This window comes from Streptomyces sp. SDr-06 (assembly GCF_003324565.1).
Lineage (GTDB): Bacteria > Actinomycetota > Actinomycetes > Streptomycetales > Streptomycetaceae > Streptomyces.
In genome coordinates this window covers 57,361-111,435 of the sequence record NZ_QOLA01000024.1, presented here as the reverse complement: position 1 = coordinate 111,435, position 54,075 = coordinate 57,361, and the positions used below count along the sequence as shown (strand labels likewise).

The window sequence follows — 54,075 nt, the reverse complement described above, 5'->3', positions numbered from 1 at the left end:
CGTCCTGCACTGGTCCCACTGGCGTCGGAAACGGCAGTACCAGGCCCGCCTCAGCCACTACAAACGACGCGGCCACACCCCACCCGAAACTGTCCACCCGTCACAACAAACACCGTTGCAGTACTAGGAAGCTGCAGGGCTGACATACAACGCTCCTTGCACAGCGCGTACCTACATGGAAGGTGCGCAGGGCGTCTGCCGGTGGGAGGCGAGGGGGCGCGGCTACACTGAGAGTGCGCGCGGGCACGGCAGGTGACCGGGTCGCGGAGGGGAGGGTGGTCTGTATGACAGCGGGCAGTGCCGACTTCGCGCACCCTGACGGGGAGGTCCTCGCGGATGCCGCCGCGGTGTTCGGCCTGTTGGCCTCGGCCGCACGCCTGCACATTCTGTGGGCGCTGGCCGAGGGCGAGAGTGATGTGTCGGGGCTCGCGCAGCGGGTGGGCGGCGCGCTCCCCGCGACAAGTCAGCACTTGGCGAAGCTCAAGCTCGCCGGCCTTGTGGCGGCCCGTCGTGAGGGACGTCGCCAGATCTACTACGTCGACGACCAGGACATCGTTCCCGTCGTGCAGTTGATGTTGCGCCAACTCCGGGGGATGGCCGATCCATCCCCCGAGCCTCTCCTGCGTGCCGTGGGATCCTGAGGCCGGAAACGGGCCCCCGGTACGGGGAGTGTCACGTACGCGGCGCCCCCTCGCTACCGGGCCGACAGCATCGTGGGTGACGGGCCGACCACCCCTGTTCCTAACTCCTACGGCATCTCTCGCCATCGCGCGCCGGTCCTGAACCAATAGATCACGCCCTTGAACTGCTGCCGCAGTCGCTCGGGGTGCGGGCCGTACATGCCGATCGTCAGGTGCACGCGTGTCGCACACGATGTTCCACCGGCTCTGGGCCCGCCACGCGCGCGAATTCCGCAGACGATCGCGACTCGATGTCCGACCTAGCGGAAACTGTCCGCATGCTCTTCCGCCCATGAGCGGAACGTGCGCGCCGGCGCTCCGGTGATCTCCTCCACCGTGGATGTGATCAGGTTGGATTCGGGTCGAGCGTGAGCGCTGGCCAACAAGGCCTCGACGAGAGCGGGTGGCCTGCCGTCGGCGAGCATCCGTTGACGTGCGGCCTCTACCGGGAGCTTCTCGAAGTGCGCAGGGTGGCCGATCGCTTCCCCGATCGTGTGGACCTGCTGGGCTCTGCTGAGTACCTGCGGGCCGGTCAGGACGTATTTTCTACCCGCATGCCTGTCATCGGTCAGCGCCTGTACCGCCACGTCCGCGACGTCGCGTTCGTGGATCACCGCCGTGGCGGCGATGTCGGGGCCACGAACGACGTGGGTGGTGCGGATCTGCTCGGCCCACCCTCGCGCGTTGGAGGCGATGGTGTTCGACCGCAGGAATGTCCACTCCACGCCGGATCCTTCGATCAGCCGCTCCATGTCGGCGTGAAGCTGGTTGATCGGGTCTGTCTGGTGTTCGGCGTCTTCGTTCACACCCGACGACGAGAGATAGACGATGCGGCGGGCATGCCCCGCAATCGCCTCCAGTACGGCGCGGGCGCCCTCAGTCGTAAGGAACGGCCAGATCAAGAACACGGTGTCGCTCCCGGTCAGTGCTCCCTCGAGCGTGTCCGGCTGGGCCAGGTCCCCGCCCATTACCCTGACCCCCTCAGGTAGCCCGGCCGACTCGGGCTCACGCGCCAACGCGCGCACGGCGGTACCGGCGGCCAGGAGTTGGACAACGACCTGTCGGCCGACATTGCCGGTCGCGCCCATCACGAGAATCTCACTCATGATCAGGTCAGCCCCGGCCATGCCCAAGGTATTCCGAGACGGCCCGGGATGCTCCGCAACGCGGTTGAACTGCTGCCGCGGCCACGCGTCGGGCCCAGGCCGTACGCGCCGATCGGCGCGTACGGCCCGAACGCCCACTGCTCGTCGCTCAGTTGCGATGGAGTTGAGTGATACGACCTACCTGTCCTGGCCTGTCGCCACGGTTCGGCCACCAGCTTGACGCCGGCCGGACACCGGATGGCTGCCTTCCGTGTACGTGTCCCTTGTTCGGTGTGCTCCATACAAGGAACGGCGCTGCCCTGACCCCGTCCCACAGTTGTACAGTTGCGCAAAGTAGCAATCGTTCCGGCGGGTGCTCCTGCCCCCGACCGGCTCTGCAAGATGAAGGCGAGGACGCAATGTTCCGCAATGCCCTGGAGCCGTGGCATCTGCTGATCCTGGTGGCGGTGATCGTCCTGCTGTTCGGCTCCAAGAAACTGCCCGATGCCGCCAGGGCGCTGGGCAAGTCGATGCGCATTCTCAAGAGCGAGACCAAGGCAGTGAAGGAAGACGGCGGTATGCCACCGTCGGCGTCTGCCGAACCCGGCCCGGTTGCGACCGAGACGCCACGAACCATCCGGAACGCGCCCGGAGACACCTCTTCGGCCCGCCCTGTCGCAGAAGGCTTGCACGGCACGCATTGACCCTCAGGCCAAGCGGTGTCCTTCCGGCGCCCGGCCCGCGTGTGGTCCGCAAGCCCACACCACAGCCGTCGACCGCGGCGAAGACGCAAGGGTCTGCGCGCGCGGTCGGACGCGGCCTGAGTGGAGGCTGTTGAGCGACGCCGCACTCAGGCAGGGGGCGCCCACATGCCGTCCTTGCCGCGCGGCAGCCGATCCCGTGTCTTACCGGCACGAAGGCGGCAGTCAGGGCCGGTGAGAAGTCGGCTTTCCATGGCGGACGTCAGGATGCGCGCTGGGGTGCGCCGAGGTAGGTGAGGACGGCGAGGACGCGTCGGTGGCCGCTGTCCTCCGGGGGAAGGTCGAGCTTCGCGAAAATGTTGCCGACATGCTTGTGCACGGCTCGCTCGGTGATCACGAGGCGGCCGGCGATCTCGGAATTGCCGTGTCCCTGGGCCATCATGGCGAGTACTTCGCGTTCGCGCTCGGTGAGTCGTGCCAGGGGATTGTCGCGCGTCGCGAGGAGTTGGCGGACCACCTCGGGGTCCAGTGCGGTGCCGCCCGCCGCTACCCGGTGGAGCGCCTCGAGGAAGTCGTCGACGCGGGCGACCCGGTCCTTGAGCAGGTAGCCGACGCCGGTGCCATCGGCGAGCAGCTCTCGGGCGTAGGTGTCCTCGACGTACTGGGAGAGCACGAGGACCGGGAGGCCGGGAAGGAGTTGGCGGGCCCGGAGCGCGGCTCTGATGCCTTCGTCGGTGAAAGTCGGGGGAAGGCGGACGTCCACCACGGCCACGTCGGGCCGGTGGGTGAGCGCGGCCGTCACGAAGGACTCCGCGTCCTCGGTCGTGGCGAGCACTTCGTTTCCGAGGGCCTCCAGCAGTGCGCAAAGCCCCTGGGCGAGCAGTGCGTTGTCCTCGGCGATCAGGATGCGCACGGGCACTCCACGGTGATCACGGTCGGCCCGCCGGGCGGGCTCTGCACCCGCAGCACACCGTCGACGGCCTCGACACGTTGCCGGATGCCGCGCAGCCCGGTGCCGCCTCCTTCTGCCGCCCAGCCTCGGCCATCGTCGGTGATCTCCGCGCGGAGCGTGCCGCCGGCTCTGGTCAGGGTGACCGACACGGAAGCGGCCTGGCTGTGCTTGGCCGCATTGGTGAGTGCCTCGGTGATGGCGAAGTACACCGCCACCTCGACCTGCGCCGGTACGGCGCCGAGTGCGCCGAGTTCGACGGTGGCGGGTATCGGGCAGCGGGCGACGACCGCCGAGACCGCACCGCCGAGGCCACGGTCGGCGAGGATCGGCGGGTAGACGGAGCGCAGCACGTCACGCAGCTCGGCCATCGCTTCCTCGGCACCCTCCCGCGCCCGGGCCAGCAGCGGACCCACTGCCGCGGGGTCGGAGCCGAGCGTCCGCTCGGCGAGCCCGAGTTGCATGGCAAGGGACACCAACCGCGCCTGGGTGCCGTCGTGCAGGTCTCGCTCGATACGGCGCAGCTCGCTGCCGTGCGCGTCGAGCGCACCGGTTCGTGTCCGGTCCAAGGTCGCCACGCGCTCGGCCAGGACCGCGGCGGCCGAGGCGGAGAGCAGCCACCGGCTCACGGACGCCGCCAGCCGGGCCAGCAGGGGCGGGCCGAACAGAGCGAGCAGCACGCTCAGAAGGAACTGCGGCACTCCGACATAGAGCGCGGATCCCCAGCTGTCGATAGGGGCGTTGAGGATCAGCCGGACGGGTTCGTCCGCGGGGAAGAGCCACCACAGGCATGCGAGTACGAGCGCGGCCGCCGGGAACAGGAACATCACCGCGCCGATGAGCCCGAACACGGTGCCTGTCACCATCATGCCGAACGCCCAGCGCAGGTCGCGGCCGGTCGCCGGGTCCGACAGCACCGCCATCAAGCGCCTTCGCTCGTGCGGTCCGGCCGGCGCCGTGGAAGTCGCCGCCCACCGTCCCAGCCGGTCGCGTTCGGTGTCGGCCAGCCGGCGTAGCAGCCGCAGTTCGAGCGGCAGGACGAGCAGTCCCACGCCGACCAGGCAGAGAACAGCCGAGTACATCATCACGGGCACCAGGACGATCAGGCTCAGTCCACGGCCGAACGCGCCCACGCAGTATCGGGCGGCACGGGCCGAACGCGCCGCACTCACACGGTCCATCCATAACTCGTTCACGCGGGCCACTCTTCCTCTCCTCGGCCTCCCGGCGCAGTGGAGCCAACTACACCAACAGGAGGCGAGCGTGCACGATCGCCCTGGTCACCCCACGGTTCATAGCGTCACAGCCATGAAACGAACGAGCACCCCGCCCAACTCGCCACCCGGTCTCACCCCCTTCCTGGCGATCAGCTTCGCCGGAGCATGGATCACCATGATCCCGCTCTGGGCCGACGGACTGCGCCGTACGAACGCCGCGCAGCAGACGCCACCCCTCGCCGCGCTGTGCATGATCCTCATGATGCTCGTCCCGGCACTGACGGCCTTCGGTCTCACCGCACGCCGGCGGGGAGCACGCGGTGCGTTACGCGTCCTCGGGCTCACCAGGGCCACGCCGTGGCGGCACGAACTGCGTTGCGTGGCAGCGGCGCTCACGGTCCCGCTCGGCCTTACCGCCGCGGGTCTGGCCGTCTCGACCCTCGCCGGCTGGTACACCCCGGCCCACCTGCCCGGGCCCGGCACGATCGCGCCGCTCGTGCTGAGCGCGCTGGTGTCCGCGCCGCTGTACTTCGGCGAGGAACTCGGCTGGCAGGGCTACCTGCTGCCCCGGCTACTCCACCACGGCAGGACCCGCGGGTTGCTGATCGGCGGCGCGATCTGGGGGGCGTGGCACGTCCCCATGACCGCGCTCGGCGGCAGCTATCCCGGCCACCCCGCGCTGCTGGGCATACCCGTCGCCGTAGTGACGGCCATGCTGCTCGGAACGGTGATCGCCGCGGTGCGGCTGTCCACCGGGTCGGTCTGGGCGGCCGTTGCCGCGCACGTCTCGCTCAACGAGTTCGCGCTGCCGCTGACCCGTCACATCTCCGACGAGCTCGTCGACCCGCTGCTCGCCGGGCCGTTGAGCATCTCGACCTGGCCGGCCAGCGCCCTCGCCGTGCTGGGCATCTGGCTGACCCACCGGCGGCGCGCCGGGCACCCTGCGCTCGGCAACGACGCAGCGATCCACAACAAGCCGGCAATGCGGATCGGACGGAAGAACGGAAACGCCGACTGGCGGTCCGCAATCGCCGCCGCCAGGAGGGACAACTGACACGGTTTCCCCCGGCTGGTCCTTCTTTCGCCGTTCGGCGGTCATGCCCTGCGGGAACAAAGTGCTGCCCGACAGCTGCAGGGCAGCGGGCGCGGACAGCAGACCGGTCCCGCCTCGGCTCGATGTGCGGCGGGACCGGTCGTGGGGCTACATGTCAGCTCAGTCCGACCGCGGAGAGCGCAGTGGTCCAGTCGGTCGCGATGGCCTGCTGGGCCGGCGCGAGCTGCACCGTCCCGGAGCAGACGGCCTTGTACAGCTTGTACTCCACGGTGTCCTTGTCGTCCGAGGAGTAGCCACCCACGGCATAGCGCGGCTGCGGCCACAGGTTCTGGGGGCTGCGTGGATCCCCGCCCAGCGACAGCGGGATCAGGTGGTCTTCCTCGTAGTCCGCGGTGTTGGTGTCGGTGTAGCCGTACTCACCGATCTGCTGGACCTTCAGCGAGTTGGTGTAGCTGACGGGCGGCCGGATGGAACTGCTGTATCCGGATACACAGATCGTGTCGTAGATGGTGTCCTGTGTGACGTCCGGGTTGAGCGCGCCGGGCTGGCAGGAAGAGTCCTGCAGGGGCAGGCGGTCCTGGGAGCAGGTGGTGGCGGCGTGCGCGGTACCAGTGCCGCAGATGACCGCTCCGGCGATGAGAGGCAATGCGGAGGCGGTGACTACGAGTTGGCGCAGACGAGGCATGGGGGCTCCTTTGGTCGAGGCTGCCGCGGCCCTTGCCGGGGTGGCGTAGACATGACAGCAGTCATCCATCTATGCGGGTAGATCCCGACGGTGAACACCTCATGGCCGATGCGTTTCCACGACCTGACCCTGGCTCCTGACGTGCGGCGAGACACTCGCTTTCTTCGTTTGTTCCTGGTCTGGGCTTCCTTGATGCTGGCGCGGAATGTCTCAAGCCGAAGCCTCGCGAGACAGCTTGGGGACCGACGCGACAGCTGGCGCCACCTCTCTCGAACTGTCAGGCCGGATACTTGACTTGGGAGGCCAGCCCCGTCCCGGGCGAGCAGGCCGCCGAGGCCGTTGCTCGCGACGGTTCACCCCGGCGGCAAAGGAGGGGGTTGGACAACTGCGGGCGGCGGGCTGTTGGAGATGCGGGCGACAGCGCCCGTCGGCCCGCCGCAGGGCGCTGAAATCTGTGGTCGGTGTCGAGTGCTCCGTCGAACTCGAACACGGGTTTGGGGACGTCCCGGCCGGTCCGGTCGGTGATGGTGGCCAGGCCGACGAGTTTGGACGGGCCGCCGGCGACGTAGGTGGAGTCAGCTCTGATCTGCAGTTCGAACTTGCCGCTTTGGACTGTGTGGTGGTCGTCGTGGAAGGTGACCATGCAGATCCAGTCGGTGCCGGAGCCGGTGTCGGCGACCTTCGGGCCGCCTCGGTCGCACGCGGCGGAGGCGTCGATGCCGGCGACGGTGATTCCGGGAATTCCCAACATGTGGGCCTGCTGGACGTAGAGGTTCGCGAACGTGGGTGCCAGGGCCTTCTCGACGCGGACCTTGGTGACATCGGGGCTGCCGGCGGCTGTCGTGACGGTCACGGCGGCGATCGCCAGGGCCAGGCCCAGGCCGCTGGTGAGCAGTCGGGTGCGGTTCATGCGTTCAGCCTCCGGTGATGTCGCGGCGGTGCAGGGAGAAGTAGGCGAAGGCGAGGCAGACCCCGGTCCACGCGGCACTCACGGCCAGGCCGAAGGCCAGCGGGCCGTAGAAGGGGTGTGCGGTGAGCAGGCCGTGCCAGGAGTCCAGCGGTGTGGTCAACAGGAAGCGGCGGGTCAGGTCGATGCCGCCGATACTGCCGAGCAGTTCCATCACCAGGCAGGGGACGACGGGGGCGGCGACACCGGCGGCGGGGTTGCGGGTGACGACCGACAGCAGGATCGCGAGCGCGGTGAATCCGATCAGAGGTGCGAGGGCGGTCGCCCAGCTGGCGAGGACCAGCTGCAGCGCGGCGCCGGGGGCGATCAGCTGCCCGCTCAGTCCGGTCAGCGGCTGGGTTCCGATGAGCAGCATGCTGGTGACGACGGTACTGGCGGTCAGCACGATCATCGCCACGATCGTGAACCCGGTCGCGGTCAGGGTCTTGGCCCAGAAGATCTGACTGCGGCTGACCGACCGGGTCAGGATCGTCTTCCAGGTCCCGTGCTGGTCTTCGTTGGCGAAGATGTCACCGGCGACGAGGGAGGCGAGAACCGGGAAGATCCACTGCGAGGCGAAGGCGAGCAGGAACAACGGCATCGCGTATCCGCTGGTGTGGATCGGGCGACCGTAAATCGTGTCACTGGGCGTCTGCTGCTGTCCGTTGAAGACCAGGACGATCGCGATGGGCGCCAGGAGGCAGACCAGGAGGGCGTAGCGGCTGCGGGCCTGGGCTGCGAGCTTGGCGATCTCCCAGCGCACCACGGTCATGGTGCCGGGCCTGCGGATGGGGGAGGGGCCCGCGGAGGAGGCCGACGGCCGGACCCCGGGAGCGGTGGTCGTTGCATTCACTGGTGCGCTCCGCTGGTCGCCGAGGTGCTGGAGTCAGAAGTGGGTTCGGTGAGCATGAAGAACAGGGCTTCCAGCGGGGCTTCGTCCAGACTCAGTCCACGCAGGGCTATCCCCGCTCCGGCGATGTCGGCGATGAGCGCATCGACGCGGTGCTGGGGTCCGCGCACCGCCAGTGCGTCATCGGTGCGAGTGACGTCCAGATCGCGGGCGCGGGCGAGCTTCTCGGCGGCGTCATTGTCGGTGGTGGTGATGCGGTGGGCTTGGGCGGGTGCCTGTTCGCGCAGGGTGGCGATCGAGCCGTGGTAGACGACGGAGCCGGTGCGCATGATGGTGACGTCGTCGCAGATGTCTTCGACCTCGCCCATGTCGTGGCTGCTGAGCAGCACGGTCAGCCCGCTGGCGGCGAGGCGTTTGACGAGGGCTCGCATGTCGCGGATACCGGCCGGGTCCAGGCCGTTGGCGGGCTCGTCCAGGACGAGGAGTTTGGGGTCGCGCAGCAGGGAGGCCGCGACGCCCAGGCGCTGGCGCATGCCGAAGGAGTACCCGCCGACCTTGCTGCTCTGCCGGTCGGTCAGGTCGACGGTGTCGAGGACCTCGTCGATACGGTGGGGTGTGGTCCCGCCGTCGAGCCCGGCCAGCAGCTCCAGGTTCTTGCGACCGCTCAGGCCGGGATAGAACTTGGGACTTTCGATGAATCCGGCGACGCCTTCGAGCACACCGACGCCGGCGGACTGCCAGGATCGGCCGAAGACTTCCAGGGTGCCGCTGTCGGGACGGATGAGTCCGAACAGCATGCGCAGAAAGGTGGTCTTTCCGGCGCCGTTGGGGCCCAGGAGCCCGTACACCTCGCCCTGGGCGACCTGGATGGTGATGCCGTCGAGGGCCGTCAGGATCCCGTACGTCTTGGTGAGGTCGGCGGCATGGACCGCCAGCACTTCTGTCATGTGCCGGGACGCTAAAGATCACACATGAAACGGAGATGAAGTCCGCAGTCCGCAGTCCGCTGGCCGTGCAAGGGCAAGACGGGCTACACGCCCCCGTGGCGCTGACCGTCGTCGACGGCGCCGGCGGCAGACGCCGCGGCCATGGCGGGAGGGCTCTCGCTGTGGGCCAGGATGACGGTGACCGTGGTCCCGGCGCCCGGATGGCCGCAGTCGACAGCGAGCTGCTCGTTGCTGTGGTGGTGTGCCTCGCCGGAGCAGATCCGCAGTTCTCCGTGGTGCGCGTGGAGGGTGGCTTCGACCGGGGACAGGCCCAGCCCGCTGCCCGGGGAGGTGCGGGCGGTGTCAGCGCGGCTGAACCGCTCCGTCGCACGCTGGAGGAACAGCGGATCCATTCCGGGTCCGCTGTCGTGCACGGTCAGGACGGCCCAGGCACCGTTCCTGTAGGTGGCGGTGGTGAGGGTGGCGGTGGTGACCCTTCCGGCGCCGTGCCGCACGGCGTTGTCGAGAAGGTTGGTGAGCATCGTCGAACGAGAACGGCTTCGCCAGGTAGTCGTCCGCCCCCGCATCCAGCCCGGCGACCCGGTCGGGAACAGCGCCGCGCGCGGTGAGCATGAGCACAGGAAGCATGCGGTCGTGCCTGCGCAGCGCCTGGCATACAGCGATCCCATCAAGACCGGGCAGCATCACATCCAGCACCAGGCTGTCGTAGCCGCCGTTCAATGCCGCCGCGAGCCCTTCGGAACCCCCGTACCGTACGTCGACAACGTGTCCTGCCTCCCGCAGCCCGCGGGCGATCAGATCAGCCAGCCGTTGTTCGTCCTCCACCACGAGAACCCGCACAACGGCCCCCCTTTCCCGGCAACCGCCCCTGTCGCGCAGCGACCACCCACGCCGTCGAACCTTCGTCGCCGGCTCCGCCGGCATACGAGTGCGCCGGCGGCGACGCGCATTCTAATGTCCTGGAACCGTGTGCCGAGCCGCTGCCAGACCTTCCTGCCGACCGGCCGCTCCGACGATGACGCTGCTCCGCCTTCGAGACGGGACGGGCCTGCCAGTCTCACCCCCCGGTCCTAGCCCTGCCCGGTGATCTCCTCGGGCGGCAGTGCGGACAGCGTGCGCAGGGCGTTGAGGAAACCCCGGCGGTCCGCTGCCGGGAGGCGGGCCAGGAGTTGGTCCTCGCGGTGCTGGATCGCCGACTGGACGGCGTCGCGGAGGCGGCGGCCCTCGGATGTGAGGGAGAGCAGCCGGGCTCGGCGGTCGGCCGGATCGGGGCGGCGCAGGATCAGGCCGCGCCGCTCCAGGTCGTCGAGCACGCCGATGATGCGCGTCTTGTCGGCGCCGATGGACTGGGCCAGCGCGGACTGCGTGCGCACGGGCTCGTCCTCCAGGTGGAGCAGCACCGAATAGGCCCACATGGCCAGGCCGTGGTCTTTGAGAACAGGAAGTTCGGCGGCCATCAGGGCCCGGCCCAACGGAACCACCATCGCCGCCAGGTCTTTGCGCTCGCTCCGCCCGCCGCGCTCCGTCGTTCTTCCGTGCTCTGCCATGGTCTGGAAAATACACGTTGACAGATCATGTGCTGGAGCAGATCGTAGGCGCATGCTTACTAATCTGGATCGGATGCGGGACGCCGACGCCCAAGCCGTGCGGTACAGCGTCGAACTCGTGAACAAGGTGAAGCCCGGGGATCTCGGCAGGCCCACCCCCTGCGCGGACTGGACGCTCGCCGACCTGCTCGCCCATATGACCGCCCAGCACCGGGGGTTCGCGGCTGCCGCGGCCGGTGAGGGGGAGAACGAGGAGGCCTGGCGGGTCGTCCCGGCCGGAGCCGATGCCGTCGAGAGCTATGCGGCGGCTTCCGAGCGCGTGGTACGCGCCTTCGCGGCGGTCGACTCGGCCGAGCGGAAGTTCACCCTGCCCGAGATCGCCTCCGGCCCAACGTTTCCCGCCGGTACCGCCATCGCCTTCCACTTCATCGACTACGTCGTGCACGGCTGGGACGTCGCCCGCGCGCTCGGCCTCCCCTATGCGCCCGACCCTGGGCTGCTCGAAGCCGCGCTGCCGGTCGCCCTGGCCGTGCCCGACGGCGACGAACGGCTCGCGCCGGGCGCGGCCTTCCGGCCCGGCCTCGTGCCGCCCGGCGACCCGGACCCGCTCGACCGGATCCTCTCGGCCCTGGGCCGCTCACCGAACTGGCGGGCGGAGTAGGGGTGGGTGTCTTGGTGCCTGAGCTGGGCCTTCAGGGGAGCGAGTCGCCGACGGCGGCCGGGATGTGGGTCGCGGGGGAGGCCCGGCCTGGCCGCCCAACGGCCCATCCCGTTCAAGGATCAATCTGACCGCACTCCCGCCCAGTCTTCGTGATGGCTTGCGGCAGCTGCCAGGGGCACTCGGTCGTGAGCGGCGCCTGCTCCGGTTGCGTGCGCCCGGGCATGACCGCACCCTCAAGTGAAGGTAATGGCACTGTCCTGATTCAGCTATTTGGTCGCTGGTTGCTGTGGGCTCAGGAGTGCGGTCGGCTGCCGGTGAGGAGCGTCGTGGCGTACCAACGAGACATCTCCACGGAATCCCGGGCCGAGCCCCAGGGGGCGCTGCGGCGGCTGGCGGACGCGGCCTGGCAGAACGTGCTGCTCGCCGGGATCGCCTCCGCGCTTCTCGGTGTCCTGGTGCTGGCCTGGCCCGGTGCGACGCTGCTCGCGGTGGCGATCCTCTTCGGCGTGTACCTGCTGGTCAGCGGCGTCTTCCAGATCGCGGCCGCGCTGGGAACGCATACCTCGACGTCGTTGCGGGTCATGGGGTTCATCAGCGGTGCGCTGTCGGTCCTGCTCGGCCTGCTCTGCTTCCGGAGCGCTCTGGAGTCCGTGCTGATGCTGGCCCTGTGGGTCGGGATCGGGTGGCTGTTCCGTGGCATCACCCTGACCTTGGCCGCCGCCCACGACCCGTCCATGCCGGCCCGCGGCTGGCTGGTCCTCGCGGGCATCGTCAGCGTCCTCGGCGGCGTTGTCATGATCACCTCCCCGTTCACGTCGTTGGCCGTCCTGACCGTCCTGTCCGGATGCTGGCTCCTCGCCCTCGGCATCGTCGAGATCGTCACCGCCTTCCGGATCCGCAGCCGTGCCAAGCAGGCCTTGCCCGGAGAGGGGCCGAGCTGGGCGCCGGGACCGGGCGGGGTCGCGTCGGGCCCACCGCGCCGCACGCCATGACGGGGCCACGCCGCCACCGCCGAGGACTGACGCCGATCGAGTCCATGTAACGGTGCCCCTGCGGGCGGACGGGACCATCCCCTGGGTGCGGGTTTCCCAGGGGATGGCACGGACGGTCAGCGGAACAGGCCGAAAAACCCGCGGACCTGCTCGACCAGCGAATCCGGCTGCTCCAGCGCGGCGAAGTGGCCACCACGCGGCAGTTCCTCGAACCAGCGCAGGTCGGTGAACCGCAGCTCGGCCTCCCGCCTCGACGGACGGCTTATGTCGCGAGGGTAGACCGACAGCCCGGAGGGCGCGGTCACCTTGTCCCGGAAGTTGGCGAAGCCTTCCCAGTACAGGCGCGCCGACGACGTGGCCGACGCGGTGAACCAATAGACCGAGATCTCGTCGAGGATCGTCTGCCGCGACAACGCGTCCTCGGGATGGCCGTCGTTGTCCGTCCACGCCCAGAACTTCTCGGCGATCCAGGCGGCCTGCCCCGCGGGGGAGTCGGTGAGGCCGTAGCCGAGCGTCTGCGGCCGGGTCGCCTGGATCGCCGAGTACCCCCGGCCGGTGCGCTGCATCTCCTTCTCGGCCTTGAGATTCGCCAGCTCCGCGGGCGTCGGGTCGTCGAACGTGCCGGCCGCCACGGATCCCAGGTTCAGGTGCACGCCGACGACCCGCTCGGGTGCCACTTCGCCCAGCGCCCCGGTCACCGCCGAGCCCCAGTCACCGCCCTGCGCGCCGTACCGTTCGTAACCCAGCGAGACCATCAACGTGTCCCAGGCGCGCGCGATGCGAGCGATGCCCCACCCGGTCGTCGACGGCTTGTCACTCCAGCCGTACCCGGGCAACGACGGCGCGACCACGTGGAACGCGTCCGCCGGGTCACCGCCGTGCGCGCGCGGGTCGCTCAGCGGGCCGAGGATTTCCAGGAACTCGAGCACCGAACCCGGCCACCCGTGCGTGAGCACGAGCGGGAACGCGTCCGGCTCTGGCGAGCGGACATGCAGGAAGTGGATGCCCAGCCCGTCGATCGTGTCGCGGTACTGCGCGAATGCGTTCACCCGCTCCGCGAACCCGAAGTCGTAGTCCTCGGCCCAACTGCGGCACAGCTCCTGGGCGTACGCCAGCGGCAAGCCCTGTGACCAGTCGTCAACCGGTTCGCGCTCGGGCCACCGCGTCCGTCGCAATCGTTCACGCAAATCCGCTATCTCGGCTTCGGTGACGCTGACCTCGAATGGCTCGGCGGACATGGCAAGGCTCCTTACGGGTCAAGGCGTTACAAGCGCCAGTATCCGTGGGTGAGCAGCCCGCGTAGTGGGCGAGCGTGGAGCCACGCTGTGGTGCTTGGGCCCGAATATCGCGTCGAGCAGCCCACGCGTGCCGGTCTCGCACAGCGCCATCATCTGCGCGACCGGGAACCCTACGCACCCTGGCCGCGAAGGCCTCCCCGGGGGGCGTACTGGGCCGTGATCAATCTGCGGGTTTCGCCCCCGTCGGTCTGCCGGATCAAGGTGGGACCTGCGCGCTACGTTGATCACATGAGCTACGAAGCGAGCAAGATCGTGCGCATCAGGCCGCAGCAATTCCACGGGACCGTCGGCGTGGAGGATTGGCGTGTCGTGGGCGAGGGGGCGTGTGCGTACTTCCGTACCGCGTCGTTCGCGGTCGGCGCCCAGTTCGTGCAGGCGATCAGCGAGTTGCCCGGTGTGGGGGAGGAGTATCCGGACATCGACATGCGGCAGGAGGGCGTGCTCGTACGGCTGATCACGGTCACGGGTGACTACTACGGGCTGACCGAACGGCACGTGGAGCTCGCCCGGCAGGTCTCGGCGGTGGCTCGTAGGTTGGGCATACCGGCCGATCCGTCGGCCGTGCAGACCGTCCAGGTCACCATCGATGCGCTCGAAGGTCCCGGCGTGGTGGCGTTCTGGCGTGCTCTGCTCGGCTACCAGGACCGCGCGGGCAGCGGTGAGGACCTGATAGATCCGCGCCGCCGCGGGGCACCGTTCTACTTTCAGCAGATGGACGCACCGCGCCCCCAGCGGAACCGGGTACACGTCGATGTGTGGGTGCCCTACGACCAGGCCGAGGCACGGATAGCCGCCGCGCTCGCGGCTGGTGGCCGTCTGGTGAACGATGCCGACGCGCCGGCGAACTGGGTGTTGGCCGACCCCGAGGGCAACGAGGCGTGCGTCGGCGTAGCCGGCACGCCCGAGCCGACCACCGATTCCCCATGAGCGTCTCGTGCCAAGTCCGAGGCGTGGCAGCCCACTTGACGCACCGGCCGCTGACCCAGGTGGGCTGCAGTCGTCGTGTGAGCAGGGCACGCTTGCGAAGAAGATCGGGGCGGGCCGGCCGCGCATCTGGCGTTTCAGCAGCCGATTCCGCGCCGAGGGGGGCATGGTGCTTGCTGCTGCGCGGCCATGGGATTCGCACCGCACCACCTTCCCGCTCGAAACTCACAACAGCGCCCCGTCTCCGGCACGATCGGAAAGCGGGGCGCCTTGGGTGGTGCAAGGCCGTCGGGGGAAGCTCCGTCCGGCTTCCCCCGACGGTGCCCAGGGGCTGTCAGGCGAGGTCGTCGACCGTGGGGACGACGACGCCGTAGAGCTCGGTGACCGTGGCGAGTGCGCCGTCGTGGATCTGCTGGGCGGAGATGTGCTCCTGGCCCGCGGCGGTGGTGGGCAGGGACCGGGTGGCGGAGGCCTGGGCGACGACGGTGGGGCGGAAGCCGTTGAGGAAGGCGCCCTGGGCGGTGAACAGGACGCACATGTTCGTCATGAAGCCGGCGAGGATGACGTTGTCGTGTCCGGCTTCCTTGACGAGGGTGGCGAGGTCGGTCTCGTGGAAGGCGTTGGGGACGGACTTGATGACGCGGCCTTCCCCGGCGATGGGGGCGAGGTCGGCGACGATCTGACCGTCCTCGGTGTCGGGCTGGTAACCCTTGTCCTGGACGTGGATGACGGGGGCGCCTGCGGCGCGGGCTGCGTCAAGGAGGCGCTTGCCTTCGGCGACGGCGCTCTTCCATCCGTCCAGTTCCATGGTGCCGTGGGTGTAGGTGTTCTGGAAGTCGATGAGGATGACGGTGGCGTCGGCAAGGGCGGCGGGGGTCTCGTCGAACTCGTTGAGCTGGCGCAGCGTGGTGGTGCCCATGGGGTCCCCTTTGAAGAATGTGGAAGGCAGGAGCGCTGATGAGCGCCCTGTGGTGTTGGCGACGCTAACACAAGACGTAAGCGGGGTGTACACGGTGACGATGGTTCCGTTTGTGCGGGTTGATGGTTTCCCCTGGTCAGACGCGTTAGCGGTTCGTACATGAACTGTTAGCATGGCTTCATGTCGACAGCGAGAGAGCGCATTCTGGCCGCCACGACCGAGCTGATTGCTTCGCAGAGCGCGGAGGAGATCTCCACGCGGTCGATTTGCGCGAAGGCGCAGGTGGGGGCCCCTGAGATTTCCCGGCAGTTCGGAGGGAAGCGGGGGTTGATGGCGGTGGTGGCGGACCGTGGCTTTGAGCGTTTTCTGGCCAGTAAGCGGAAGAACCCCCGGACGGAAGATCCGGTGGCGGATGTGCGGACGGCGTGGGACAGTCACGTGCGTTTCGCCTTGGAGAACCCGCATCTGTATCGGCTGATGTTCACGCCGGACGGGGAGCCGAAGCCCCAGGCGGTCAAGGAGGCTCAGGCGTTGCTGCTGGGAGTGCTGCGGCGGTGCGAAGCGGCCGGGCGGCTCGTGCTGGCACCGGCGGTCGCGGGCCAGGCGATTTTGGCGGCGAACGTGGGAGTGTGCCTGATGATGCTGTCGTTCCCCGAGCTGTTCGGGGATCTGGCGGTGTCCGAGGTGGTGCGTGATGCGGTCCTCGGGAAGGTGACGGGTCAGGCGCAGGGGGACGGGGATGCGGGCCAGGCGGCTGCGGCGGTGCTGGCGCGGGCGCTGGTGGGGACGCTGTCGGGAACCGTGACGGTGGAGGAGGAAGTGGTGCAGGCGTTGTCGCGGTCGCTTGATTCTTAGATTTTCGCAGCTCAGAAGGGCCCCGTCCGGGTTGGGCGGGGCTTTTTCCTGCCCAGGGGTGTTATCGACGCTTACGTGATGTGTTAGCTTCGTAAACACCTCAAGGAGGGCTCGACGGGTCCTTGAGGTGACCGCTGCTGTGCGGGAGAAGTGCGTCACGGGGGACGCCAGGAGCCTTTTTGTCCCTTCCGGCCTGTCGGAAAGCACCTCTTTCTTCCGCATGTCCATTTTTTCGGAGGGGACCGGACATGTCTGCTGTACCCACGCCCGATGAGGCGCCCAACGAGCTGATGACGGGGGACTCCTTCCTGGAGAGCCTGCGGGACGGGCGTCAGGTTTTCGTGGACGGGGAGGTGGTCAAGGACGTCACCACCCATCCGGCGTTCGCGGGCGCCGCGAAGTCGTCCGCGCACCTGTACGACGCGCTGCACGCGCCGGAGACGAAGGACTTGATGACGACGGTCGACCGGTATACCGGCCACCGCGTCCACCGGTTCTTCACCCCCGCGCACTCGGCCGAGGAACTGCTCAAGGCCCGTGACGCGATCGAGCACTGGGCGCGCATGAGCTACGGGTTCATGAACCGCACGCCCGACTACAAGGCCTCCTTCATGGCCGGCCTCGTCTCCACCCAGGACTTCTACGCCCCTTACGACTCCAACGCGCGGGCCTGGTACGAGAAGTACGTCAAGCAGGGCATGGCCGTCTCGCACGCGATCGTCAACCCGCCGGTGGACCGCAACCGGGCGTCGCACGAGATCTCGGACGTGTTCATCACGGTCGTCGAGGAGCGGGATGACGGCATCGTGGTGGAGGGAGCCAAGCTGATGGCGACCGGCTCGGCCCTGACGAACGCGGCGTTCGTGGGTCAGATCCACCTGGGCAACCTGCAGAAGGGCAAGGCAGAGGACATGGCGCTGGCGTTCATCGCGCCGATGAACACCCCGGGCCTGAAGGTGATCTGCCGTCCCTCCTACGAGAAGAAGGCCGCCTCTCCGTTCGACAGTCCGCTCTCCAGCAGGTTCGACGAGAACGACACGGTCCTGGTCTTCGACAACGCGTTCATCCCGTGGGAAAACGTGCTGATCTACCGGGACACCGAGAAGATCCACGAATACTTCCCCCGCTCGGGCCTGCTGTCGCGCGGCTTTTTCCAGGGCGCCATCCGCATGGCGGTCAAGCTGGAGTTCATGGCGGGACTCTTGGACAAGGGCACTCGCATGAACGGCACCCAGGACTTCAGGGGGGTCAAGGCCGGGCTGGGTGAACTCCTCGCCTGGCGTCATCTGACGTGGGCGATGACCACCGCCATGGCGATGGACCCCGAGGAGGGCCCGGCGGGAACGGTGCTGCCGAAGCTGGAATATGCCGCCAGCCACCGGGTGCTGGCCCCCTTGTCCTGGCGCCGGGTCCACGACTTCTTCGAGGAGCACCTGGCGGGCTCGCTCTTGATGACGGGCTCCAGCTACAAGGACTTGCAGAACACCGAGCTGCGTCCGCTGCTGGACCGGTTCTACCGGGGCTCGGCAGGCGGCGCCGAGGAGCGGATCAAGCTGTTCAAGCTGGCGTGGGACGCGATCGGCAGCGAGTTCGGCGGCCGTCATGAGCTGTACGAGCTGAACTACGCGGGCGGCCCCGACCAGGTGCGTCTGGACACCGCCAACGCCGCGCAGGCGATGGGGCTGCTGGACGCCTACGGCGCCCAGGTCGACAAGGCGATGGGCGACTACGACCTGGACGGCTTCACCCGGGGCCGCTGGGCCGAGGACCGCTGACCGCAGGGTCTCCCACAGACGCAGCCGGGTGCCGTCTCCCCCTTCCCCCGTCGGCGCCCGGCTGCCCTCCTGCTTACGCTCTGGAGGTTTTTCCCGTGACTGATGACCTGCGCAGCGTCATGCGCCAGTTCGCCACCGGTGTGTGTATCGCGACGACTTGCCGCTCCACACGGGCCGGTGCCCGCCGCCACAACGCGATCACCGTCAACTCTCTCGCCTCACTGTCCCTCACTCCGCCACTGGTGAGCTTGAGTTTCCGGGCGGACTCCGAATTCCTCGCCGATGCGCTGGCCTCACGCGTATTCGCCGTTTCCATCCTCGGCGCGGACGCGGAAGAGACGGCCCGTACGTTCGCGGGACGGCGGCCCGAGCGGGACCGTGCCCTGCGCACCGCCGCCACCCGTCCCGGAGAGCACACCGGAGCGCTGCTGTTCGCCGGGGCCGGGTGGATGGAGTGCCGCTACTACGACCACCACGCGGTCGGTGACCACGTCCAGGTGATCGGCGAGGCCGTCGCCCTGGGTGCTGCCGGCTCCGCGCACACTCCGCTGATCTTCCTCGGTGGTGGTTTTCACCGCCTCGACACCGAAAGCGCCGCCTCATGAACCGCACCCGTATTTTCGCCGCCGCCCTGATGGCCACGAGCATGCTCACCACTCCCACCGCGCACGCCACCGGTGCCAGTACCACCACGTTCATGTGCGTTACCGACAGCATGGACGGCGGGAAGACGACCGCCGTTGCGCCCGAGGCCGCCGCCTCCCTGAAGCAGCGCACCCGGTCGTACGAAGGGCCGTGTGCCGCGTTCGGCCCCGCCCAGGATCTCGGCAACGGCAACCTGCGCTCCTACACCCAGACCAATCAGGACGGCACCCCCTACGCGGTCGGGGTGACGTTTACCCGCGATGCGCTGGCGGGGCTGCCCACCGACATGAACGACCGTCACCACTGCTACGACGTCAACGGTGACGGGCGCATGGACCAGGACACCGAATGCGTCGGCGGCTATGAGCACCCCCTCGCCCTGCCGTTGGCCACCGGCACCGCAGCGCCGGGCCTGTCCTCCCAGTGGGTGCTGACCAACTACAACCCGAAGGGGCACGGCATGGCTGGCATTTACGACGTGCCGCACTTCGATTTCCACTTCTACCTCAAGCCCAAGTCGGTGCGGGACGCGATCCGTACCGGGCCGTGCGGGCTCGTCATCAACTGCGACGACTACGCCACGGCCACCAAGGAAATCCCCGCGCCGTACATGCCGGCCGGCTACATGGACCACAAGGAAGCCGCCGAAGGCGCCATGGGCAACCACCTCATGGACACCGACGACTCCCCTGAATGGCATGGCCAGCCGTTCACGCACACCTTCATGTACGGAGGGTGGGACGGAGACCTCCTGTTCGAGGAGCCGATGATCACCAGGGCGTGGTTCACGGGCCTCGCCGCCGGGACCAACGCGAACGGCTGCTTCCCCGTCAACCAGCCTGCCGCGTGGAAGAACGCCGGGTTCTACCCCCGCCAGTACTGCATCACCTACGAGCAGGGCCGCGACGACTTCACCGTGTCGCTCCGCGACTTCTTTTCTGCCCCCGGAGCGTGAGTGATGAACGGGGGATCATCCATCGCCGTCGTCGGGGGCGGCGCAGCGGCGGTGTGCCTGCTCGACGCGCTGGCCGCCGCCACGTTGGCGCCCGGCTCTTTGACCGTGTTCGAGCCGTCCCCGCACCTGTGGCGGGGCAGGCCCTACCAGGTCGACACCGAAGCCCTCACGATCAACATGGTGCCCGCCGACATGTCGGTACGCGCGGGGGATCCGGAGCACTTCGCGTACTGGCTCGCCGGCCGCGACCGGATCGCGACAAGCATCTCCGTGTCCGACCCGCACTCCGGGGCCCGCTTCGTCGCCCGCACCATTTACGGCGAATACCTCGAAAACACCGCCTACAGTGCCATGGGCAGGCTGCGCCGTAACGGCTGGCGTGTCGATCTGATCGGCGCGCCGGTGACCTCGGCCGCACGCTGTGCGCGGCGGGTCATGCTCCAGACGAAGGACGGCCGGGCCCGTGTCTTCGACTACGCCGTGCTGTGCGTAGGGAGGGGAGCGCCGGAGGATCTCTACAGTCTGGCGGGCACCGAGGGGTATCTCGGGGACCCGTATCCGGCGGTCGACCGGCTTCACGAGATCGGCGGGGACGATCACGTGGCGATCCTCGGCAGCGGTCTGACGGCCGTCGACACCGTGCGGTACCTGGCGGCGAGGGGCCATCAAGGCAGTATCACGATGGTCTCCCGCAACGGGGTGCTTCCCGCGGTGCGGCAGCGGCAGGCCGACTTCACGGTGACCAACCTGACCCAGCCGCGCATGCGGGCCCTCGCGGCGCAGGGCGGGACGTTGTCGCTGGCCGAGCTGGCCGCCATGTGCCGCAGCGAACTCGTCCAGGCCGACTGTGACCCCGGCAGGGTTGTCGCGGAAATCGGTTCCATGTTCACCGAAAAGCCGCTGGACCGGCTGCGCCGTCAGCTGTCACTGGTCGACGACACGGATCTGGGGCTGCGCATATTGCAGCGGGCCATTCCCGACACCGGGCCCGACGTGTGGCCGCTGCTGGCCGAGCGGGACAAGAAGTATCTGCTGCGCCGGCACCACCGGGCGCTGATGAGCCTGTGCTGCCCGATGCCGCCCGCCTCGGCCGCCCTGCTGCTGGAGCTGGCGGACACAGGACAGCTGTCCGTGCAAGGGGGGCTGCGCCATGTCGTCCCGCAAGGCAGTACCCGTTTCACGCTCACCACGGCCGACGGCACCTTCACGGCCGACCGGATCGTCAACACCATCAGCCCTTCCGCCCAGCGCATCCCGCACGCGGCCCAGGGTCTGGTCACCTCGCTGCTGCGCTCGCGCAACGCGGCCGTCCACCCCTATGGAGGGCTGGCCATCGAACGTGCCACCAGCCGTCTGACGGTCGCAGGACAGGCGGATCCGTGTCTGTACGCGCTGGGCGACCTTGCGGCCGGCGCCCTGTTCTTCACCTGGGGAATTCCCTCGCTGGTCGACCGGGCCCGCGACATCGCCGATGCCATCACCGCCCACCGGGCGGCCGCCTCGCTGACGCCCGCGCTGCTGAGCGCCTGACTCAAGGAGACCACCGTGACCCGTGAAGACGTGCGCCCCGTGTTCCTCGCGGATACGGCCACCGGGCTGCCCATCCCCGCCGACACGACATTCGCCACCGTCACCGAGCACCGCCGCCATGTCAAGCAGCGCCTGGCCGCCGCGCTGCGCCTGTTCGGCCGCGAGGGCTTCGGGGAGGGAATATCGGGACACATTTCCGTCCGCGACCCCCAGTACACCGACCAGTTCTGGGTCAACCCGTTCGGAGTGTCCTTCAACCGGGTCACCGTCGCCGACCTGATCCGTGTCGACAGTGAAGGCCGCGTGGTGGCGGGAGTGCGGAAGGTGAATCCGTCCGCGTTCGTCATCCACGCGGCGATCCACCAGCAGTACCCGGACCTGCACGCCATCGCGCACGCCCACACGCCCCACTCCCGCGCGCTCGGCTCGCTGGGCCGGCTGCTGGAGCCCATCGACCAGGAATCCGCCGCCTTCCACGGCCGCCAGGCCCTGTACGAGGCGTACGAGGGTCCCTCGGTCACCGTGCAGCAGGGCCGCGACATCGCCGCCCGCGTCGGGGACAACAGCGCCCTGGTGCTGCGTCACCACGGCCTGATCACCGTCGGCGGTTCGGTCGAGGAAGCCGTCCACCGGTTCTTCACCTACGACTCCTGCGCCCAGGTGCAGTTGCTGGCCCACGCTGCCGGAAAACCCCACGCCTTCACCGCCGCCCAGGCCGAGGCCGCCGCCCAGGGGTTCGGCGATACGCAGCTGGCCCGCTTCAGTTTTGAGCTGCTCTGGGACGAGATCACTCACGACCAGCCCGATTTCCTCAACGAAAACTAAGGCGCGTCCGCGCCCCTCTGTCTGCAGTGCGAAGGGAAACCCGTGAGAGTCCTTCTGTTCGGCGCGTCCGGGAACATCGGCTCGACGATCACCCACGAACTCATCACACGCGGCCACCACGTCACCGGAGTCACGCGTACCGGGAACACCACCACCACCACCGGGAACTACACCGCCCGGGCCGGCGATGTCCGGGACGCCCGCACGGTTGCCGCCCTCGCCGAAGGCCACGACCTGGTGGTCTCCGCGATCGGCCCCCGCCACGGCGGAAACGACGACGACCGCGACATCATCGTGGGTGCCACCGCAGCCCTCATCTCCGGCCTGCGCCTGACCGACATCACGCGCCTCGTGGTCCTGGGCGGCGCCGGCAGTCTGCTGACGGCGCCCGGCGTCCGCGTCATTGACTCACCGCACTTCCCCGAGATGTGGAAGGCGAACGCCTCCGCCCAGAACGAGGCGCTGGAAATGTACCGGCAGGTCAGTGACCTGGACTGGACGTTCGTCTCGCCCCCCAAGCTGATCGAGCCAGGGGAGCGGACCGGCGCCTACCGCAAGGGCGGTGATGAGCTGCTGACCGACGCGAACGGCGATTCGAAGATCAGCATCCCCGACTTCGCGATCGGATTCGCCGACGAGGTCGAGCGGGGTTCCGCGATCCGCGCCCGTATCAGCCTCGCCTACTGACCTTCCCCCTACAGCCCCGGCCCTGCTGCACACGGGCCGGGGCCCTGGAGAAAACGATGACGAAAACCCAAGGCACCGTCCGCTTCACCGTCCTTCTGGGAGCCCTGACGGCGCTCGGGCCCCTGGCCAACGACACCTATCTGCCCAGCCTGCCGCAGATCGCCGACCAGCTGCCCGCCTCGGCTTCCGCCACCCAACTGTCCCTGACCGCCTGCCTGGTCGGGCTCGGCACCGGCCAGATGATCGCCGGACCCATCTCGGACCGTCTCGGGCGACGCGGCCCCCTCATGGCCGGACTGCTCCTGTTCATCGCCGCGGGGGTGGCTTGCTCCTTCGCCCCCAACATCTGGCTGCTGGTGATGTTGCGGCTGATCCAGGGCATCGGCGGCGCCACCGGCATCGTCATCGCCTCCGCCATCGTCCGCGACCGCCATGAAGGTGCAGCGGCCGCCCGCCTGTTCTCCACTCTGATCCTCGTGACCGGACTCGCGCCCACCCTCGCCCCGCTGGCCGGTGGGCAGTTGCTGCGCTTCACCGATTGGCGCGGTATTTTCCTGGCCCTGGCTCTGGCCGGGGTCGTCATCGGCCTGGCCTGCGCGATGTTCCTGCCCGAAACGCATCCCGCCGCGAACCGCCGCCGGGGCCCGGCAGCCAAGGGGGCCTTCAAGACCCTGCTCGCCGACCGCAATTACGTGGGCTGCCTGCTGTCGATCGGGTTCGGATTCGCCGCCATGTTCGCCTACATCGCCGGCGCCCCCTTCGTCCTGCAGGAAATCCACGGCCTGTCCCCGCAGGGGTTCTCCTACGTGTTCGGCGTCAACGCCCTCGGTCTGGTCACAGCCGCCCAGATCACCGGCCGAATCGTCCACAGGACCGGACCCCGGCGTCTTCTCGGGGCGGGAGTCACCGCCTGCGCCCTGGGAGGTGTGGCGACCTTCGTCTGTGCCGTCGCCAGTGCCCCACTGGCCGCGCTGCTCATCGCACTGTTCGTGATGGTCGCCTCCGTCGGCCTGATCATGCCGACCTCCATGGGGCTGGCCATGAACGACCACGGCGACATCGCCGGGTCGGCTGCCGCTCTCATCGGCTTCTTCCAGCACGTCATCGGCGCCGCCATGGTCCCGCTGGTCGGCCTGGCAGGAAGGACCTCCGCCGTGCCCATGGGCATCCTCACCGCCGCCCTCGGCCTCGCAGCGCTGGCTTCCTTCACCCTCACCGGCACCAAGCCGGCCCCCGCCCCCGTGGCGCCGCAGCCGGTGAAGGCAGCCTCATGACCGGGAAGGCACTCCTCGACGGCGGCCCCGCCATCACCCCCGCCGTGGCCACCCTCGCCGACGCACTGATACGTACCGCGCGGTGCCACGGCCGGCAGAAAATCGTCTTCCTGCACACCAACGGCACCCACACCGCGCTCACCTACAGCCAACTGCTGGACGACGCGCGGAGAATACTCGCCGGCCTGCGCCGCACCCTCAACCAGCCCGGCGACATCATCCTTCTCGACACTCCCGACCCCCAGGAGCTGGTCACCGCCTACTGGGCCTGCCAGTTGGGTGGCTACGTCCCGCTGCCGGTGCCCGATCGGGACGGCCTGCTCGACCAGGTGTGGACCGTCTATCGGCAGCCCCGCTTCATCACGGGCAGCGGACGCACCGTCCCGGCCGGTATGACTCCCTATGCCACCGGAACCTACGCATACCTCCTCGGCCACGCCCCCGACCCGCATCATCACCAGGGACGGCCCGAAGACCTCGCGCTGCTCCTGCTGACCTCCGGCTCCACCGGCACCCCCAAGGCCGTGCGCCTGACCCACCGCAACATCCTGACCCGCACGACGGCGACCGCCCACGTCAACCGCCTCGACCACCGCCGGCGCACGCTCAACTGGATGCCGCTGGACCACGTCGGCGGCCTGGTCATGTTCCACACCCGCGACACCTACCTGGGCGCCTACCAGGTCCACGCACCCCAACCGTGGATCCTGAACGGCCCGTTGCGCTGGCTGGACACCATCCACACCCACCGCATCACCTGCACCTGGGCGCCCAACTACGCGTTCGCCCTCGTCAACGACGCCCTGCGGGACGGCAGCGGCGCCCCGTGGGATCTGACCTGTCTGACCTACATCATGAACGGCGGGGAACCTCTCCGAGCCGGCGTCATCAAGGACTTCATGACCGGCCTGGCTCCGTACGGGCTGCCGCGCGATGCCATGTATCCGGGCTGGGGCATGTCGGAAACCTCCTCCGGCGTCACCGACTGCCCATTCACCGAACATCCAGGCCGGCGCTACGTACCCGTCGGGCGCCCCCAACCCGGCACCCGCATCCGCATCGTGACCGACGACGGCACCCTGGCCGACAAGAACACCGTCGGCCACGTCCAGGTCGCCGGCGCCACCGTCACCGACGGGTACCATCACGGCGACGACCAGACCCGGCAGTCCTTCACCCCCGACGGCTGGTTCACCACCGGGGACCTCGGCTCCATCGACGGCACCATCCTGACCGTCACCGGCCGCGCCGACGACCGGATCACCCTCGCCGGCGTCATCTACCACGGCCACGAAATCGAAGCCGCCGTGGAAGAACTCGACATCGCCGCCCCCACCTACACGGTGGCCACTCCCGTCACGACAACGGCCGGGGAAAACCTCGCCGTGTTCTTCCACCCGAAAAACGGCCACGCCACCCCGGTCGAACTGGGCACCCTGCACGGCATGCTCGCCGCCCGCTTCGGCATCACCGGTGCCCGCCTGCTGCCCGTCGGCAAGGACGACATCCCCAAGACGGGCATCGGCAAGCTCCGCCGCGCCCCACTGCGCCAGCGCTACGAAAGCACTCCCGAAGCCACCTGGACACCCGTCCCCTCGGGCGGCTGAATAAACCGCACTCCCCGGCGCGGCAGCCTCATCCCCCTTCGGGACAGGCTGCTGCGCCTTCCTCCTGCCATGTTCCGCCCGGAAAGGAACCCTTCTGTCATGCCCCTGCACGAAGACCTGCGCCCGCTGCCCGGTGAACCCGCCGCCCTGGACCTCGTCAATACCCGCTACCGCGACCGCACGGGGCATATCGACCTGATCAACACCCGGGCCGCCCTCAACCGCTGGCTGCACACCAGCGGCCACCTCAAGGACTACCCCGACCCCTACCAGTCCGCCGACGACTACGCGTTCACCGTCATCCGCCGCGCCCGCGACATCCTCACCCAGTTCCTGGCCGACCCCGCCGACCCGAACGCGCTGACCCGCTTCAACTCCCTGCTGAGCCACGGCCGCACGCGTCACGAACTGACCCCCACCGGGCCGGTGGAACACCTCGATATCGACGACCCCGCCCACCTCATCGGTCATCTCGCCGCCGTCAGCTACCTCACCCTCCTCACCCGCGGCCCCGACCGGCTGCGAACCTGCGCCAACGACTGCGGCCTGTATTTTTTCGACACCTCGCGCAACGGCTCGCGCCGCTGGTGCTCCCGGGAGGGCTGCGGCAACCGGGTACGCGTCGCCCGCCACTACGCCCGCCGAAGAAACAGCGCCTGACCAGCGCAAAACCCCCGCCCCTCCCCGGACAACCGGGGAGGAGCGGGGGTTTTCCGTTGCGCTCAGTGCTCTTCGCGGACCGGGCGGCCCGGCGTGGCGGAAGTGCTGCGCTGGCGTGGGACGAAGACGACCGGCCGCGCTGTACTGGCCTGCCCCTCGCCGTGCCGTCCTCGCTGGAGGACCCGCACCACGCCGGGCCGTGCCGCGTACAGCCCGGCCAGCAGCTCGGGGACCGCCAGGACCAGGAGCACCATCAGCGGGACATCCCAGCCGCCGCTCAGACTGTGCACGAAGCCGATGGCGAACGGGCCGAAGCCGGCCAGGAGATAGCCGCCGGACTGCGCGACGCCCGACAGCCGCGCCGTCGTCGCCGCGTCCGTGGTGCGCAGGCTCAGCAAGGTCATGGCCAGCGGGAACGCCCCGCCCGTCGCGATGCCCAGGATCAGTACCCACGCCCAGCCTGCGGACGGCGCGAACCAGATACCGCTCAGCCCCACGACCTTCGCGGCGAACACGGCCACGACCAGGGGCCCTTGATGGTCCATGCGTGCGGCGGCCACCGGCATCGCCAGCCCCAGGGGCACCCCCAGAGCGAGCATCACGGACATCATCGTGCCCGCCGTCGCCGCCGAATACCCCCGGGACTGCATGATCTCGGGCAGCCACGCCACCAGGACATAGAACGCCAGACACACAAGACCCAGAAACGCGATGATCGCTCCGGCCACCGGCGAGCGCAGCAGATTTCCCTGTCCGGTCGGCTCGGCCTTCCTGGCCGTCGCGGTGACTGCACGGTCCTCGTCGCCCGGGGCTGCTCCCCAGGCGAGGGAGCCGACAGCGGCCGGGAGCGCCCACAGGGCCAGTGCGATCTGCCAGCCCGCGCTCTGGGACACCGGGACCGCGAGGCCGGCCGCCACCGCCCCTGAGAGGGCCATCAGCATCATGGCCAGCCCGGTCATGGTGCCGAGGCGGGCGGTGTAGTGGCGCTTGATGACGGCGACGATCAGGACGTTGCCCAGCGCGATCCCGCTACCGGCCAGAACCGTTCCCGCATACAGCGCCACCGGCCATGGGAGGGCGCGCAGCGCGGCCCCGGCGGAGATCAGGCCCAGAGAACAGCTGACAGCGCCCCGTTCCCCGATCCGCCGGGCGAGGCGGGGCGCGAGGAAGGAGAAGAGGCCCAGGCACAGCACGGGCAGCGTGGTGAGTACGTCGACGGCTGTCGCCGACAGTCGTAAGGCGTTCTCGAGGGCTGACAGGATCGGCGGGACGGAGGTGATCGCCGCGCGGAGATTGACGGCCAGCAAAATGACGCCGGCCAGCAGCCACACCTGTTTTCGTCGTGAGGACACAGAGGGCATGGTCATGGTTTTCCCCCGGGAATGGGCGACGGCCCCCGCCCCATCCGGGTGAAGGGATGGGGCGGGGAGCCGCCGGGTCTTTCGGGACGGTCGCAGGGTCAGACGGCGACGGAGCGCACGGCCTGCTGTGCCTTCAGCTTGGAGTGGAACGGGCAGGCCGCCAGCGACGCCGTGGACGCGGTCGCGCCGGTGTCACCCAGCAGCTTCAGGAGTTCCTGGGAGAGCAGGTCGGGCCTGCCCTTGAGGGCGTCGGCCAGCTGCTGGTCGGTGGAGAACACCATCTGGGCCGCGATGTTGTCCTGGACGATGCGGGCGAGGTTGTCGAGGGCCACATCGACCGCGTTCGCGATCGACGGGGCCTGGCAGGGCAGGTCGATCAGGTGGCTGTCGGCCATCCCGTTGTCCATGAAGTGCTTGATGATGATCGAGTTCTGGTTGAGCTCGCTGGTGGTCCACATCGACAGGACCACCACGTACAGCTCGTGCCAGCGGTCGGCGCCGACCTTGGACTTCCAGCGGGTGAAGAGATCCTTGACGGCCTCGATCTGGACTTTCGCCGCCCAGTACATGTTCTGCTTGATGTCGTCGCCGACCTTGCCGGTGAAATCCTCGAAGCCCTTCATGTCGAAGGTACGGCGCCGGATGATGTCGTTCGCGTACGTCATGCCCGAGTCCAGGATGTGTGCGCAGGACACCTTCAAGTCCGTGGGCAGACCGGCCTGTTCGAGGGTGCGCCGGGCGGTGTCGAGGTCGGCGACGAACTTCGTCAGCGGGTCGACCCAGTCCGTCTTGCCCGGCCCCACGTACGCGGTCATCGCCAGATCCCGGGCGTACATGTCCTTCTGCCCCGCCGGAATGCGTGGGTCGAGGTAGGGCGCGATGACGGAGAAGATCCCGAGCGGGACGTGTGCGATGGACTTCGCCAGCTGGAAAATCTGGTCGATCGGCTCCTCCACGAACCGCTGACCGTCCAGGACCAGGGTGTACTTACCGCCCTGCATGCCGTTCTCCACCACGATGACCGGCGTCAGCTGCTGCGTCACCCCGACCCGCAGCTTGTCGTAGTTGGTGCGCATGTCGGTGTCGACCTGAAGGATGTTGCCGCGCGCGGTGAGCTGGTCGCCGGCGGCGTCCCCGTTGCCTGCCGGAGCCGTCGCGTCCGGGGCAGCCGCTCCGGCCGGAGCGGCTCCCGTTCCGGTCAGGAAAGTCGCTGCCGCCGCTGCGGTGGTGGTCGCCGCAATGAAGTTTCTTCGCGTGCTCATACTCCCGTTTCCCCCCTGGGAATAGGACTGTTTTTGGGTGATGCCGCCACTACGGCTCGCAGGGACTCTGCGCGGAACGGACGATCGCGGGATGGGCGACGGCACCGTATGAGTGGACTGGGCCGCGCAGAGATCTCCGAGACTCAGAAACAGATACTTCCGTTATGCGGAAGTTGCTTTCCGGCCTGTGGCGGCGAGAGCGAGATTAATGGCCTGAACGGATCGCCCGCAGCTCGAAAACAACCGAATGTCGCTAATGAAAAAAATGTCGGGTAAATCTCCACAAGTGGAGCGTTGCGTCCCGTCACCGGCATGTCATATTCCGCTCTGCGGAATGACTCCTGGCCTTTTTCCGGCAAAATCGCCCACGCTTCTGCGGACGTGAGCTAGGCGGCTATTCGAACATCCTCTACGGCCTTTACGGGTGTGTGGCTGATCCTTACCCGTAGCACCACGCCCTTGCAGCCACACGGCAAAGCCCCTCCCGGGAAAACCCCCGTTCCGAGGAACGGGGGTCCGGGAGGGGCTGACGACGACAGTCAGGGCTTCAGCGCGACCTCCGCGCCGGCTTCCTCAGGGCACGGCGTCCACACGATGGCCGGCGGTTCGAGTCCGACCAGGGCGGTACGCCGAAGCGAGCGCGGTGGCAGTGGTTGAGAGGGGGACGCGGGGCTCATGACGTCCTTGCAGGGGGGCTCGCAGCCGTGCCGGTCGTGATGTTGACGGCGTTGGCCACCGCCTGTACCCACGGGGTCCTGACGACTCCGTAGTGCGTGGTGTCGAGCGCGTGGAAGCCGTCGAGCAGCGGCAACCGCTCCTGCCACAGCCGCCGTTGCTCCTCCGGGGAGCCCAGCACGGGCAGGCCGTCCACCGGGCGGGTCGCCAGCCACAGGCGGCTGCGCGTGCGCGTCAGCCGGGGCGGCTGGTGGTGTGCCATGGCGGCGACGTTGGCCCGGCAGCAGCGCGCCAGACGCTCGGCGTACGCCAGCGCCTCCGGGCCCGGTCCGGCCGTGGCACGGTTCCCGTCCGTGCCGCCCTGACTCAGCTCGTGCGCGAAGACCGCCGCGTAGAGCGCCTCGTCGTACGCCAGGAAGTGTGGCGCGGCATCCGGCGGTGGCGGGTCGAGCAAGTCGAGCTGGGCGGCCGGGTGGCCGGCTGCCTCCGCCTCGGCCGCCACGGCGTGGGCCACCCATGCGCCGAACGACCAGCCCGCGAGGTGCCAGCGCCACGGACCTTGAGGAAAGCGGGCACGCAGCGCGGCGTGGTAGTGACGGGCCCGCTCGGCGAGCGACCAGGAAGGCCGCTCGGGGCTGCGCAGCGCGGGGTCGGCGATCAGACAGACCGTGAGGTGCCGGTCGAGGACCGACACGAGCGCACGGTAGGCCTGGACGTCACCCCCGACCGGGTGGATCAGGCACACCACATCGTTCCCGGTGCCCTCCTGCCACACCTCGATGGGCACCTGGTCGGCCGGGGGAGCCGCACCGGGACCGGCGGCCTCGGCCTGCTCGGCGAGGGCCAGCACACCGTTGAGACTGATGCGATGGCCCAGCTGGGAGAGCTCGAGGACGACGCCGTAGTGCTGTTCGATCTTGGCGACGAGGTCGAGCATGGTCAGCGAGTCGACGCCGTGGTCGTACAGCGAGACCGCCGGGTCGATCTCGTCAAGCCGCAGCCAATCGCGGAGCCAGCCGCTGAGCCGGGCGGCGATCGCTTCCGGCCGTGCCTCGTCCTGCGGGACGTCGGCGCCCCTTGTGCGCGGCACCGCGCCCGGCGCCGCCGACGGGGCGTAGAAGTCGCGGGCCCGCTCGATGTCGGTGGTGGACACCAGAAGGTGCGGGAGCTGGAGCTGCAGCGCCCGTGCGAACAGCCGCTGGCCCTCCTTGATCGCGAGACCGACGGTGAGGTGTTTCTGGTGACGGGCGTCCGACCTCAGGGCGTCCCGGGCCATGCCGACCTCGCTCCAGATGTCCCAGCCGATGCCGATCCGCAGTGTGGTGGCGGTGGCGTCCGAGCGGTACCGGGCGAAGCCGTCCAGAAGGCCGTTCGCGGCCGCGTAGTCGAACTGGCCGACCCCGCCGTACTGCGCGGACACTGACGAGCAGTACGCCGCGAAGCCCGGCTGGTAGTCCTCGATCAGCCGCTCGACCAGCAGCGTGCCGCGCAGCTTGGCGGCCGTGGCCTGCCGCATCGCCGCGCTGTCGCGCCGGGAGATCAGCCCGCCGCCCGCCGAGCCCGCGGCGTGCACCACGCCGTCGATCCCGCCGGATCCTCTCGTGTGCGCGGCGATCCGGGAGAGGATCACGTCGAGCGCCTCCTCGGCCAGATCGGCCTCGACCAGCTCGACGCGGTCCGCCCACGGGGCGAGATCCTCGGGCAGCCGCGCACCGCGGGAGAGCAGGACGACCCGGCACTCGGAGTGCGTCAGGAGCCACGCGGCCAGGGAGCGACCGATGCCTCCCGTGCCGCCGATGACGAGGTACGTGGCCGGGGCAGCGGGGAGTGCGGCGGAGACCGTCGCGGCAGGGACGGGCACCGGCAGCAGCGCCTGCCGCCACCAGTAGCCCTGCCGCAGTGCGAGGCGCCGGGGCAGTTCCGCCGCGGCGTCGGCCCCGCAGAGCAGCGCCGCCAGCGCCCCACTCCAGACGGCCGGGTCCGCGACCGGCAGGTCCACCCAGTGTCCTGCGAGGTCACACTCCTGTGGTGCCACTTCTCCAGCGCCCGCGAGCAGCCCCAACTCCGGCCGCTGTACAGCGCCTTCGACGGGCTGCGCCCCGTACGAGAGCCACCAGGCCCGCAGCCGTACCGGCCTTGACAGCTCGCCGGCCGCCCGCAGCAGGGCGGCCGGGGTGTCCAGGCAGGCCCAACGGGCGCGCTCCAGCGCCTCCTCGCCGATCCGCCCGTCGACCGCCAGCGGAAGGGCGTGCAGCCAGTCGATGCCGGCCTCGTGCGCATCGGGCGACGAGGGAGCCAGCGCGTCGAGCAGCTGCCGCAGTGCGTCAGGGTCGGCCGGGTCCACCTCGTAGACGTGGTCCGCGCGTTGGGTGAAGGCGTCGGCAGCGCTGACGCGTACCACCCGGTCGTAGGCCGCCTCGAAGGGGGCCAGTGCGTCGGACGGCAGGGGAAGGGCGGTCATCGCCACCAGCACTCCCGCTCTGCGCGGCCCGGCCGCGGTGACGGCACGGCTCAGCCGGACCCAGTGCGGCTGGTGCAGCCAGTCGGTCTCGGGCAGGCGCTGTGGGTCTTCTGCGTCCTCGGTCCGGGCGGTGGCGCGCTCGAAGTCGTACTCGGCGAGCGCGAAGCTCGGCGGCGGGAAGTCCCAGGGGGCTTGCGCGGGTCCGGAGGGCCAGCGGACCGCCCGGCCGGACAGCCAGGCGCTCACCACATCAGCGGCCGTGTACTCCACGGCACGGCACTCCTGCTCACGCGCCGCCACCTCGACACCGGAGACCGTGCGCAGCCAGTCCACCGCCGCGGACGCGTCGGCGCAGACCGCCGCGGCCCGCAGGCGGCGCGCGGGCCGCCCCGCCTGCAGATGGCGCAGCACCTGGGCGTACGCCTCGGGCCGTGCCTGAAGATAGTCGGCGATGCGGGCGGCGTCGGTGCGCAGCCCGGCAGTGCTGCTGCTGGAGAGCAACAGGCAGGGAATGAGGGGGAGTCCGGGGCCTTCCTGTTCCTGTGTCCCGTCTGCTTCGAGCACCAGATGCGCGTTGGTGCCGCCGATGCCGAAGCTGCTCACCGCGGCCACCCGGGGCCGTCCCGCGGGCCAGGGCTCGGCCGCGGCCGGGATGAAGAAGGGCGCCGTGTCGGTGCCGATCTGCGGATTGAGCGTGCGGAAGCCGACGTTGGGCGGGATCAGCCCGTGGTGGACGGCGAGGGAGGCCCGGATGAGACCCACCACTCCCGCTGCGGCTCCCAGATGGCCTATCTGGCTCTTCACCGAGGTCAGTGCGCACCGGTCGGCCTCGGCGAGGTCGAAGGCCTGGCGCAGCGCGCCGACCTCGACCGGGTCGCCGAGCCGGGTGCCCGTGCCGTGCGCCTCGACGTATCCCAGGTCGGCGCTGTCGCGGCCACTGCGGCGCAGCGCGGCGCGGATCACCTCGCGCTGGCCCGGAAGCGAAGGTGCGCTGTAACTGAGCTTGCCCGCGCCGTCGTTGTTCAGCGCCGATCCCGTGACCACCGCGTACACGGTGTCGCCGTCCCGCCGCGCGAGGTGCAACGGCTTGAGTACCACCACACCGACACCGCTGGCACCGATCGTGCCGTCGGCGTCGTCACTGAACGGCCGGCAGTAGCCGTCCTTGGAGAAGATGTGCTGAGGGCGGTACGCGTAGCCGCCCGTCAGCAGCGTGTCGACGAGCACCCCGCCCGCCAGCATGACGTCGGCCTCGCCCTGGCGCAGCAGCCCCGCCGCGACGTGCACGGCGACCAGGGAACTGGCGCACGCCGCCTGCGCGGTGAACGCGGGGCCCGTCAGATCGAGGTGGTAGGCGACCTTGGTGGTGAGGAAGTCCTTGTCGTGGTGGAGCGCTAGCTGGAAGCCGTCCGGCAGGCGCTCCGGGTCGGCCTCGCGCAGCAAGGACTGGAAGTAGGTGTTCTCGCCGCAGCCGGCGACGAGTCCGATGCGCTGCCCGGACGGGTCCGCGATCCCGGCATGAGCCAGCGCCTGGGCGGAACTCATGAGCAGATGGCGCTGCTGCGGATCCATCAGCCGCGCCTCCTGGCGGCTGATGCCGAAGTGCTCGGGGTCGAAGGAGAGGAGCCCCGACATCTGGCTGCGGGCGCCGACCAGTCCATCGGCCGCTTCGAAGTGCTCCACGCCGCGTGCTCCGCTCCGCACCATCTCCCAGAAGGCGGCCAGGTCGTCGGCGCCCGGCAGCCGTACGGCCATGCCGATGACGGCGATCGGTTCGTCCGCCGCGGCGTGCGCAGGCCAGGCCGTGTCGGTCGTGCGCGTCGCACCGTCCAGGAACCCGGCGAGGCGGCGGATGGTGACGTGTTCGAACAGGTCGGGGACGGTGAAGTCCAGACCGGGCTCGGCGGTGCAGCGCAGCTGGAAGCGCATCAGGTCCAGGCTGGAGGCGCCCGCGTCGAAGAAGCGCTCGTCGGGTGCGAGGGTCCGGCCGAGCACCTCGTCGAGCAGTGCGGTGAGCCGGGCCTCGCGCGGCGACAGGACCGGCGGGTTCTGGGAGAGGGCGGTCGGCGATGGCAGTTCGTCACCGGGTGCGGTCAGGGCCGCGCGGCGGTCCAGTTTGCCGCTCGGGGTGAGCGGCAGCCGCACCAGGCGCCGGAAGCGGTCGATCCGTACGTACGGCGGCAGCAGCGGCGCAAGGTGGCGTGACAGCTCCGCGCTGGTGGGGTCCTGGGCCGTGGCTTCTGCGCGGAACTCCAGGCAGGCCACGAGCCGTTCGCCGTCCCGTACCACCGCCGCGTTGACGACGTCGGGGTGGCGCAGCAGTGCCGCCTCGACCTGGCCGAGCTCCAGGCGGTGGCCGCTCAGCTTGATCTGCTGGTCGTCGCGGCCGTGGTAGTGCAGCAGGCCATCCCGGTCGAAGTGGGCCAGGTCGCCGCTGCGGTAGAAGGTTCCCAGGCCGGGCAGTTCGACGAAGCGCTCCGTGTTGAGCCGTTCGTCGCCCAGGTAGCAGGGTGCGGCCATCGGGCCGCCGATGAGCAGGTGGCCGGTGCGGCCCGGGGACACGGGCTGGTCCGCCTCGTCGACCACCCGGAGCCAGGCAGCCGTCACCGGCCTGCCGATGGCCGGGCGCTCCGGCCAGTTCGCGGGGTCGGCCTCCAGGCAGAGGCCGCTGACCACATGGGTCTCCGTCGGCCCGTAGTGGTTGAACAGGCGGGCGCCGGGCAGCCCGGCGAACCAGCGGCGGATGGCGTCGGTGCACAGCAGTTGCTCGCCCGCGGTGATCACCTCGCGCAGCCGGGAGGGGTAGCGGCCGAGCCGCACGCCGTGCTCGGCGAGCAGGTTCAGGGCCACGTACGGCAGGAACAGGCGCTCGGTACCGGCCGCTTCGAGCTGGTCGAGCAGAGCGGGCGCGTCGTGGCGCCATTGCGGGTGCACCAGATGCAGCGCACCGCCGCCGCACAGCGTGGTGAAGATCTCCTGGAAGGAGACGTCGAAGGACAGCATGGAGAACTGCTGGGTGACGGCGGCGGCCCGCAGGCCCCCGGCGTCGCGCTGCCACTGCAGCAGATTGCACAGGGTCCGGTCGGACACCTGCACGCCCTTGGGGGCGCCGGTGGAGCCCGAGGTGAACAGCGTGTACAGCGGGTGCCGGCCGTCGTGCGGCGGCAGTGCGGGGGTGGCCGCCGGAAGCTGGTCCACCGAGGGGATCCGGTGGCGGGGCAGGCCGCGGGGAGCGATGGCGTCGAGAGCGTCCGCGTCCTGAGGTGCCACCAGCACGCACAGGGGCTCCACTTGGGCCAGGATCTGCCGCAGCAGGTCCTGCGGATAGGTGGGGTCGAGCGGCACGATGGTCAGGTTCAGCCGGGCCAGTGCCAGCAGCGCCACCACGTGTTCGGCCGATGGCTGGAGGTACAGCGCGACGCTGCGGGGGCCGCTGTCCTGCGGCACCTGTGGGTGGAGCCGCAGCAGCTCGGCGGCGAGCGCGTTGGCGCTGGCATCCAGTTGGGTGTACGTGAGGGTGCGGCCCGCGTGCACCAGTGCGGGCGCGTCGGGTGTGCGCAGGACCTGCTGGGCGAAGCCCTCGGCGACGGTGGTGTGCGCGAGGGGTGCCGGGGCGGCGCGCCCCGGCTCGGGCAGCCGGCGGCGCAACGGTGCCACCAGCTCGGACAGTGGACGGTCCACGCCGTCGGCGAGCGCCTCGATGCCGTGCTCGAACAGCTGGGCCAGCGCCGCCATTTCGGTGGCGTCGAAGTGGCGGGCGTCGTACTCCCACAGGCAGTCCAAGCCCGTCGGCCGCTCGACCACCGACAGGGTCAGGGGGCACTTGGCGTCGATCGGTGCCCGCCACTGCGGACGGATGTCGCAGCCGGGCAGCGCCAGTGTGTCGAAGTCGGTGTTCTCCAGGACGAACATGAAGTCGAACGGTGTGCTGCCCGCCGGGCCCGGCAGGTCGGCGACGACGTCGGCGAGGACCACGTCCTGGCGGTCCAGGACCGCCTGCGTGGCGGCGCCGTGGCGCAGGAGCTGGGAGCGCAAGTGCTCGCGCGGGGCCAGGCTCAGGGGGAGCAGCACGGTGTTCGCGAACATGCCGATGCTGGACTCGAAGTCCTGCACGGGCCGGTTGGCCACCGGCGTGGCGATCCGTGGCCGGGTGCTGCCCGTCACCCCGTACAGGCTCCAGGCATAGACGCCCAGGAGGAGTTGGAAGCGGGTGAGACCGAGGTCGCCACAGAGCCGGTCGAGCGTGGCGCGGCGGCCCGTGTCGAGGAGGGTGTGCAGCAGCCGTCCCGTGGGGCCGCCCAAGCGGTGGGCCGGCTCCAGAGGCGCCGTATCGGCCGCACCAGCCGGGCCCTGGGGCAAGTCGGCGTACAGGGTGGGCAGTTCGGACCGCTGGGTGCGGTAGGCGTCGCTGCTGAACCACTCGGACTGCCAGCGGGCGTAGTCGAGCGGCGTCGGCGCCGGTCGCGTGGTCATCTGCCCGGCGCGGCCGACGGCTGCCGCATAGTCGGCCGACAGCTCGCCGAACAGCACGTTGAGCGACCAGCCGTCGACCGCGATGTGATGCATGCGCAGGTACAGTTCGCCGCCGCCCGGACGGGGCAGCCAGCACGCCTGGAACAGATAGGGCCGGGCCAGGTCGAAGGGCGCGGCGAACAGCCGGTCGGTGAAGGCCCTTCGGCCTGCCGCGTCGCGGAGGGCCTCAGCGGGAGGTTCGGTCCACGGGTCGTACGGCTCGTGCACCGTCTGCAGCAGACCCTCGGGCGTGGCGGTGAAGGAGGTGCGCAGCGCGGGGTGGCGGGCCACGAGGCGTCGCAGCGCGCCGCGCAGCGCGGTGGTGTCGACAGCGCCGTCGACGCGGAAGACCATCGGCACGCTGTACGCGCGGGACGCCGGATCGCGCTGCTGCAGGAGCCACAGCCGCTGCTGCTCGGAGGTGGCCGGCGCGGTGGGCGGAGCCGCGGCGCCGGTCGGCCCAGGTGCGGGAACCTCCGGGTAGGGGGAGGCCGATGCCTCCGTCGCTGCCGCCAGCTCGGCGAAGTCGCTCCGCAGGACCAGGGACGGAGGCAGTTCGCAGCCCCACAGACGGCGCGCCTCGAAGCGCAGCCGCAGCGCCTTGAGCGAGTCGCCGCCGCAGGCGATCCAGCGGTCGGCGAGGCATAGGCCCTCGGTCCCCAGGGTCCGTTCCGCCAGGGCGAGAACCTCCCGCTGCCGGGTGGTGAGGACGGCGCCGGTCCGGGTGGTTCCGGTGCGCCGCCACGGTGCGACGTCGTGCCGCAGCAGGGCCTCCCGGTCTACCTTGCCGTTGGCGTTGAGCGGCAACGCGTCGACCAGGTGGATCCGGTGGGGGCGCATGTAGGCGGGCAGGGCGGCGTCCAGGTGCCGGTGGAAGTCGTCCAAGGACAGCTCGGCGCCGAGGATCAAGTAGGCGAGCAGCTCGTTGACGCCGTTCGCGTCGCGGCGGGTGCAGACGTAGGCCTGGCGGACCGCGGGGTGCGTCACGATCTGACGCTCCAGTTCGCCCGGTTCGATGCGGAAGCCGCGCACCTTGACCTGGCGGTCGGCGCGCCCGACGTACTCGGCGTGCCCCGCGGCATCGAGCCGGACCAGGTCGCCGGTGCGGTAGTGGCGCACCGGCGTTCCGTTGGGCCGCTCCAGGGTGACGAAGCGGCGCGCGCTCTCCTCGGGGAGGTTGCGGTAGCCGACGGCCAGCGCCTCGCCCGCCAGGTACAGTTCGGCGGTCTCGCCGGGCTCGGCAGGGCGGTGCCCTTTGGCCAGGACGAGGGCCTCGGTGCCCGGCAGCGCTCGCCCGATGGGCACCACATCGCCCGCGAAGTCCCGCGGGACGGCGTGGCACAGCGCGAACGTGGTGGCTTCCGTGGGGCCGTAGACGTTGTAGAGCTGGGTGGTACTGGTGACGTTGGACCGGTACCAGCGGCGGATCAGCCGGGCGTTGAGCTGCTCGCCGCCCACCAGCACCTGGCCGATGCCGGAGAAGCAGTGCGGCACCTGGTCGACCACCGCGTTGAACAGCGCGACGGTGACGAAGAGGGTGTCGATGCGCAGCCGCTCCAGTTCGGCGGCCAGTACGTCGGGTGTCTGCGCTGTCCCGTCGTCGATGATCACACAGCAGCCGCCGGTCAGCAGCGGCACCCAGACCTCGAAACTGAGCGCGTCGAAGGCAGGGTTGGACAGACACGAGTAGCGGGCGCCCTCGCGCAGAGCGATGTAGCCGGGCTGGGCCAGGCGCACGATGCCGGAGTCCCGTACCTCGACGCCCTTGGGCAGTCCTGTCGTGCCCGAGGTGTAGAAGACGAAGGAGACCGGTGCGGGGCCCTGCGGCAAGGTGCGCGGATCCGGCGCGGGGGAGCCCGCGCCGCCGGAGAGGAGCTCGTCGACCGGCAGGGGCCGTACACCCTGGGGAAGCCGCTGCGGGGCCGTGGCGCCGTGGAGCACTGCCACGCTCGCCGAGTCGGTCAGGATGTGGTGTTGCCGCTCGGGCGGGCTCTGCGCGTCCAGGGGAACGACCACCGCGCCCAGGCGCAGGATGCCCAGCATGGCGCAGACCAGTTGCCAGGAGCGCGGCAGGCAGACCGCGACGGCCTGTCCTGGCCGCACGCCGCGGCGGTGCAGCGCGTCGGCGACGGCCGCGCTCGCGGTGTCGAGGTGCGCGTAGTCCAGGATGTGCTCGCCGTCGATGAGCGCGGGGGCCGACGAGTGTCGGCGAGCCCGGTCGAGTACGGCGGCGGCGAGGCCGGGAGCGGGGGAGTGCGGTGCGGCGCCCATCAGTTCCCCCGTGCGGAGCCGGCACCGGCGGTCCGAGTGGTGGTCGGCTGCGGGCGGGGCCCGGCCAGGTCCGTCAGCTCTGCCTCGATCGTCGCGGCCACCCGCAGCACTGCTTCGGACACCAGCATCTCCCAGTGGTCGCACCGCACCGGCTCGACCCGGTAGTCGCCTTCGGCGCGACGGTGCCAAAAGCCCCGCACCTCCTCCAGCAGGGGCCCCGGCGCGTTCTCGACGGCCTGCATCAGGACCGTGCGCGCGGGCGACGGGGCGGGTATGTAGGAGGTGGCGGTGCGCCGGTTGTGGTTGTAGATGTGGAAGTACTGCTCGATCTGCCGGTCGTCGATGCCGGGGTACATTCCGTTGAACTTGACCAGCTTGTCGCGGAACTCCGCCATGTCCACGGGTGCGACGGCGGCGCGGCGCTCGGGATCGTCGGTGCCCTGCGTGTCGAGCAGTACCACGCTCACTCGCTCGTGTCCTGCCGCGGCGAGGCGGCGCCCCATCTCGTGTGCGACCAGACCGCCGTACGAGAGACCCGTCAGGACGAGCGGCGCGTCGAGCAGCGGGGTGATGAGCTCCAGGTACGAAGCGGCCATGGCCTCGACCGTGGGCAGGAACGATTCGCCGGGGTTGACGCCCGGCGACTGGATGCCGTGGACGCCCACGGAGTAGGGCAGCACCTTGGCCAGCGACAGATAGCAGAAGGCGGTGCCGCCCGCCGGATGGACGCAGACGACCCTGGCGCCCCCGTCACCCGCGCGGAAGTCCAGGAGGTTGTCCGGTGGTGGACCCGACGCCCCCCGGCGCAGCCGTCCGCTCAAGGCCTCGATGGTCGGGTGCAGCAGGACGTCGCGGACCGGCAGGGCCTCGCCGAACGCCTCCCGGACCGCGTGGGCCAGTTTGATGGCGGAGATGGAGGTGCCGCCGAGGTCGAAGAAGTCATCGCGGATGCCGATCTCGGGCCGCAGCAACAGCCCTTGCCATATCTGATAGAGCTTCAGCTCGATGTGGTCGCGCGGGGTCGCCTGGTTCACCTGGGCCGGAAGGCTGGTGTGCGCCAGAGCCAGAAGCGCCGCGCGGTCCAGCTTCCCGTTGTCGGTGACCGGCAGCCTCGGCAGCTCGACGAAGACCGCGGGGATCATGTGACTCGGCAGGCGAAGGGCGAGTGCGGCACGCCACTCGGCCACCGGCCGGGGCGCCGCGCCACCCACCCCGACGGCGGCCACCAGCCGCGGTTCACCTGCGGCGTCCCGGTCGGCGAGGACCGCGGCCTCGCTCACGCCCCGCTGTTCGAGGAGCGTCGCCTCGATCTCGCCCAGCTCGATCCGGAAGCCGTGCAGTTTGACCTGGTGGTCGCGGCGGCCGACGTAGAGCAACTGGCCGTCGGGCAGCCAGCGGGCGATGTCACCGCTGCGGTACATGCGCGCGCCCGGCACGAAGGGATCGGGAACGAACCGTTCGGCGGTCAGGTCCGGCCGGTTCAGATAGCCGCGGGCCAGTCCGGAGCCCGCGATGTACAGCTCGCCCGCGACGCCGATCGGCACCGGCCGCAGCCGCTCGTCCAGCACATAGACGCGGGTGTTGGCGACCGGGCGGCCGATCGGCGCCTGGCGCGCCAGCGGCTGTGGGTCGAGCTGGGCGGTGCAGTACAGCGCGGTCTCGGTGGGTCCGTAACCGTTGAGCACCCGCAGCCCGGGCAGAGCCTGCTCCATGCGGTGCAGCGCGTCCTCGGCCAGCGGCTCCAGGCCCGTACGGACGCAGCGCAGCGCGAGGCCGGCCAGCCGCTCCTCGGGAGCCTCGCAGATCCACCGTACGAAGGAGGGCGGCAGCAGGATGTCCACGATGCGGTGCTCGCGCATCCAGGCGGTCAGCGTCTCGGGGTCGTCGCGGACGTCCCGCGGTACGAGCTGGAGCACGCCGCCCGTGGTGAGCGGCAGCAGGAATTCCTGCACCGAGGCGTCGAACGCGAAGCTCGGCCACATCGCGGACGGCAGTCCCGGCGTCGCGCCGAATTCGTCGCTCCAGTAGTCCAGCAGGTTGAGGATGCCCCGGTGGGTGGCGGCGACGCCCTTGGGGCGGCCGGTCGACCCCGAGGTGTAGATGACGTACGCGAGGTCGTCCCGCCGGTAGGGCGTCGCGGGAGCGCCGTCGCGCGGGGCGTCGGCCTCGACGGAGGCGAGCCGCAGCCAGGGAGCCGACGGCGCGTCGTCGTCGGAGCCCGGGGCGGCGTCGTCCTGGGATGTGGCGCTAAGGGTGGGGGCGCCGTCGGTGTCGCTGAGGACCAGCACGGCCCCTGAGTCGGCCACCATGTCCGCCAGGCGCGCGTGGGGGAGCGCGGGGTCGAGCGGCAGGTACGCGCCGCTCGCCTTGAGCACGCCGAGTATGCCGACCACCAGGTCGACCGAGAGGCCCATGTGCAGCCCCACGACCCGGTCGGTGCACACGCCCCGGGCGATCAGGGCCTGGGCGACGCGGTTGGCGCGCCGGTCGAGCGTGGCGTAGTCCAGCCGCTCGCCCTCATGGACCACCGCCACCTGGTCGGGCCGCTCGCGCACCCGCGCCTCGAACCGCTCCACGAGACCGGTAGGGGTCGGCGCCCGCTCGGTGCCGTTGAACTCCACCAGGACCTGGTGGAGTTCCCGCTCGTCCAGGAGCGTCAGGGCGGCCACGGGCCGCTCCGGGTCTTCGGCCATCTGCCGCAGTACGTGCAGCAGTTGGCGTACATGGCGCTCGGCGGTCGCCGCGTCGAAGAGCGCGGTCGCGTAGTCGAGCTCCCCCGTGACGCGGCCATCCCGCGCTGTGAGGCAGAGCGTCAGGTCGAACGCGGCCGTGAAGCGCGGGAACTCCAGCGGCACGCTCTGGAAGCCGGGCAGCTCCAACATCTCCTCGGTCGCCGTCTGCCAGGCCAGCATCGCCTGGAACAGCGGGGTGTGCCCGAGGTTTCTGGGTGGGTTCACCGCCTCGACGACCTGCTCGAAGGGCAGGTCCTGGTGCTGGAGCGCCGACAGCACGGCCGCATCCGCCCTGCGCACCAGCTCCGCCACCGTCGGTTCGCCCGACAGGTCGACGCGCAGCGCGACCGTGTTCACGAAGAAGCCGATGAGGCCTTCGAGTTCGGGACGCGTCCGGTTGGCCGCCGGCGCCCCGATCACTACGTCCTCCGTGCCCGCCAGACGCGAAAGCGTCAGCGCCCAGCCCGTGAGCACGGTCTTGAACAGGGTGCTGCCGTTCTGCTTGCCCAGCGCCCGCAGCGCGGCGGTCAGCTCCTCGTCGAGGGTGACGGGTACCTGTGCGCCCCGGTAGTCCTGCTCGGCGGGGCGCGGCCGGTCGGTGGGCAGTTCGAGGAGTGCGGGGGCCTCCGTGAGGGCCTTCCGCCAGTGGGCTCTCTGGCTCTCCGCGGCGTCCTCGGAGAGCCACTGCCGCTGCCAGGCCGCGTAATCGGCGTACTGGACGGGCAGCGCGGACAGCGGATTCTCGGCGCCCGCCGTGAAAGCGGCGTACAGCGCCCCGAGTTCCCTGTTCAGGACGGACATCGACCAACCGTCGGCAATGATGTGATGAAGCGTCAGTAGCAGGACGTGCCGTTCGGCCTCCAGCATGACCAGGCGTCCCCGGGTCAGCGGTCCGCGCTCCAGGTCGAACGGCGCCGCGGCCTCCTCCCGCTGGAGCACGGCGAGTTGCTGCCAGGCATCGGGTGTGCCGGTGAGATCTGTGATCGTGAGGGGAAAGCCCGCGTCGGCGGGGCCGACCCGCTGGAAGGGTACGCCTGCCACAGAGACCAGCCGGGTACGCAGTACCTCGTGGCGGGCGGCGAGCGCGTCCAGGGCCCTGCCCAGCGCCGGGCGGTCCAATGCGCCGCGCAGCTCCACTGCCATGGGCATGTGATAGGCCTCGCTCGCGCCCTGCATCTGCGACAGGACCCACAACCGCTGCTGCGCGAAGGACAGCATCAGGGGAGCGGTCCGGTCAACGAGCGGCACAGGTCCAGGTCGTGACGGTCTCGGGCCGGGCGTTTCCGGGGCGGAATGACGCAATTCTTGGTTCGCGGGCAAGGCCAGCTCGTCCCCTCTGTGGGATGCCTTTTCACAGCCGTGACTGGATAGATGTCTCAGCGGAATCTGTCGAGTGCCAACGCGTCGCCGCAATGCACCGAATGGACTGAACTAATCGCTTGAAGTGCTGAGGGAGTTGGGGATCCCAGAAAGAAACCCGGCGCATGGTCCGATCTGCCGTACGCGGGCGTTCGCTCGGCCGCGCTGTTGTCCGGCGCCGACTTCCCGAGCGGTGGTTGAGATAATTGATCAGCGATTCTCGGCCTGTCAATGGTCGTTCGTCCCGGTGGGCCACCCTGCCACGCGCTGACCGAGCGGTCTGCCCGAAAGGACCAGAGGGAAGGTACGGAAGGGCACAATGGCAGACGGGAGTATTGCATTTCGCGTGATTGCTGAGGCAGGTTGAGGCAAATCTCCGACCTCAGGCGACAGGAGCCGCTCTTTCGGTGCCCGAGGCTTGTGTCGCCGGTGCGCGCGGGCCTGTGAGGCGACCTCGGTGGGGTGGAACTCCCGTCCAGTCATGAGCGAAGCAGTCCTGTTGACGGGCTGTTCGGCGGCTTGGGCTCCGCGGCGTGGGTGAAGGACCCACCCCCGATACTGACCCGCCGCTGTAGGTGCGTCCGCGCTACTCGTCGCCCTGTGAAGGCGCATGGCGCGGGTGAACCCTCGTCGAGGCCTTGGCAGATCACTCTCTACGGCACCGCGCGCTTCGCAGCGCTGCGGCCCCCGAGCGCCCCCCGGTCGACACGACCCACCCGCTGGGTCGCCACCGTCGCCGCACCAGCGACCGGATCGTGCTTCGGGTACAGAAGATTCTCGCGGAGGTGCCTGTCGGCCAGCGAGCCTGGGGCCGCTGACGCCCGCAACGGCGTCGCACACCGTGGCATCGACGACAGACCAGAGGTCGGAGCTCCTCATCACAGGACTTCGCCGGACCGTTCCCCTGCTCGACGACCGCGCGGACACCTGGGGCACTTCGATGTGCACGAGGGCGAGCATCGGGTGGCCGAAAGCCGCAAGAAGAGCGCCGGACCGGTGCCGGCGATCACGCCGTCCCGCTCCATCCGGTCGCCTCGCGCGTGGAGAGTACGGCGGGCGACGGTGACCAGCGGCCCGGGCCGCGGCTGGGCTGACCGTACGGCCGAACGACGTCCGCGTTCGTCGGCCGACGAGCCGCAGGCGGGGGTATTTGTGAGGATGGTGGAGAAACGGGGCACGCGTGGGGAGTCGAGCGGGCGCCGGCGCCCGCGGCCGTACCGATCACGTGAGGATGGACGGATGAACACTGCGGAACTGGTGGCGGACGCCTTCGGGCGTGTCCAGGAGGACGTGCACGCCGTCGTCGAGGGTCTTTCGGCCGAGGAGCTCGCCTTCCGGCCGGACGGCGAGGCGAACTCGATCGGCTGGCTCGTGTGGCACCTGACGCGGGTTCAGGACGACCACATCGCCGACGCCGCCGGCCGAGACCAGGTGTGGACGGCCCGGGGCTGGGCCGACCGGTTCGGCCTGGAACTCGGTGACGAGGAGACCGGCTACGGGCACACGGCCCACCAGGTGGCGGCGGTCAAGGGCGTCTCCGCCGAGCAGCTGAGCGGATACTACGACGCCGTGCACGAGCAGACCCTGGCCTTCGTCCGGGGCCTGGACGACTCGGCGCTCGACCGTGTGGTCGACGAGCGGTGGACGCCACACGTCACGCTGGGCGTCCGCCTGATCAGCGTCATCGGCGACGACCTCCAGCACGTCGGCCAGGCCGCCTACGTACGCGGACTTCTGAAGCGCCGCTGACCCGGCGCCGGGGACCGGGCCGTCCCGGCGGGGGCCCGGAGCGCGCGGTTCAGGCTGTCGGCAGAGCCGCGTCGAGCCAGTCGAACATGACCTGGTGGGCGCGGTGGAAGGCCCCGACGTGGCAGTGCTCGCCGGATCCCTCCGCCTCGCTGAGCGTGACCAGCGTGGCGCGGGCGCTGACCAGCCGCTCCGCGACGAGGCGGGGCTGGCCCGCGAAGAACTGGTCGTTCTCGGCGTCCAGGACCAGGGTGGGGGCGACGATCTTGTCGGCGTGGCCGTCCAGGGTGAAGGCGCGGCTGCGCCGCGGCAGATCCGCGTAGGAGCGCGCGCCGAGCGCCCACACGCCGTTGTCGAGGGCCCAGCGCACCTGGGTGCTCTCGGCGGCGGCGCCGAGAGCGGCGTCCGCGGCCTCGTCGCGTCCCTCGTCGATCCAGGCGAGCACCTCCGGCGGCAGGGCGCGCTCGAAGGCGCCCGCGAAGTCGAAGACACCGTCGTCGAGGATGAGCGCCGCCACCCGGTGGTCGTAGGCGGCGGCCCGGGCGACCATGTAGCCGCCGAGGCTGTAGCCGAACAGGGTGATGCGCGCCGGGTCGATCTCCGGCCGGGTGAGCGCGTAGTCGACGACCGGCGTGGACACCGCTTCCCAGTCCGCGCGGAAGACGAGCTTCTGTTCGCGCAGTACGGCGCCCTGTCCGGGGCCGTCGAAGGCGAGCACGTTGTAGCCGCGGCGCAGGGCGGCCGCCGCGATCACGAAGTAGGACTCCTCGGCCGTCGAGTCGTAGCCGTTGGTGTACACGACGGTGGGGCGCGGCGTGCCGCTGTCGTCCACGAGGAAGAGGTAGCCCGGCAGCGTCGTGTCCTCGTACGGGATGGCCACGGTCTCGACCGGCGAGTCGAAGAGGCTCACGGCGACGGCGAACGTCCTGCGGGATGCGGTCGACAGGAAGGCCACCTCGGGGTCGGTGGCAGGCGCCTCGCGCAGGTAGAACTCGGCGGTGCGGTAGTAGTTCGACGCCCTCAGGAGCGCCTCGCGGGCGCTGCCCCGGTGGCCCGCTGCCAGTGACCGCTCGCCGATGGCCGCGACGCGCTCGGCGGTCGCCTTCCAGGCCCGGTGCCAGCTCGCCTCGGAGCTGTCGGTGATGTCGCGGGCGGTGGCGATGACCTCGCCGAGGTCGGCGCCCTGGTAGGCGGCGAATCCGGCGGTCCGCAGGGTCTCGAAGGAGAAGGACCCGTCGTCTAAGAGGAATTTCATGGTGCGCCGTACGTTCGCTGGGGTGGCATGCGGGATCTGGCGGATCCGTACCCGAGACGGGCCCGTTCCGTCTCGGTTGGAGCCTAGAGGGCGAACAGCCGAGACGCAACCGTTCCGTCTCGGATAGGGTGGGCCACATGAGCGCAGCAGCCACCCCCACGTCCCCGCCGGAGCGGCGCGCCGCGGGAGGGCCCGTCCTGCAGGACGAGGTCACCCAGGCGCTGACCGCGGCGTTCTTCGAGGAACTGGCCGAGGCCGGTTACGGCCGCTTGGCGATGGAGGCCGTCGCCCGCCGCGCAGGCGCGGGCAAGGCCGCTCTGTACCGCAGGTGGCCCTCGAAGCAGGCGATGACCGTCGCGTTGGTCTCCGAGGTGGCCACCGCTGGGCCTCTCCCCGACACCGGCTCGCTGCACGGCGACGTACGCGCGTTCCTGCATGGCTGGATCACCGCGCTCAGCCACCCGCTGACCACCCGCGTCATCCCGGACCTGATGGCCGAGAGCATCCGCAACGAGGAACTCGGCAGAGCCCTGCTCGCCGCGGTGCGCGACCCGCGCCGCGAGCACGCCTCCCACGTGCTGCGCAGGGCGGTCGAGCGCGGCGAACTCCCGCCGGACGCCAACAATGAACTGAACCTGGACTTCCTCACGAGCCCGGTCTACTGGCGCGTGGCCGTGGTGCGCACCCCGACCGGCGACGACTACCTGGACCGGCTCACCGCGAAGGTCATCGCGGCGCTCTCGGCCTGAGGGACCGCGCCGCTCGACCGAACAGAAGCAGCTGGCCGGTGCCCGAGCTGTACGAGACCGTCCTGCTCTCCATTGCGTCGCGGCGGCCGTACGGTTCGGTGCCTGGTGCTACGAGCGGCGCGGGCCCGAGCCCTGCGACCGTGACGCCCGCGCCGGGGTCTTGCCCGTACCGGCCGAACCGGGCGACGACTCGGCAGGCCGAACGAGCGGTACCGGTCCGCGCCGCACCTTCAGCCGGGCCGGGCCGCCCGGGCCGGTCGTGCGGTGGTCCCAGACGGCCCGGCGGGGTTCAGGGGCTGACGGTGTTCCAGCGTTCGGCTGGGATGTCCTGGCATGTGTAGAGGTTGACGCGGCCGTGGTTGGCGTCGGGGGCCAGCAGGCACAGGTGGTTGGCTTCGTTGCGGTAGCGGATGCTGCCGTCCGGGTAGGCCTCGGCGAGCCAGCGCTGACCGGCTCCGGCGACGCCACGGGCATCGTCACACGCATACAGCAGGGCGGCCGTCTGCTTGTTGGCGTTCACGTCCTGGCTGCCCAGGCACTGGTTGTTGCCGCTGAGGCTCTGGATGCGGACCAGGTTGTCGGCCCGGCTGATCCGCTGAATGTTCCAACCGAAGTCCTGCTTCTCGTAGAACAGCCAGTAGATCCACCACGAGCGGGGCGGTGTGGGCTGGGTGTAGACGAAGGTTCCGGGAACGTTGCCGGCCCTGCGCAGCCGCCCGCCGAGGAAGGAGGATTCCAGGCGCACGTTGTCACCGGTGGTCTGCCATCCGGCGGGCGGTGAGGCGGCGTTGTCCCACCAGAGCTGGCCGGCTTCCTGGGTGCACGGCGCGGCGCTCACCGTGGCGCCGTTCGGGGTGAGGCAGAGGCCGGGGACGGCCACGTTCCGCCAGCGTTGCGGTCCGCCGTTGTCGTCGTTCCAGGCCGGGGGGTCATCGAGGTGGGCGATGGTCCACTGCGCGCGCGGGTCGGCGCACCGTCCCGCGACGATCGGGGTGGAGGCGGCCCGGCGGACGCTGGGCGCGATCGCGATGCAGTCACCCGTGCCGATGTTCTGCAGGTAGTGGGTGAGCGCGTCGGTGGTGAACATCTGGAAGGTCTGGCTGCCGTTGTAGCGGGCCTGCCCGACCGTGATCGTACGGTTCGGGTTCTCCTGCAGCAGACCGCCGGTTGGGGAGGCCAGCACGCTGTGGAAGACGTGGGACGGGAGCGGCGCCCGAACCGGAGGCGGGGTGCGGGCGAACTCGACGGGCACGTGGTCGGATCCGCCGCCCCGGGGAACGGTCGCGGCGAAGCCGCCCGGTGCACCGCGCGTGATCGCGTAGTCCAGCTCGCTCGGTGTGTCGCCGCCGATGTACGTCGGCTGCCCCGTGCGCAGCAGAGCCTCGTCTGCGCGCAGATGCAACGACTGGTTGCGGGCCTCGTCGTTGGAACGGTTGAGGATGTTCACGTTGAAGTCGCCGGCCAGCACCCAGTTCCGGCCGTCGGTGGCCGCGAAGGCGCGGACTTGGCCGAGCAGTCCTTGCACGTCCTCACCGCGGGCGTGGGTGTTCCAGTACCAGGTGCTGCCGAACCGCAGACCGAGCAGGGGACGCGCCCGGTAGCGGTTGTTGGGGGCGTTGGGGTCCGGGTTGTAGGCGGGGTTCTCCAGCACCCGGACGTCGTCGGCCGGGGTGTCGGTGACGAACGCCAGGTTCATCTGGCCGCCGTCCCACGTGTCCAGATCCGTCCCCGCGACCCTGCGCGGGTCGGTCTGCAGAAAGTACACGTAGCGGCTGCTGGCGTTCGGACCGCCCGCCCAGGTCACCCGCTGGACGGAACTGGGCTGCGGGGCACGGTTGGGAGTGAGCCGGATCTGGCGGAACTCGCTGCGGTCGTTGTCGTGCGCCGGCAACGGCGGTCCCGCACCCGCCTCCTGCAGCGCCACCACCTGGTTGGTCGCGGCCAGCGGTGCGACCTCCGACGTCCACCGTGAACCGTTGTCGGAGCCGTGCATGTTGTACGTGGCGAACGGCGATGTGCCGTCGCCATTCACGGCCCGCGCGGTGCTGGTGGCCGTGACGATCCCCGCACAGGCCAGCAGGAATGCCGTCACGACGGACACGACGGGGCGTAAACGCCGAGCTCCGCCCGGCGGGCGGGCGTCGGCGCCGCCGCGCCAAAGAAGTCGATCAGTGTGCATCAACGTTCCCTTCGATCGGGACACTTGAGGGCACCAAAGGATCCGTGGCCGACCGGAGGCCGGCGCGCGGGCCCTGCGTCCAGGCGATCCAGGACGCCACTGGGGGAAACGGCCCCGGCCCGGCAGGGGTTCACCGTTTTCCCGCCAACCCCCACGGCCCGACCGGCATCAGCCATCCCCAGCGGACCTGCGGGAGGCGGGAGTACACCGGGTCACGGCCGATCGCAGCGGTACTCTGACCGCGGAACGCTTTCCGAGTCGGCGCATGACCTGACCTGGCGATTACGTCCCCCAACGCCGAGTCGGCCAACACGGAACCACCCTGTCCACATCCGCACTGCGCCACGCCGAAACGGGGCCGTGCCCTTCCGCAGCACACCTGTCACTTGTGGTGCCGAGAGCAAGAGTCCGCAGTGCTGGTCGAGGGCGGGGGACCGGTCGAGCGATGCCGCTGTGGTGCACGGGCGCGGCGAACGGCCCCGGTCCGGGGCCCCTGGTCCCACACCTTGGCCCGGCTCACCGGCCCGATCGCCAGGGCTGTCAACTTCAGTGCTCCTGATCGGCGTTGGACGGCGGAAGCATCGATACCCAGACGTACTGGCGGCCGTCGGCGTCAGGCGCGCGGCCTTCCGTGACTGGCCGGTGCGGGACTGCATACGGATCCTCGTCGAGCGCAGGGCCCGCGCCGCTTTGGACAAAGTCGCACGACCGGCGGGCCGCGGTCCCCGCGCGATCTGCCACCACGGCGAGCGGCGGTGAGGCCGGAGAAGGGGGTCTTGGGGGCCTTTGTGTTGCGGGGCCCGGCGTTCCGTCACCTCGGCATGGGGTGGACCGCCACCCGGCCGGGGCGAGTTCAGGATTGAGCTCGCCCCGGCCGGTGTCCGGACGATCGCCGTGGATGTGCCGGCAAGCGCCGTGCGGGCCCCTGGGCATCGGCAGGGTTATCAGCCGGTCACGCAAGGCCTCGTTGTCGAGCGGCCGTGGTTCAGGGATCCGCACAGCGAGCCGTAGCCGCGTTGGTGCACGCCGAGCAGGGACAACTCAACCCGGCGCCCGGGGTTGACTCGTCCGCGCACAGCAGTGCACGAAGAACGCGTCCGACCGCGCGGACAGACACCCGTAGAAGGCCGTCCGAAAGCGTGAGAGTTCCGCGTCCGCATTCTGCCTACCGGTCGACGCCAGCACACTCAACCGCGCGGCCCTTCTCGTGAACCCCATTGTCTCAGTGAAGAGTTCAGGATCACGAGGAAGGCCGCCTCGTACCCTGCGATCACTCCACAGAGTGCCGATCGATCATCGGGTCGGCGGCTTGACCCAGCCCTTTTTCACCAACTGGTCGCAATGCCACTTGGAATGAGACGGGGACTCGCCCTTCTGCTTGGTGGCTTTCAGGCAGTCCTGATAGGCGTACGGCGGGACAGGCTTGGAGATGGCGACGGCGCTCGCCATCGGAGAGGCCAGGCCGGTGGTCACGATGGCCGTGGCCAGGACAACGCTCATTCGAAGCATAAGAAGTTCACCTCTCGCTCGATAAGGGTGTTCGTGAACACCAACGAGCCTGGTCGTCCTGTGACACGCTCCTGGGGCCCCGGGGCGTCGCACGCAGGCACGGACACCCGGTCGGCCCTAACGCCGTCGCAAGACCCTCAAACGCCCTGGGGTGTGGTCCCGGCCGCCGTTGTCGCGGGCAACCGCCGTGGAGGCGCGGCAGGCCGCAACGGCGGCCGGGGCTCAGAGTGGGGTGTGCAAACCCGGTCGGACAGCACCTCAGCGCCACCGTTGCCACGGCCACGCGCGCTGGGTCACCAGGCCGGTGCCCGCTGCTCGGGTAGGTGGGTTCAGACGGGGCGCGTGCGTGACTTTCGCGGAAGGCGGGCGTTCACTGGGCATGCGAAAGATCATCACGTGCGGCCTGCTCGCCGCTGCGGCCCTCTCTGCCGCCCAGCCTGCCTTCGCCGACAACGACAGCAACTTCGCCGGCGGGGTCAGCGCCGCGAACAACTGGAACTTCGCCGCCGCAGCCGTGTGCATCCAGGAACTTGCCGTGGTACCCGCACTCAGCGACTGGACCGGCAACCACCAGAACAACTGCTCCGTCGGCAACGTCATCGACCAGACGGGCGGAGCGCTGCTGCCCGACCGCTGAACTGCGCCGATGACAGGCTGAGATGGCGGACCCCCACCATGCCGCGAGGCGGTGTGCGGGATCGCTCCAGCCTGATCAGATCCCCAGCTGCCCCTGACGGGGTTGCCGCCATACCCCGGGGCAACAACGCCGGTCCCACGCCTGCAGCGTGGAGCGTCACCGTTCGCCTGTCAGTCGACGCCGCTCCGCGAGGGCGCTTTCGGGGAGTTCGGGGTAGAGCTCGGTCATGCTGCCCCCGGGCATGTAGCGGCGGGGGAAGGCGATCCAAGGACGCACGATCGACTGTGCCCCGTCGTCAGATGAGGAGAGCCATTAAGCCCTCCCCATCTTTCCCCGCCAACGTCCTTCCCCTGCCACACCGAGGACCTGCAACGCGACATGCGACGGTGAGACGTAGACACAGACTTGGACGTCCTACGGGTCGGGCTGCTTGGTTGTGGGCGAACTCGCGGGCGGGCACTGGAGGAACGTCAAGGGATGTGCTTGCGCAGCCATTTCAAGGCTGCGTCGGTGACGGCGGGCCAGCCGCTGTCGACGATGAGGGAGTGGCCGCGGTCGTCGAAGCGCTGGTATTCGGTCACCGCCGAGGAGCGCTTGTACTGCTTGTACGTGGAGCGGGTGAGGATGTCCGGGATGGTGTGGTCCAGTTTGCCGGAGAGCAGGAGCAGCGGGCCGCGTTCCTCGTTGTCCGTAGCGACCTTCGCGGGTGAGTCGCGGTGGAGGTTGGCGAGTGCCAGCTCGAAGAGGGGACGGGCCGGGCTGGGCATCGACCATTTCTCGTAGAGCGTGTCGGACTCCTCCTTGGAAACCGCGTTGGCGAAGCCAAAGCGGAACTGCTCCGGGGTGAGGGACACGGCTCGTTCCGCGTTGCGGGGATTCCTGAGGACAGGAAAGGTGGCTCTGCCCTGGGTGGGACTGAGCGCTTTGACGCCTTTGATCTGTCCGGGGGAAATGGCCACGGCGGCCCGTCCGATTCCCTGTCCCAGCAGATGCTGGACCACGAAGCCGCCCATGGAGTGCCCGACCAGGACGGGCGGTTCGGGCAGCTGCTCGATCACAGCTGCGCATGCGGCGGAAATGGCCTCGACACCTACGCCGGCCTGGGTTTCGGGGTGGGCGCGGGCTTCCGCGACGGTGTCGGGCTCGCCCGGCCACGCTGGCATCACCGGATCGTAGCCCTCGTCGGCGAATCGTTGTGCCCACTGCTGCCAACTTATGGCGTGGAGCCACAGGCCGTGGACGAATACCACGGGTATCCGGCTGTTCGGCATGAGACTCTCCCGTCTCCACCCCGGCTACCTGGCCACTATGGCATCAGATGTCCGGTTGTGCAGGTCGAGGTCGCGCGATAAGAGGCGCCAGTGTTCGTAGCCCCCAGAACCTCAGCGGAGAGAGCCCAGGCGCAGAGTTCGGCCGTGGCAGTCGCGACGCCGCCACTCGCATGGCGGAGCCATCGGTCTGCCCCCGCGTGGCTGGATCGTGTCCCTTGTGGTGGTGTAGCCGATCAATCGGTGGTCGTGTTGGTGGTGTGGGGTAGCGCGGGGGCGCTTTCGGGGAGTTCGGTGTAGAGCTCGGCCATGCTGCCCTCGGGCATGTAGCGGCGGGGGAAGGCGATCCATTCGTCGTGCAGCTCGAAGAGCACGGCGGTGACCAGCCGCAGCAGGGCGTCGTCGTTGGGGAAGACCTGGACGCCATCGGTGCGGCGCTTGATCTCCCGGTTGATCCTCTCCAGCGGGTGCGTTGACTGGATCTTCTTCCAGTGCCGCTCGGGAAACACGGCGAAGGCGGTCAGGTCGTCCTTAGCGTCCAGCAGCATCTGTCTGACCTTGGGGGACTGGCTGCCGAGCATGTCGGCGACGGTGTCGACCTGGGACCCTGACCGCGTTCTCGGTGGGCTGGGCGAAGATCGTGCGGATCGTCGCGGCGACCATCTCAGCGGCGTCCTTCGGGATCACCCCGAAGACGTTCCGAAAAAATTGGACGCGGCATCTTTGGTAGGCGGCGCCGATCATCACCTTGCGGATCGCGTTGACCAGCCCGGTGTGGTGGTCGGCGAGGACCAGGCGGACCCCGCTCGGGCCGCGTTCGCGCAGGTGGCGAAGGAACTCGGTCCAAAATGCCTCGGTCTCGCTGTCGCCGACCATCACCCCGAGGACCTCGCGGCCGCCATCCTCGGTGATGCCGGTCGCGATCACCACGGCCCTCGAGGCGATCTGGTGACGGACCCTCGCCCTGCAGTACGTCGCATCCAGGTAGAGGTACGGGAAGCGGGGGGTGGTTCAGGGGCCTGGTGCGGAACGCGGTCAGCGGCTCGTCCAGGGCGGCGCAGATCCTCGAGACCTCGCTCTTGGATATCCCGCTGTCCCCGTCCAACGCTTTGACCAGGTCATCCAAGCTGCGAGTGGACGAGTGGAGACGCCTTCAACGTATGCCTCCATGATGACGGCGTAGAGGGCCTGGTCGACGCGGCGCCGCCGTTCCAGCAGGCAGGGGAAGAAGCTCCCGGCCCGCAGTTTCGGGATGGCCAGCTCCATATCGCCGGCCTGCGTGGTGAGCGTCTTGTCCCGGTGCCCGTTGCGGTAGTTGGTGCGGGCATCGGTGTGCTCGTTCCACTCGGCACCGATCTTCGCCGCGGTCTCGGCCTCGATCAGCTCCTGCAGCTTCCTCTCGGCCACACCGCGGACGAGTTCAAGTCCCTCGGCCGAACGTAGTGCATCGAGCAGACGTAGTAGTTCAGACTGGGACAGGGCCGCTGTGTGCCTCCTCCCTCGATGAACTGGCTCTTTATCAGGGAGGATTGCACGGTGGCCCGCCTCGTGCGCAGGGAGCGCGCGCCATCAGCCGGAGCACTACTCAGCGTCGATCGCCTACACCATCACGCGGGACGCCATCCGTCGTTGACGGGGGAGCAGATCCCCAGTACGGCGGCGGAACGAATGCCCTGTTCAGTCAGGGGTTGGGCCATCCCCTGACTGGGTTCGGCGACGACACCGCACTCTTCGCCATCGGCGATCTCGACTGGCTGACGGACGAGGATCTGTGACCCCGCGCCCTGTCCGGCGGTGAAAACGTCGTGGCGCCGACAGCCGCGGAGCTGGT

38 protein-coding genes and 3 pseudogenes are annotated in these 54,075 nt (G+C 69.8%); 19 read left to right on the top strand and 22 right to left on the bottom strand.

The window, feature by feature from the left end; all coding sequences use genetic code 11:
• Positions 1–284: 284 nt before the first annotated feature.
• Entirely contained in the window at positions 285–641 is a 357-nt protein-coding gene (locus DT019_RS32990; RefSeq protein WP_114040645.1) for an ArsR/SmtB family transcription factor, read from the top strand.
• 299 nt (positions 642–940) lie between these two features.
• On the opposite strand, the gene DT019_RS32980 is transcribed toward DT019_RS32990, so the two are convergent.
• Complete coding sequence (locus DT019_RS32980) at positions 941–1,807, bottom strand: NAD(P)H-binding protein (RefSeq protein ID WP_114040643.1); 867 nt, start codon at positions 1,805–1,807, stop codon at positions 941–943.
• A 377-nt stretch (positions 1,808–2,184) separates the two neighbouring features.
• Here DT019_RS32980 and tatA point away from each other — a divergent pair, with 377 nt between their 5' ends.
• Positions 2,185–2,469 carry a Sec-independent protein translocase subunit TatA gene (tatA, locus tag DT019_RS32975; protein WP_114040642.1) on the top strand — a complete coding sequence of 95 codons (285 nt, stop codon included), beginning with the start codon at positions 2,185–2,187 and terminating at the stop codon, positions 2,467–2,469.
• 259 nt (positions 2,470–2,728) lie between these two features.
• Here the strand turns inward: tatA and DT019_RS32970 are convergent, their stop codons facing one another.
• Both DT019_RS32970 and DT019_RS32965 read right to left on the bottom strand, forming a co-directional pair.
• The gene (locus DT019_RS32970; protein ID WP_114040641.1) at positions 2,729–3,379 is read right to left on the bottom strand and encodes a response regulator transcription factor; all 651 of its coding nucleotides are present in this window, start codon (positions 3,377–3,379) and stop codon (positions 2,729–2,731) included.
• Positions 3,367–4,596 carry a sensor histidine kinase gene (locus DT019_RS32965; RefSeq protein ID WP_114040640.1) on the bottom strand — a complete coding sequence of 410 codons (1,230 nt, stop codon included), beginning with the start codon at positions 4,594–4,596 and terminating at the stop codon, positions 3,367–3,369. The genes DT019_RS32970 and DT019_RS32965 overlap by 13 nt, the downstream gene beginning before the upstream one ends.
• 127 nt (positions 4,597–4,723) lie before the next feature.
• Here DT019_RS32965 and DT019_RS32960 point away from each other — a divergent pair, with 127 nt between their 5' ends.
• Positions 4,724–5,686, top strand: coding sequence for a CPBP family intramembrane glutamic endopeptidase (locus DT019_RS32960; RefSeq protein WP_114040639.1), 963 nt, complete (start codon positions 4,724–4,726; stop codon positions 5,684–5,686).
• A 154-nt stretch (positions 5,687–5,840) separates the two neighbouring features.
• Here DT019_RS32960 and DT019_RS32955 read toward each other — a convergent pair whose 3' ends face one another.
• From DT019_RS32955 to DT019_RS32925, 7 genes and pseudogenes are all read right to left on the bottom strand, one after another.
• Positions 5,841–6,371 carry a hypothetical protein gene (locus DT019_RS32955; RefSeq protein WP_114040638.1) on the bottom strand — a complete coding sequence of 177 codons (531 nt, stop codon included), beginning with the start codon at positions 6,369–6,371 and terminating at the stop codon, positions 5,841–5,843.
• A 277-nt stretch (positions 6,372–6,648) separates the two neighbouring features.
• On the bottom strand, positions 6,649–7,281 hold the full coding sequence (locus DT019_RS32950) for a hypothetical protein (protein WP_189390137.1): 633 nt from the start codon (positions 7,279–7,281) through the stop codon (positions 6,649–6,651).
• 4 nt (positions 7,282–7,285) lie between these two features.
• Positions 7,286–8,170 (bottom strand): ABC transporter permease, encoded by an 885-nt coding sequence (locus DT019_RS32945; RefSeq protein ID WP_223279872.1) that lies wholly within the window; start codon positions 8,168–8,170, stop codon positions 7,286–7,288.
• A complete protein-coding gene (locus tag DT019_RS32940; RefSeq protein WP_114040637.1) occupies positions 8,167–9,114 on the bottom strand; it encodes an ABC transporter ATP-binding protein in 948 nt (315 codons plus the stop codon). Before DT019_RS32940 ends, DT019_RS32945 begins: the two co-directional genes overlap by 4 nt.
• A gap of 83 nt (positions 9,115–9,197) precedes the next feature.
• A complete protein-coding gene (locus tag DT019_RS32935; protein ID WP_114040636.1) occupies positions 9,198–9,635 on the bottom strand; it encodes a sensor histidine kinase in 438 nt (145 codons plus the stop codon).
• 55 nt (positions 9,636–9,690) lie between these two features.
• Positions 9,691–10,038, bottom strand: a pseudogene (locus tag DT019_RS41140) (response regulator); the annotation flags it as partial.
• A 146-nt stretch (positions 10,039–10,184) separates the two neighbouring features.
• Positions 10,185–10,661, bottom strand: coding sequence for a MarR family winged helix-turn-helix transcriptional regulator (locus tag DT019_RS32925; RefSeq protein ID WP_114040635.1), 477 nt, complete (start codon positions 10,659–10,661; stop codon positions 10,185–10,187).
• A gap of 52 nt (positions 10,662–10,713) precedes the next feature.
• Here DT019_RS32925 and DT019_RS32920 point away from each other — a divergent pair, with 52 nt between their 5' ends.
• Positions 10,714–11,322, top strand: coding sequence for a TIGR03086 family metal-binding protein (locus DT019_RS32920; protein WP_114040634.1), 609 nt, complete (start codon positions 10,714–10,716; stop codon positions 11,320–11,322).
• A gap of 326 nt (positions 11,323–11,648) precedes the next feature.
• On the top strand, positions 11,649–12,314 hold the full coding sequence (locus tag DT019_RS32915) for an HdeD family acid-resistance protein (RefSeq protein WP_223279871.1): 666 nt from the start codon (positions 11,649–11,651) through the stop codon (positions 12,312–12,314).
• 116 nt (positions 12,315–12,430) lie between these two features.
• Here the strand turns inward: DT019_RS32915 and DT019_RS32910 are convergent, their stop codons facing one another.
• On the bottom strand, positions 12,431–13,552 hold the full coding sequence (locus tag DT019_RS32910; protein WP_114040633.1) for an epoxide hydrolase family protein: 1,122 nt from the start codon (positions 13,550–13,552) through the stop codon (positions 12,431–12,433).
• Between the two features lie 288 nt (positions 13,553–13,840).
• Between DT019_RS32910 and DT019_RS32905 the strand changes: the two genes are divergently transcribed.
• Positions 13,841–14,539 carry a VOC family protein gene (locus DT019_RS32905; RefSeq protein WP_189390131.1) on the top strand — a complete coding sequence of 233 codons (699 nt, stop codon included), beginning with the start codon at positions 13,841–13,843 and terminating at the stop codon, positions 14,537–14,539.
• Between the two features lie 331 nt (positions 14,540–14,870).
• Here DT019_RS32905 and DT019_RS32900 read toward each other — a convergent pair whose 3' ends face one another.
• Positions 14,871–15,455: a cysteine hydrolase family protein gene (locus tag DT019_RS32900; protein ID WP_114040632.1), complete on the bottom strand. Its 585-nt coding sequence runs from the start codon at positions 15,453–15,455 to the stop codon at positions 14,871–14,873.
• 180 nt (positions 15,456–15,635) lie between these two features.
• On the opposite strand from DT019_RS32900, the gene DT019_RS32895 reads away from it, so the two are divergent.
• The 10 genes from DT019_RS32895 to DT019_RS32850 all read left to right on the top strand — a co-directional run bounded on the left by DT019_RS32895 (position 15,636) and on the right by DT019_RS32850 (position 26,268).
• On the top strand, positions 15,636–16,310 hold the full coding sequence (locus DT019_RS32895) for a TetR/AcrR family transcriptional regulator (protein ID WP_114040631.1): 675 nt from the start codon (positions 15,636–15,638) through the stop codon (positions 16,308–16,310).
• Between the two features lie 248 nt (positions 16,311–16,558).
• Positions 16,559–18,085 carry a 4-hydroxyphenylacetate 3-hydroxylase family protein gene (locus tag DT019_RS32890; RefSeq protein WP_114040630.1) on the top strand — a complete coding sequence of 509 codons (1,527 nt, stop codon included), beginning with the start codon at positions 16,559–16,561 and terminating at the stop codon, positions 18,083–18,085.
• Positions 18,086–18,180: 95 nt separating this feature from the next.
• Positions 18,181–18,690, top strand: a complete 510-nt coding sequence (locus DT019_RS32885; protein WP_114040629.1) for a flavin reductase family protein — start codon at positions 18,181–18,183, stop codon at positions 18,688–18,690.
• Positions 18,687–19,685, top strand: coding sequence for a DUF5602 domain-containing protein (locus DT019_RS32880; protein WP_114040628.1), 999 nt, complete (start codon positions 18,687–18,689; stop codon positions 19,683–19,685). Before DT019_RS32885 ends, DT019_RS32880 begins: the two co-directional genes overlap by 4 nt.
• Positions 19,686–19,688: 3 nt before the next feature.
• The gene (locus DT019_RS32875) at positions 19,689–21,215 is read left to right on the top strand and encodes an FAD/NAD(P)-binding protein (RefSeq protein WP_147267374.1); all 1,527 of its coding nucleotides are present in this window, start codon (positions 19,689–19,691) and stop codon (positions 21,213–21,215) included.
• A gap of 15 nt (positions 21,216–21,230) precedes the next feature.
• A complete protein-coding gene (locus tag DT019_RS32870; protein ID WP_223279870.1) occupies positions 21,231–22,040 on the top strand; it encodes a class II aldolase/adducin family protein in 810 nt (269 codons plus the stop codon).
• A 42-nt stretch (positions 22,041–22,082) separates the two neighbouring features.
• The gene (locus tag DT019_RS32865) at positions 22,083–22,727 is read left to right on the top strand and encodes an NAD(P)-dependent oxidoreductase (protein WP_114040626.1); all 645 of its coding nucleotides are present in this window, start codon (positions 22,083–22,085) and stop codon (positions 22,725–22,727) included.
• Positions 22,728–22,783: 56 nt separating this feature from the next.
• Entirely contained in the window at positions 22,784–24,001 is a 1,218-nt protein-coding gene (locus DT019_RS32860) for a multidrug effflux MFS transporter (protein ID WP_114040625.1), read from the top strand.
• On the top strand, positions 23,998–25,608 hold the full coding sequence (locus DT019_RS32855; RefSeq protein WP_114040624.1) for an AMP-binding protein: 1,611 nt from the start codon (positions 23,998–24,000) through the stop codon (positions 25,606–25,608). Before DT019_RS32860 ends, DT019_RS32855 begins: the two co-directional genes overlap by 4 nt.
• A 99-nt stretch (positions 25,609–25,707) precedes the next feature.
• Positions 25,708–26,268 carry a CGNR zinc finger domain-containing protein gene (locus DT019_RS32850; protein ID WP_189390128.1) on the top strand — a complete coding sequence of 187 codons (561 nt, stop codon included), beginning with the start codon at positions 25,708–25,710 and terminating at the stop codon, positions 26,266–26,268.
• A gap of 62 nt (positions 26,269–26,330) precedes the next feature.
• On the opposite strand, the gene DT019_RS32845 is transcribed toward DT019_RS32850, so the two are convergent.
• The 5 genes and pseudogenes from DT019_RS32845 to DT019_RS40495 all read right to left on the bottom strand — a co-directional run.
• Positions 26,331–27,629: a CynX/NimT family MFS transporter gene (locus DT019_RS32845; RefSeq protein WP_114040652.1), complete on the bottom strand. Its 1,299-nt coding sequence runs from the start codon at positions 27,627–27,629 to the stop codon at positions 26,331–26,333.
• 98 nt (positions 27,630–27,727) lie between these two features.
• Entirely contained in the window at positions 27,728–28,891 is a 1,164-nt protein-coding gene (locus DT019_RS32840; protein WP_189390127.1) for a hypothetical protein, read from the bottom strand.
• Positions 28,892–29,564: 673 nt separating this feature from the next.
• Positions 29,565–38,810, bottom strand: a complete 9,246-nt coding sequence (locus DT019_RS32835; RefSeq protein ID WP_114040622.1) for a non-ribosomal peptide synthetase — start codon at positions 38,808–38,810, stop codon at positions 29,565–29,567.
• The gene (locus DT019_RS32830) at positions 38,810–42,760 is read right to left on the bottom strand and encodes a non-ribosomal peptide synthetase (protein ID WP_114040651.1); all 3,951 of its coding nucleotides are present in this window, start codon (positions 42,758–42,760) and stop codon (positions 38,810–38,812) included. The genes DT019_RS32835 and DT019_RS32830 overlap by 1 nt, the downstream gene beginning before the upstream one ends.
• Positions 42,761–43,828: 1,068 nt before the next feature.
• Positions 43,829–43,971: pseudogene (locus tag DT019_RS40495) on the bottom strand (Lrp/AsnC family transcriptional regulator); the annotation flags it as partial.
• Positions 43,972–44,140: 169 nt separating this feature from the next.
• Between DT019_RS40495 and DT019_RS32820 the strand changes: the two are divergent.
• The gene (locus DT019_RS32820; RefSeq protein ID WP_114040621.1) at positions 44,141–44,650 is read left to right on the top strand and encodes a mycothiol transferase; all 510 of its coding nucleotides are present in this window, start codon (positions 44,141–44,143) and stop codon (positions 44,648–44,650) included.
• Between the two features lie 49 nt (positions 44,651–44,699).
• Here DT019_RS32820 and DT019_RS32815 read toward each other — a convergent pair whose 3' ends face one another.
• Complete coding sequence (locus DT019_RS32815) at positions 44,700–45,902, bottom strand: alpha/beta hydrolase family protein (RefSeq protein ID WP_114040620.1); 1,203 nt, start codon at positions 45,900–45,902, stop codon at positions 44,700–44,702.
• A gap of 137 nt (positions 45,903–46,039) precedes the next feature.
• On the opposite strand from DT019_RS32815, the gene DT019_RS32810 reads away from it, so the two are divergent.
• Complete coding sequence (locus DT019_RS32810) at positions 46,040–46,651, top strand: TetR-like C-terminal domain-containing protein (RefSeq protein ID WP_114040619.1); 612 nt, start codon at positions 46,040–46,042, stop codon at positions 46,649–46,651.
• A 289-nt stretch (positions 46,652–46,940) separates the two neighbouring features.
• On the opposite strand, the gene DT019_RS32805 is transcribed toward DT019_RS32810, so the two are convergent.
• Together DT019_RS32805 and DT019_RS32800 are read right to left on the bottom strand one after the other, a co-directional pair.
• Positions 46,941–48,743 carry a ricin-type beta-trefoil lectin domain protein gene (locus DT019_RS32805; RefSeq protein ID WP_114040650.1) on the bottom strand — a complete coding sequence of 601 codons (1,803 nt, stop codon included), beginning with the start codon at positions 48,741–48,743 and terminating at the stop codon, positions 46,941–46,943.
• A gap of 1,380 nt (positions 48,744–50,123) precedes the next feature.
• Positions 50,124–50,339 carry a hypothetical protein gene (locus DT019_RS32800; protein WP_114040618.1) on the bottom strand — a complete coding sequence of 72 codons (216 nt, stop codon included), beginning with the start codon at positions 50,337–50,339 and terminating at the stop codon, positions 50,124–50,126.
• 379 nt (positions 50,340–50,718) lie between these two features.
• Here DT019_RS32800 and DT019_RS32795 point away from each other — a divergent pair, with 379 nt between their 5' ends.
• Positions 50,719–50,976, top strand: a complete 258-nt coding sequence (locus tag DT019_RS32795) for a hypothetical protein (protein WP_114040617.1) — start codon at positions 50,719–50,721, stop codon at positions 50,974–50,976.
• A 470-nt stretch (positions 50,977–51,446) separates the two neighbouring features.
• Here the strand turns inward: DT019_RS32795 and DT019_RS32790 are convergent, their stop codons facing one another.
• A complete protein-coding gene (locus DT019_RS32790; protein ID WP_114040616.1) occupies positions 51,447–52,247 on the bottom strand; it encodes an alpha/beta hydrolase in 801 nt (266 codons plus the stop codon).
• Between the two features lie 233 nt (positions 52,248–52,480).
• A pseudogene (locus DT019_RS32785) lies at positions 52,481–53,723 on the bottom strand (IS256 family transposase).
• Positions 53,724–54,075 lie beyond the last annotated feature (352 nt).

What these genes read in the sequence shown, in the direction of transcription:
- DT019_RS32940 (WP_114040637.1), bottom strand. Translation starts at nt 9,114, where the DNA reads ATGACAGAAGTGCTGGCGGTCCATGCCGCCGACCTCACCAAGACGTAC.
- DT019_RS32820 (WP_114040621.1), top strand. Translation starts at nt 44,141, where the DNA reads ATGAACACTGCGGAACTGGTGGCGGACGCCTTCGGGCGTGTCCAGGAG.
- DT019_RS32835 (WP_114040622.1), bottom strand. Translation starts at nt 38,810, where the DNA reads ATGGGCGCCGCACCGCACTCCCCCGCTCCCGGCCTCGCCGCCGCCGTA.
- DT019_RS32990 (WP_114040645.1), top strand. Translation starts at nt 285, where the DNA reads ATGACAGCGGGCAGTGCCGACTTCGCGCACCCTGACGGGGAGGTCCTC.
- DT019_RS32895 (WP_114040631.1), top strand. Translation starts at nt 15,636, where the DNA reads ATGTCGACAGCGAGAGAGCGCATTCTGGCCGCCACGACCGAGCTGATT.
- DT019_RS32890 (WP_114040630.1), top strand. Translation starts at nt 16,559, where the DNA reads ATGTCTGCTGTACCCACGCCCGATGAGGCGCCCAACGAGCTGATGACG.
- DT019_RS32920 (WP_114040634.1), top strand. Translation starts at nt 10,714, where the DNA reads ATGCTTACTAATCTGGATCGGATGCGGGACGCCGACGCCCAAGCCGTG.
- DT019_RS32840 (WP_189390127.1), bottom strand. Translation starts at nt 28,891, where the DNA reads ATGAGCACGCGAAGAAACTTCATTGCGGCGACCACCACCGCAGCGGCG.
- DT019_RS32795 (WP_114040617.1), top strand. Translation starts at nt 50,719, where the DNA reads ATGCGAAAGATCATCACGTGCGGCCTGCTCGCCGCTGCGGCCCTCTCT.
- DT019_RS32910 (WP_114040633.1), bottom strand. Translation starts at nt 13,552, where the DNA reads ATGTCCGCCGAGCCATTCGAGGTCAGCGTCACCGAAGCCGAGATAGCG.
- DT019_RS32925 (WP_114040635.1), bottom strand. Translation starts at nt 10,661, where the DNA reads ATGGCAGAGCACGGAAGAACGACGGAGCGCGGCGGGCGGAGCGAGCGC.
- DT019_RS32845 (WP_114040652.1), bottom strand. Translation starts at nt 27,629, where the DNA reads ATGCCCTCTGTGTCCTCACGACGAAAACAGGTGTGGCTGCTGGCCGGC.
- DT019_RS32850 (WP_189390128.1), top strand. Translation starts at nt 25,708, where the DNA reads ATGCCCCTGCACGAAGACCTGCGCCCGCTGCCCGGTGAACCCGCCGCC.
- DT019_RS32880 (WP_114040628.1), top strand. Translation starts at nt 18,687, where the DNA reads ATGAACCGCACCCGTATTTTCGCCGCCGCCCTGATGGCCACGAGCATG.
- DT019_RS32790 (WP_114040616.1), bottom strand. Translation starts at nt 52,247, where the DNA reads ATGCCGAACAGCCGGATACCCGTGGTATTCGTCCACGGCCTGTGGCTC.
- DT019_RS32935 (WP_114040636.1), bottom strand. Translation starts at nt 9,635, where the DNA reads ATGCTCACCAACCTTCTCGACAACGCCGTGCGGCACGGCGCCGGAAGG.
- tatA (WP_114040642.1), top strand. Translation starts at nt 2,185, where the DNA reads ATGTTCCGCAATGCCCTGGAGCCGTGGCATCTGCTGATCCTGGTGGCG.
- DT019_RS32800 (WP_114040618.1), bottom strand. Translation starts at nt 50,339, where the DNA reads ATGCTTCGAATGAGCGTTGTCCTGGCCACGGCCATCGTGACCACCGGC.
- DT019_RS32810 (WP_114040619.1), top strand. Translation starts at nt 46,040, where the DNA reads ATGAGCGCAGCAGCCACCCCCACGTCCCCGCCGGAGCGGCGCGCCGCG.
- DT019_RS32980 (WP_114040643.1), bottom strand. Translation starts at nt 1,807, where the DNA reads ATGGCCGGGGCTGACCTGATCATGAGTGAGATTCTCGTGATGGGCGCG.
- DT019_RS32965 (WP_114040640.1), bottom strand. Translation starts at nt 4,596, where the DNA reads ATGGACCGTGTGAGTGCGGCGCGTTCGGCCCGTGCCGCCCGATACTGC.
- DT019_RS32900 (WP_114040632.1), bottom strand. Translation starts at nt 15,455, where the DNA reads ATGGGCACCACCACGCTGCGCCAGCTCAACGAGTTCGACGAGACCCCC.
- DT019_RS32875 (WP_147267374.1), top strand. Translation starts at nt 19,689, where the DNA reads ATGAACGGGGGATCATCCATCGCCGTCGTCGGGGGCGGCGCAGCGGCG.
- DT019_RS32830 (WP_114040651.1), bottom strand. Translation starts at nt 42,760, where the DNA reads ATGCTGTCCTTCGCGCAGCAGCGGTTGTGGGTCCTGTCGCAGATGCAG.
- DT019_RS32855 (WP_114040624.1), top strand. Translation starts at nt 23,998, where the DNA reads ATGACCGGGAAGGCACTCCTCGACGGCGGCCCCGCCATCACCCCCGCC.
- DT019_RS32860 (WP_114040625.1), top strand. Translation starts at nt 22,784, where the DNA reads ATGACGAAAACCCAAGGCACCGTCCGCTTCACCGTCCTTCTGGGAGCC.
- DT019_RS32905 (WP_189390131.1), top strand. Translation starts at nt 13,841, where the DNA reads ATGAGCTACGAAGCGAGCAAGATCGTGCGCATCAGGCCGCAGCAATTC.
- DT019_RS32960 (WP_114040639.1), top strand. Translation starts at nt 4,724, where the DNA reads ATGAAACGAACGAGCACCCCGCCCAACTCGCCACCCGGTCTCACCCCC.
- DT019_RS32950 (WP_189390137.1), bottom strand. Translation starts at nt 7,281, where the DNA reads ATGAACCGCACCCGACTGCTCACCAGCGGCCTGGGCCTGGCCCTGGCG.
- DT019_RS32815 (WP_114040620.1), bottom strand. Translation starts at nt 45,902, where the DNA reads ATGAAATTCCTCTTAGACGACGGGTCCTTCTCCTTCGAGACCCTGCGG.
- DT019_RS32955 (WP_114040638.1), bottom strand. Translation starts at nt 6,371, where the DNA reads ATGCCTCGTCTGCGCCAACTCGTAGTCACCGCCTCCGCATTGCCTCTC.